35 protein-coding genes (1 of these 35 only partly in view) are annotated in these 51,404 nt (G+C 53.7%); 13 read left to right on the top strand and 22 right to left on the bottom strand.

The genetic code is table 11. The annotated features are described in order from the left end of the window. Nucleotides 1–188: 188 nt before the first annotated feature. The 8 genes from JIN87_RS14840 to JIN87_RS14805 all read right to left on the bottom strand — a co-directional run bounded on the left by JIN87_RS14840 (nucleotide 189) and on the right by JIN87_RS14805 (nucleotide 9,662). Nucleotides 189–854: a 3-keto-alpha-glucoside-1,2-lyase-like domain-containing protein gene (locus JIN87_RS14840; RefSeq protein ID WP_200356367.1), complete on the bottom strand. Its 666-nt coding sequence runs from the start codon at nucleotides 852–854 to the stop codon at nucleotides 189–191. Nucleotides 855–1,011: 157 nt separating this feature from the next. Further along, nucleotides 1,012–4,251 carry a PVC-type heme-binding CxxCH protein gene (locus JIN87_RS14835; protein WP_200356366.1) on the bottom strand — a complete coding sequence of 1,080 codons (3,240 nt, stop codon included), beginning with the start codon at nucleotides 4,249–4,251 and terminating at the stop codon, nucleotides 1,012–1,014. Then, a complete protein-coding gene (locus tag JIN87_RS14830; RefSeq protein ID WP_200356365.1) occupies nucleotides 4,241–5,317 on the bottom strand; it encodes a ThuA domain-containing protein in 1,077 nt (358 codons plus the stop codon). Before JIN87_RS14830 ends, JIN87_RS14835 begins: the two co-directional genes overlap by 11 nt. Before the next feature lie 21 nt (nucleotides 5,318–5,338). Then, nucleotides 5,339–6,154: a sugar phosphate isomerase/epimerase family protein gene (locus JIN87_RS14825; protein ID WP_200356364.1), complete on the bottom strand. Its 816-nt coding sequence runs from the start codon at nucleotides 6,152–6,154 to the stop codon at nucleotides 5,339–5,341. Next, on the bottom strand, nucleotides 6,155–6,943 hold the full coding sequence (locus JIN87_RS14820) for an alpha/beta fold hydrolase (RefSeq protein ID WP_200356363.1): 789 nt from the start codon (nucleotides 6,941–6,943) through the stop codon (nucleotides 6,155–6,157). After that, nucleotides 6,940–7,842, bottom strand: coding sequence for a sugar phosphate isomerase/epimerase family protein (locus JIN87_RS14815; protein WP_200356362.1), 903 nt, complete (start codon nucleotides 7,840–7,842; stop codon nucleotides 6,940–6,942). The genes JIN87_RS14820 and JIN87_RS14815 overlap by 4 nt, the downstream gene beginning before the upstream one ends. Nucleotides 7,843–7,904: 62 nt before the next feature. After that, nucleotides 7,905–8,657 carry an AraC family transcriptional regulator gene (locus tag JIN87_RS14810; RefSeq protein ID WP_200356361.1) on the bottom strand — a complete coding sequence of 251 codons (753 nt, stop codon included), beginning with the start codon at nucleotides 8,655–8,657 and terminating at the stop codon, nucleotides 7,905–7,907. Between the two features lie 84 nt (nucleotides 8,658–8,741). Further along, nucleotides 8,742–9,662, bottom strand: coding sequence for a hydroxypyruvate isomerase family protein (locus JIN87_RS14805; RefSeq protein WP_200356360.1), 921 nt, complete (start codon nucleotides 9,660–9,662; stop codon nucleotides 8,742–8,744). Between the two features lie 474 nt (nucleotides 9,663–10,136). Between JIN87_RS14805 and JIN87_RS14800 the strand changes: the two genes are divergently transcribed. Together JIN87_RS14800 and JIN87_RS14795 are read left to right on the top strand one after the other, a co-directional pair. Then, nucleotides 10,137–11,426: a c-type cytochrome gene (locus JIN87_RS14800; RefSeq protein WP_200356359.1), complete on the top strand. Its 1,290-nt coding sequence runs from the start codon at nucleotides 10,137–10,139 to the stop codon at nucleotides 11,424–11,426. A 71-nt stretch (nucleotides 11,427–11,497) separates the two neighbouring features. Next, nucleotides 11,498–12,937, top strand: coding sequence for a DUF7133 domain-containing protein (locus JIN87_RS14795; protein WP_200356358.1), 1,440 nt, complete (start codon nucleotides 11,498–11,500; stop codon nucleotides 12,935–12,937). A 113-nt stretch (nucleotides 12,938–13,050) separates the two neighbouring features. Here the strand turns inward: JIN87_RS14795 and JIN87_RS14790 are convergent, their stop codons facing one another. Next, a complete protein-coding gene (locus JIN87_RS14790) occupies nucleotides 13,051–14,559 on the bottom strand; it encodes a sulfatase family protein (protein WP_200356357.1) in 1,509 nt (502 codons plus the stop codon). 185 nt (nucleotides 14,560–14,744) lie between these two features. Here JIN87_RS14790 and JIN87_RS14785 point away from each other — a divergent pair, with 185 nt between their 5' ends. Beyond that, nucleotides 14,745–16,322, top strand: a complete 1,578-nt coding sequence (locus JIN87_RS14785; RefSeq protein WP_200356356.1) for a glycerol-3-phosphate dehydrogenase/oxidase — start codon at nucleotides 14,745–14,747, stop codon at nucleotides 16,320–16,322. 67 nt (nucleotides 16,323–16,389) lie between these two features. Here JIN87_RS14785 and JIN87_RS14780 read toward each other — a convergent pair whose 3' ends face one another. Next, a complete protein-coding gene (locus JIN87_RS14780) occupies nucleotides 16,390–17,313 on the bottom strand; it encodes a tyrosine recombinase XerC (protein WP_200356355.1) in 924 nt (307 codons plus the stop codon). Between the two features lie 13 nt (nucleotides 17,314–17,326). Then, a complete protein-coding gene (locus tag JIN87_RS14775; protein WP_267909399.1) occupies nucleotides 17,327–17,974 on the bottom strand; it encodes a MazG family protein in 648 nt (215 codons plus the stop codon). Nucleotides 17,975–18,133: 159 nt separating this feature from the next. On the opposite strand from JIN87_RS14775, the gene JIN87_RS14770 reads away from it, so the two are divergent. Beyond that, entirely contained in the window at nucleotides 18,134–18,928 is a 795-nt protein-coding gene (locus tag JIN87_RS14770) for an indole-3-glycerol phosphate synthase TrpC (protein ID WP_200356353.1), read from the top strand. A gap of 35 nt (nucleotides 18,929–18,963) precedes the next feature. Then, nucleotides 18,964–19,788 (top strand): 16S rRNA (adenine(1518)-N(6)/adenine(1519)-N(6))-dimethyltransferase RsmA, encoded by an 825-nt coding sequence (gene rsmA, locus JIN87_RS14765; RefSeq protein WP_200356352.1) that lies wholly within the window; start codon nucleotides 18,964–18,966, stop codon nucleotides 19,786–19,788. A gap of 9 nt (nucleotides 19,789–19,797) precedes the next feature. Here rsmA and JIN87_RS14760 read toward each other — a convergent pair whose 3' ends face one another. Next, nucleotides 19,798–19,959 carry a hypothetical protein gene (locus JIN87_RS14760; RefSeq protein ID WP_200356351.1) on the bottom strand — a complete coding sequence of 54 codons (162 nt, stop codon included), beginning with the start codon at nucleotides 19,957–19,959 and terminating at the stop codon, nucleotides 19,798–19,800. Continuing rightward, complete coding sequence (locus JIN87_RS14755; protein WP_200356350.1) at nucleotides 19,952–20,218, bottom strand: hypothetical protein; 267 nt, start codon at nucleotides 20,216–20,218, stop codon at nucleotides 19,952–19,954. Before JIN87_RS14755 ends, JIN87_RS14760 begins: the two co-directional genes overlap by 8 nt. Nucleotides 20,219–20,493: 275 nt before the next feature. On the opposite strand from JIN87_RS14755, the gene JIN87_RS14750 reads away from it, so the two are divergent. Continuing rightward, on the top strand, nucleotides 20,494–20,967 hold the full coding sequence (locus JIN87_RS14750; RefSeq protein ID WP_200356349.1) for a DUF192 domain-containing protein: 474 nt from the start codon (nucleotides 20,494–20,496) through the stop codon (nucleotides 20,965–20,967). Between the two features lie 18 nt (nucleotides 20,968–20,985). Here the strand turns inward: JIN87_RS14750 and JIN87_RS14745 are convergent, their stop codons facing one another. From JIN87_RS14745 to JIN87_RS14715, 7 genes are all read right to left on the bottom strand, one after another. Then, nucleotides 20,986–22,254 carry a type II secretion system F family protein gene (locus tag JIN87_RS14745; RefSeq protein WP_200356348.1) on the bottom strand — a complete coding sequence of 423 codons (1,269 nt, stop codon included), beginning with the start codon at nucleotides 22,252–22,254 and terminating at the stop codon, nucleotides 20,986–20,988. A gap of 33 nt (nucleotides 22,255–22,287) precedes the next feature. Then, on the bottom strand, nucleotides 22,288–23,976 hold the full coding sequence (locus tag JIN87_RS14740) for a GspE/PulE family protein (RefSeq protein WP_200356347.1): 1,689 nt from the start codon (nucleotides 23,974–23,976) through the stop codon (nucleotides 22,288–22,290). A gap of 75 nt (nucleotides 23,977–24,051) precedes the next feature. After that, nucleotides 24,052–24,930 carry an alpha/beta fold hydrolase gene (locus JIN87_RS14735; RefSeq protein WP_200356346.1) on the bottom strand — a complete coding sequence of 293 codons (879 nt, stop codon included), beginning with the start codon at nucleotides 24,928–24,930 and terminating at the stop codon, nucleotides 24,052–24,054. An 85-nt stretch (nucleotides 24,931–25,015) separates the two neighbouring features. Continuing rightward, nucleotides 25,016–25,675 (bottom strand): DUF3347 domain-containing protein, encoded by a 660-nt coding sequence (locus tag JIN87_RS14730; RefSeq protein ID WP_200356345.1) that lies wholly within the window; start codon nucleotides 25,673–25,675, stop codon nucleotides 25,016–25,018. A 43-nt stretch (nucleotides 25,676–25,718) separates the two neighbouring features. Continuing rightward, nucleotides 25,719–29,252: an efflux RND transporter permease subunit gene (locus JIN87_RS14725; protein WP_200356344.1), complete on the bottom strand. Its 3,534-nt coding sequence runs from the start codon at nucleotides 29,250–29,252 to the stop codon at nucleotides 25,719–25,721. A 4-nt stretch (nucleotides 29,253–29,256) separates the two neighbouring features. Beyond that, on the bottom strand, nucleotides 29,257–31,074 hold the full coding sequence (locus JIN87_RS14720; protein WP_200356343.1) for a heavy metal-binding domain-containing protein: 1,818 nt from the start codon (nucleotides 31,072–31,074) through the stop codon (nucleotides 29,257–29,259). 155 nt (nucleotides 31,075–31,229) lie between these two features. Further along, nucleotides 31,230–31,628, bottom strand: coding sequence for a hypothetical protein (locus JIN87_RS14715; protein WP_200356342.1), 399 nt, complete (start codon nucleotides 31,626–31,628; stop codon nucleotides 31,230–31,232). 193 nt (nucleotides 31,629–31,821) lie between these two features. On the opposite strand from JIN87_RS14715, the gene JIN87_RS14710 reads away from it, so the two are divergent. The 5 genes from JIN87_RS14710 to JIN87_RS14690 all read left to right on the top strand — a co-directional run bounded on the left by JIN87_RS14710 (nucleotide 31,822) and on the right by JIN87_RS14690 (nucleotide 46,581). Then, complete coding sequence (locus JIN87_RS14710) at nucleotides 31,822–33,111, top strand: DUF1552 domain-containing protein (RefSeq protein ID WP_200356341.1); 1,290 nt, start codon at nucleotides 31,822–31,824, stop codon at nucleotides 33,109–33,111. A gap of 35 nt (nucleotides 33,112–33,146) precedes the next feature. Next, complete coding sequence (locus JIN87_RS14705; RefSeq protein ID WP_200356340.1) at nucleotides 33,147–35,531, top strand: DUF1592 domain-containing protein; 2,385 nt, start codon at nucleotides 33,147–33,149, stop codon at nucleotides 35,529–35,531. Nucleotides 35,532–35,709: 178 nt separating this feature from the next. Next, nucleotides 35,710–37,281 (top strand): putative Na+/H+ antiporter, encoded by a 1,572-nt coding sequence (locus tag JIN87_RS14700; RefSeq protein WP_200356339.1) that lies wholly within the window; start codon nucleotides 35,710–35,712, stop codon nucleotides 37,279–37,281. A 191-nt stretch (nucleotides 37,282–37,472) separates the two neighbouring features. After that, on the top strand, nucleotides 37,473–44,123 hold the full coding sequence (locus JIN87_RS14695; RefSeq protein WP_200356338.1) for a S8 family serine peptidase: 6,651 nt from the start codon (nucleotides 37,473–37,475) through the stop codon (nucleotides 44,121–44,123). Nucleotides 44,124–44,232: 109 nt separating this feature from the next. Beyond that, nucleotides 44,233–46,581 (top strand): cation:proton antiporter, encoded by a 2,349-nt coding sequence (locus tag JIN87_RS14690; protein ID WP_200356337.1) that lies wholly within the window; start codon nucleotides 44,233–44,235, stop codon nucleotides 46,579–46,581. Between the two features lie 15 nt (nucleotides 46,582–46,596). On the opposite strand, the gene JIN87_RS14685 is transcribed toward JIN87_RS14690, so the two are convergent. Further along, nucleotides 46,597–47,754 (bottom strand): hypothetical protein, encoded by a 1,158-nt coding sequence (locus tag JIN87_RS14685; protein ID WP_200356336.1) that lies wholly within the window; start codon nucleotides 47,752–47,754, stop codon nucleotides 46,597–46,599. Between the two features lie 130 nt (nucleotides 47,755–47,884). Here JIN87_RS14685 and JIN87_RS14680 point away from each other — a divergent pair, with 130 nt between their 5' ends. Then, nucleotides 47,885–48,661, top strand: a complete 777-nt coding sequence (locus JIN87_RS14680; RefSeq protein WP_200356335.1) for a ThuA domain-containing protein — start codon at nucleotides 47,885–47,887, stop codon at nucleotides 48,659–48,661. A 16-nt stretch (nucleotides 48,662–48,677) separates the two neighbouring features. Here JIN87_RS14680 and JIN87_RS14675 read toward each other — a convergent pair whose 3' ends face one another. Then, a complete protein-coding gene (locus JIN87_RS14675; protein WP_200356334.1) occupies nucleotides 48,678–50,024 on the bottom strand; it encodes a TolC family protein in 1,347 nt (448 codons plus the stop codon). A 443-nt stretch (nucleotides 50,025–50,467) separates the two neighbouring features. Between JIN87_RS14675 and JIN87_RS14670 the strand changes: the two genes are divergently transcribed. After that, nucleotides 50,468–51,404, top strand: partial view of a SpoIIE family protein phosphatase gene (locus tag JIN87_RS14670; RefSeq protein WP_200356333.1) — the 5' portion only. Its footprint extends 851 nt past the window's final position; the window shows 937 of its 1,788 coding nt (coding positions 1–937); it begins with the start codon at nucleotides 50,468–50,470; the stop codon falls past the right edge of the window.

The raw sequence follows: 51,404 nt of genomic DNA, 5'->3' as shown, positions 1-51,404 counted from the left end.
AAAAACTTAACGTAAGAGGCTGCTCCAACGCCGTAAACGGAAGCATAACAGACTCTTTATAGGGGCCTTACGACTTAAGTTGACGCCAATGCGCATTGCGGGAACAGTTTCTTCCGAAGGCTCGCCACTAACATTTTGAATACAAAGCCCCGATCTCAACAAGAGGTCGGGGCTTTTTGATGGGAGAGCTACAACGACTTAGCTCTCACATTGTCGTATTTCATCTGCCGACCAATCACCGTGAAACCGAATTGCGTATTCGTCTGGTGAGCCAGACCAGGCGACTTCAATTTACCTTCCCTTTTCCCATCAATGTCCACTGTCATAACATCTCCCTGCATTCGAACCGTCATCGTATACCAACGACCTTCTTCAAACATAAAGGGCACAAAAACTTTAGTTTCAGCCAAGACCTTCTCCACATATTCCGCATTCGCAGGATCCTTTCTTAGCTCTCGAAACTCCAAGTTCATCGCCCCGGTATAGTCGTCCTGAATAGAGAAACCACGTTTGGAAACAGACACTCGACACGTGTGGCCAGCGTGCACCTCCTTGCAGTTTTTGTCATCGACCACAAAATTGAAACGGTCAGCGCCATCGAACATGAAATCATACTGGATTTCAGCGTCTCCAAAATTCCACTGCGCTCGTGTAACAGCACCATGATTGGCCCCTTCATTCATCCAGGCATGAAGAACACCATCTTTGATCTCAAAGGACTTGGCGTGACTCATCCACACATCACCAAACTCGGCACGGTTGAAATCGTCACTATAACTTTTCGCTGGATTAGCTAAAACGGGAATGGTCGATAATAGCCCAAGAGAGCAACAGAAGAACGCTTTACACTTCATTGTATCTGTCAGGTTGAGGTTTTCGGCATAAGGCGAAGGAACCCCTTCGCCTCGCCATCACCAAAGCCTAGGCGACAAGAGAGAGCGATTCGCGTAGAACTGAACCAATTCAAGGTAACATGACTCCTGTAACACGAAACCTAATACCTACTCCCGATCAATCCATCTCGTTGAAAGGGTGCTCTCTAAGAAGCTCTTCTACCGAATAGAAGTCATTTTTGCCCATTGTGCTTTCGCGAACGGATTCGACTGCTTCACTCGAAATAGAACGGGCAACCCCCTTACGGTCACCAAAGTTAATTCTGACATAAGTTAGAACCGCTGCAATCTCCTCATCGGTTAGCATCCCTTCGAAAGCGGGCATCGGAGGCACCCCAGTCGCTGGATCGTACACTTTACCAGCTACTTCGATTTTGCCAGTTATCCCCTTTAGCACGAGTTTGATCAGGCGTTCATCGTTACCTTTTACCCACTCGCTATTTAGAACAGGCGGATAAATTCCCTCGATAGCCCCCTTGCCATCGTCGCCGTGACATGTTCCACAGTATCCGTCCCTATGATACACTTCCTTACCCATATTAAACTGGGCTAGATCAGTAGCAGAAAGATTCGTGATTTCGACAGCCTTACCTTTAAAGGAGAAGCGTTTACCACCTTTGGCATAGGCAACCAGCTGTCTATCCCCACCGAGATCAATTCCGGATTGTTCGTACGCCTTCCTAATCTCATCCCCATAGATCTCAAGACCAGCGTTAAGCGTGGGCTTCAACCACTTAGTGATGGGGCTAGATAAGGACTTCACAACAAGCTCTGGCCCAATCTCACTCGCATGAGAAGCCGTCACCAATGCCGCTAAGCGGACTCGCGGGCTTTCATCTGCGATCGCCTTGCGAAGGTAGTCGTCAGCATTCGCTACATCATCATAAACAAAACGAAGCACAGTAAGCGCAGCAGTACGGGCACGGAAATCATCAGCGTTTAAACACTTTTCAAGCAGACTTACATCTACTTCGCCCACACCCCAGCTCACCCAGAGGGCCTCCAACAACAAGCGTTCGTAGTTCGTATCCGATTTATCAAGATTCGCTACCCACGACTTTATAGCAGGAACCAGCTCATCCGCAGATCGGCCACGCAGCTCGCGACGGCTACGATATCGAGAGCGGTACTCGGAAAGCTTCAGGTTTTCTAGCAACGTTTCGATGCTGGCTCCGTCGATTTCCGCGGGCGTCACCAAGTTTCTAGAGGGGTAGCTCAAGCAATAGATGCGACCGTGGGCCTTATCCCGATTCGGATCACGAGCTGAGTGCTGCATGTGACCTATCAATGGATTGTACCAATCGACAATGTACAAACGGCCATCCGGCCCAAACTCCAACTCGCATGGTCGATAATTGGGATCGGTGGATGAGATCAAATCCTGACGCAATTCACCGGTGAACCCTTCCTCGTCATCGCTCACTATCATGTGCTGCTTCGTACCAAGGAAACCAATCGTATTGTTGATCAAAAAGTCGCCTTGGACGTCGTCGGGAAAATGCCCGGATGATACAAACTCAGCTCCAGACGTGGGGCGCACCCGGTGTGTAGTGAACTGGGCGACCTTCCCCATCTCGCGTCCATGTGGCAGTTTAGCCATGATCGGCAATCCCCACCAATTCGCGCCACCAGAAGCATCCGCAAGAAACAGCTCTCCCCAATCGTCAAAAGCGATTCCCCAAGGATTAGATACGTCAGTTTGAATGTATCTCTCTAGCTTCCAGGTTCGTGGGTCAAAACGCCAAACGCCCCCATCTGTGCAACGCTCGGTGCCATAAGGGGTTTCGACCTGAGAGTGCAGAAAACGTCCTTCCGCCATGTAGATTCCTCCCTCTGGTCCCGCACTGAAAGAAGAGATTGAGTGGTGAGTATCGTGCGAATCAAAACCATGCAAAATGTACTCAGTACGATCAGCCCGATCATCGCCGTCTTCGTCAACCAATAGAACGAGATTCGGCTGCTGTGCCACGTAAACCCCTTCTGGAGCCAACTCAAATCCGATCGGCATGTGTAGTCCGTCTGCAAATACTGTTTTAGTATCCGCTCTCCCATCTCCATCGGAATCTTCCAAGATCAAGATTTTGTCATTCGGCTTCCCGTCGCCTGGGCGATAGTGCGGGTAAGATGGAATAACCGCCACCCACATACGTCCCTTCGCATCGAAAGACATCTGCACCGGACTTCCCAAATCCTCAAACTGAGCTTCGGAAACGAACAGATTCATCTGATACCCCTCCGGCAATTTGAAACGCTCCAGCGCTTGATCTTCAGGGAGAAACTCGATCGGGTTGCGGTAGTTCGTTTCGATCGGCGACAGCTCTCGCGTCTTTGAATCATCGACTACGATTCCTTCTCCGCTTCCTGTACGCGCCAGTTCATCAATCGCAGCTCGGCGCAAATCAGTCATCTGACGAATTTTCTCTAACTCCTCGGGATAATTATCATCGCCAAACGGATTATAGCGACGTCCAAACACATGCACTCCATTCAGGATTCGGTAGTCACTTCTCCAGTGCCAATTCTTATCTTCCACGGCAGCATACATGTGATCGTAGTCCGCTGAGCTCTTTCTCTTTGAGCCTGGATACAGAGCGTCCACCAGTCGCTTCGCTACGAAACGATACCCCTCATCGTTCATCAGAAACCCATTGATCGTGTAATCGCTTTCCGGTGACGAGAACAGGTCTAGTGTAGGCTGATAAAGGTCTATAAACTTGAGTCCTCGTTTCTTCGCGACCTTACGCATGACCGCAGAGTACGCCTCGAGGCGTTTGTTCTCCTCCACCCCGTCAGGTAAATCCTTGCGGCTGGACAGGTCTTCAAAAGCAATCGGAGAGACTAGAGTGAGTTGCGGTGAAGAATCTCCATTGTAACGCTGATTCAGCGTGTGCGTTACGAAGGCCTCCAGTTCTTGCTCGTAATGAGCAAGACCATCCGATCCGGAAAAGGACTCACTGTATCCGAAAAAACCTAGCACGTGGTCGGTCTCAAGACGCGTTAACCATTGATCAGGTGTCTCGAAATGTCCTCGCCCATGATGGATCTTGAATTCTGGACGAAATCGTTCCGCTCCCGGAAAGGCCCACGGAGAGTTACGAGCGGGGTGTGGACGAAACCCTGGCGTGTCACCAGGACGACAGAGATTATTGAATACAACCTTCTTGTCTGGGAAACGCAACTGGAGTTCAGTCTCGAAGTGAGGATAGTAGAGCATACGCTCACCCAATCCTCCGCCTACAGCAGATATCGTTTCAGTATCGTCAGCAGCGAAAAGGCCACTGACAGCAAAGACCAAGGAAGCAGATGCAACCAGCGCCTTCACCCGTGTAGTAGCAAAAAAAGTGGGCTTAAAGATCATGATCGCTTACTTGAATATTCTTTTTCTGATAGTAACCGTCTTCTTTGTAGAAATTATACATGGTTGGCTGGTAGTCGCCTACGACTTCTAGTTTCACGCCAGACTTCGGAACCTCCATTCCAAGGCTCCAATAAACGGCATTTCCTAGCAACGTGCGGACTCCGCTTTCTAGGAAATCCACCGAAGCCCCGATGGTGGCCATGAAGACTTTGCCCTTATCGCCTCCCTCAAGTTGGTAACTCTTAGTCCAGGCGATCGGCATCATCGGATCGTTCTTATCGAAATTTGGATCATCCTTTCCGTACTTCGGAACCTTCTCATACGGTCCTTTGCCTATCGGAGGATCGTCGTGATTCATACCTGCCAAGACTTGCCCCATTACCACGGGCTCGATGTCCGCATTTGGACGAAACTTCACACCGTACACATCCGAAGAGCTCCAGATCTCACCTTCACCGATTCCGCGAACGAGCTCATTGCCCTCGACCACGATCCCGCGCTGGCTTTCCTTCTTGTGCCAGCCATGGTGGGACACCCATGTAGTTCCAAGAATGAACTCGCCGAAACCGCCGTGCCATTCCGTTTTCTCCCCTTTGTAGTTGAAACTCCAATGCGCCCATTTCGAATCCTCCTTGGTTCGAAATCCATGCGTCGCTGTCCGCAAACCGATGACCGGTTTCCCAGCTAGCAAGTAGTTCTCGAGCAATTGCATCTGCTCATCGGGCAAGTCGCGAAACCGAGTAGAGATGATCATGAGATCAGCTTCTTCTAAGGTTTCTAGTCCTGGTATATTGTTCAGATAATTTGGATCCACCAAGCCCGGAGCCTCTGGGCTTTGGGCAAAGAGCACGGTGCAGGTAAAGCCATACTGCTGGGAGAGCATCTTACCAAGCTGCGGCAGCGCCTCTTCTGAACGATATTCTTCATCGCCACTCACCAATACGATGTGCTTCCCGGCACCAGGGCCGCCTTTACCTTTGTAAGTCTGCCACTGTTTCACCTCGTTGCATCCTCCCGCTCCCATCAACATAATCACTATCCCAATTAATAAGCCGATTTTCTTCATATCCAGTCTTTGTCTATCCTCTTAACAATTCACGATCGGGATGAGCTTATCCCGAACATATACTCCATCATCACTCGCTATCTTATCCGGATCTACGACAGCCTCATCGCATTCGTCTTCCACGACGATCCAACCTTCGTATCCAGAATCCACGAGATAGCGGGTGATCTCCTGGTCATCGATCGATCCCTTTCCAAGTGGAGCCCAACGCCCGTCCTCAAACATATCCTTATAGTGAACGTGAACCACCAACTCGCGATACTCTTTGATAATCACCAGAGCATCCATCCCTCCCTTAGCAATGTGACCTGCATCCGGAATGTAGCCAATGACCTTTGCATCCAGACCATTCAAAAGAACCTCATAATCTTCCCGCGTCCGATAAACTGAACCAGCTGGCGAATTCGGGTGGTAACCGACACGGATCCCTTTATCGGACGCACGTCGAGCGATCTCATTCACGCACGTCAGAAGATTCGTTTGCCTCTCCCTCAGATTCTCTCGATCTGTCCCTGGCATCTGACACAAATTGAGCAGCGTGTCTGGAAAGTTTTCCAAAATTTGGATACACTCGTCTGCCCGCTTGCGTTCTGCATCCGTCTCCCCGTCGCCCAGCCAATCCTCAACGAGAGTCAAGGCTGGCAACTGAACAGAATTTGCAGCCAGCTCTTCCTTCAAAAGCACTGGATCCTCAAGTCGGCCTAGGAAACGCGTTTCTGGCTCAACGCCAGCGAAACCGGCGTTTCCCGCAACCTTGAGAATATGATCGAGCTGGCCGTCGTACTTACCGCCGCTCATCTGCCAGGTATAAGTCTGGGTTCCGATCCGAATTCCCATCTATTTTCCCTCCAGCAAAAATTCAGTTGTTACCTTATTGAAGCGTTCCAATGCTTCCCAGTGGTGAGTATGCGCACAGTCCTCAAAGACGACGAGTTTCGATCCGTCGATGTGCTCCTTCAAATACTCAGCTCCTTCGATCGGAGTAAAAATGTCCTTATCGCCAGCAGTGATCAAGGTTGGCACCTTTATCTGATCGAGACGCCCTGTAGTATCATGATTGGTACATGCGTCGCACTGCCCCTCGAATCCTTGTCGAGGCTGCGGTAGCTCAACGCCTTTCATATCATAGCGTGCCTCCTGTAAGGCATCCTCATTTTCCGCCACATACTTTGGTCCCCAAATCCACAATTGAAGCAGCATCATGAAATCCTCCAATTTGCTGTGGGCACGCATCGGCTTGAAGTGCTCGAATACCAACTTCATGTAAGGGCTGCACTTGGCCCAAGTCGCGATGAGAACGAGCCGACTTACCTTCTCTGGGTGACGAAGTGCTAGTGATTGGGCGATCGCTCCACCCATTGAAATACCGGCGACTGGAGCAGAAGAGATACCTTCTTTCTCCATTAGAGCGGCCACGTCATCTGCCATTTGATCCGTGGTGTATGAGCCCTGAGGTTTTGGCGACAAGCCGACCCCACGGTTATCAATCAGGTAACACTTGAAGTGTTTTTGGTACTCATTGGCGTGCTCTTCCCAGACCGGACCATCAGCGCCCAGTCCCATAATCAAGATCAATGGGTCGCCTTCTCCAATTGTGGTGAAATTCAGTTCGACAGCCTCGCTCATTTCCGGTCCTCCAATAGTTTGTTGACGAAAGGAATCGCTTTGCGCCCGTCCTCTTCGGTTGTTGGGCAAAAGCAAAAATCAAAGCACCACCAATCCAGCGATTCCACAGAGTCGCCAAGCTCTTCCAACACCGCTGGGAAGCCTACAAAACCGGCGCCGAACGGAGCGTGCACACTTGTCTCTTCGTCGTGCAATTTACCGTCACTGTCGATCAAGTGAAAATGCCCGATGTGTGGCTTCGCAAGGCGAGCGTACTCGTTTAGCCCACCCTCTAAAATCTCCTTTTCGCCATGGTGACGCGCACCGATTACTGCTCCCATGTAAGCATGGCTCGTGTCGAACAGCAGCTTGAACTTGTCATGGTCAACAGTCTCCACCATGCGAATCACCTCTGATGCCTTGTTTAACCAGAACCCTGGTTCAAACTCCCATACGATCGTCTGTCCGTTTTTCTCAGCGAGTTCCGCTGCGGCTCTCCAGTTATCCGCCAACCGTTTAAACTGCTCCTCGTAGGCTGCTCCTTCGATCGGCTCAGGAGGCGTTATTGTATCAGTCCTCAACAATTCGATGCCCATGCGAGAGCAGAACGCTGTACACTTCTCAACTTCAGCCATGTAAAGCCCTTGCTCGACCTTAGCTGGAGGAGCCATCGTGAAATCAGGAGCGTATCCAGAAATCCCAAGTCCGAGGCCATCGAGGTACTTCTTCAACTCGGCGCACTTAGCATCTGAGTTATAGACATCCGGATGAGGGTGCGGATGAAAACCGTTTATCTCGATTCCGTCATAGCCCGCCTCCGCAGAATACTCGCAAACCTGGTTAAAGGTCCATGGGTTCTTCTCAAAGGGGCCAAAAGAAAAGGCCCAGCTCCCAATCGAAAACTTCGGTTTTTTCGTCATAACTTTTTCTATACAATTAATTTGAATCAAGCGGCAGGACAGTCGCTATCCGGGATCCTCACTTACTTTACGTGAGTTTCTCGGTAAACCTGCGGCGTCGCCTGCATCAAGCGGGCAAACTCTTTTGTCATGTAACTCTGGTCGCAAAAACCACAGTTCGCAGCGATCTCAGCGATCGTTTGATTCGTCTGAACGAGCTCACGACAGGCAGCGTTGATCCTTACTTTCTTAACGTAAGCACTTGGGCTAATCCCAAATTTGCTCTTAAACTTTCGTTCGAACGTTCTCAGCGTGAGACCCGCTTCTCGGGCCAACTCACCGACTGATATACGTCTCGCATAGTTCGCTTCAACGTAGTCGATTACCTTATACATCTCCGGGTAGGCACCGAGAACACCGCTCGCGACTGCAAATGGTCGTGTCATTCCCTCAAGACCGATGATCTCTCCATTTCTCCCATAAAGCGGCACCTTTGTAGTGGTGTACCAATGAACCGACAGGTCATTCCGCGTGACCAGCTCCACTTTGTTGGACATTACTTCGCCCTGCCCCATCACAAGCTCGTCATCCTTTAGATAGGCCTCAGCCAGATAAGATGGCACCAACTCAAAGTCAGTCTTGCCAATTATCTCCGACTTAGAAACTCGACCGAGCAATAAGACGAGCGGTTCGTTCGCAGCCATAATACGCCCTTCTCGATCTTTGGCGAAGTAACAAACATCGCCCATATGAGCGAATAGAGAAGAGCCGCGACGGCCCGAATCAACTTGAGCAAAAAAACGCTCAGCCACCGATTCTGTTGATTGTGCGATCATCTTAACAAATAGGGAGGGCTACGCTCCGTCGCAGCCGGTTAGTTTCATTCTTCCAGAACCAACTTGAGATGGCTCTCCAGCCAGTTAGACAGTACAGAGGGCCACTGCCTCTTGCAGGGACTTGTAGGGATCACGCGTCGGGATGTATTCATGCCCTACATACCCTTGATATCCAATATCCGCCAAAGCCTGCATTACGGGCCGGTAGGCGATCTCTTGTGTGTCGTCGAGCTCACCTCGACCCGGGTTGCCAGCAGTATGAATGTGTCCGATCACATCCTTGTACTCGCGTAGGCGGCGGATCAGGTCCCCGTCCATTATCTGAGTATGATAGAAATCGAGCAGGAGCTTTACGCTCGGAAAGTTTACACGTCTTAAAATATCCACGCAGTACTCGATATGCTCCCCCTGATAGCCGGGATGCCCTTTCATCGGGTGAGTGTCATCGCGCGTATTCAATGGCTCGAGACAAAGAGTCACGTTCATCTTCGCCGCGTATTCGGCCATTTTCTTGAGCCCTTTCACGCAATTGCCCGCCCCCTCTTCCATACCGATCAAGCCACTATTGGGGTCATCCGGATTCTTGTACGCATAACCTGTAAACGCGATTACATTTGGACAGCCATACTCGGAGGCGGCGTCGATCGCCTTTTTAGTGCGCTCGAAGAGCTTTGGCCAATGATCCGGGTTGTTGTAACCGTGGGTGAATGGCGGATTCGGCGACATATCTAAGCCAAGCAAGGCACATGTAAGACCGTGCTTCTTGACGGTTGCCAATTCCTCCGCCGTGTTGACCAGCTCGACACTCTCGCACCCTAGCTCCTTAGCCACTTGGCAGATTCGTTCCAAGCTCCACTTCTCCCCTGCCGCGTTAAAGCACCAAAATGCGATTGATTGTTTTAGCCGGCCTTTCTTCATGTGTGTTTCCGCCATCATACTTGTTCCAGATAAGAAAGAGGCACCAGCGATGCCCACCGAACTGCGTAGCATTTCACGTCGATTCATAGGTTTTGGGGAGTTTCAGGGTTTAGTCGCCGATCATTCGGCTAGGCAGGGGGAGCCTTCGCTAAAAGGTATAGCAGGAACTACACACTTTGCATAGAGCCGAGCAGTGCTTTCCATTGTACTTTTACGCCAACTATTCTCTCCTGAATCAGTTAAACCGAAAAAGCTATTAGACCTCTCGCAGTGGCTGAAAAGCTGAATCAGATCAACTACTGGCTCATGACGCATTTCCACAATTCCTAAGACCTAGACTCGCTCCAGCCCCAGAAGGCCGATCAATCCACCCGTTTAACCTCATCCATCTCAATGCGAAAGGAGTACAAAACCAGAAACCGTGCCAAGGTAAACGCCTCTCATTAGTGAGTCTTACTAAAACGATAAAACCGTAACGTTTTTGATTTACATTATAGTTGGCGAGACCATCCCCGGCTCACATCCCCTGACTTTTCACGCTAATCCATCCCTCTCGTTCTTATGCGAAAACTCATTCCGACCCTAAGTCTTGCCGTTGCAGGCTTCGCTTCAAACGCGCTCACAGCTGACGAGGCAAACATCGCCAAAGGCGAAGCGATCTACCAGAGCATCTGCTTTAGCTGCCACGGCAAGAACCTCGAAGGAGCAACCGGTCCAAAACTCACCGATGCCGAGTGGGTCCACGGTTCTTCCGATCAGGAAATTTTTAACAGCATTGCCAATGGCTTCCTGGAAAAAGGAATGCCAGGATTCAAAGGCGTTCACACCGACGCTGACCTTCGCTCAGTAGTTGCATTTATCAAGTCTCGCCGCCAAGGCCTAAGCAACCTCAGCTACGAGCTCTACGAAGGACTCAGCGACGAGGATTTCTCATTTGAGAAAATTGCAGCAGTCGAACCGACAAAAACCGGCGAACTTCCCAATGGAATTATGGATACGTCCTTCGTCGAGGTTCAGGACTACGCGATTCTTTTCAAAGCCAACCTCAAAGCGCCCAATCCCGAGACACGTCATTTTAAGGTCAATGGAGGCTGGCAGAACCGTCTTCGTGTTCTACTCGACGACGAGGAGCTGAATACTGGCGAGCACTTTAACGCCACTGACAAGGTCCTCGAAAGTTCAGAACAAGAACTGCAAGTTCTCTGGCAGCGTAAGCATAAGAATCCACGCATCCGGATCTCAGCGTTTCTCGTGGGAGACAACGAGCAAAACGGGCTTTCCCAAGCCGCCGTCGAACACCTCAAGAAAACAGTGTTCATGGTCAAAGCGGAAGGCGACGAGCCTTACCTCGTTCGCAAGTCCATCGATCGCGTGCCTGACAAGTCGATCGCCGTCGGTTTTCCAGGCGGTCTCAACTACGCCTATCACGCCCCTACAGGAGCGATCGTTGGAGCGTGGAAGGGAGACGGCCTCAACATCGGTCCAAATATCATCGGCCGTGGACAGGAAGGCAGCCGACCAATCGATCGCTGGGTCTTCGCCGACTCAACTGGAATCGGCCTTACTGTCGACGGACAGCCAACCGCATTCAAGCTAACCGAATACACACGTGGCAAAACTCCGACTTTCCTTAGCAAAAACGGAGACTATCAACTCCAAGTGGTTGTAAGCCCATCAGGCCCAAGCGCATTGAAAGTCAACTACACGCTCAGCGGCAAGACCCCGAAAAGCGTAGAGCTCAACGTACCCGCCGAGGCGAAGATCCAATGCGAAGACGGTTCTTTAAGCGGGAATGTCCTTAAGATCGCCCCTGCGAAACTCACATCTTTCACCCTCACCCTTTCCGAGTAAGCACGAAACGAAGGTCGCGGCCGTCTGACCTGATGGCCAACAACACGAAGCGCCCAAAGCCTATCATGAAAATGAATACAAAATTACTCACCCTTTCTGCTATCGCCGCAGCATCTACTCTTTCGTTAACACTATCCGCCGACGAGAACTACGCACCATCGGGGTACAGTATCGAAACGGTCACGACACCTGATGACGTTCTCTTCCACATCACTGGCCTAGACACCGCAGCAGACGGAACCGTTTATTGCGCAACTCGATTTGGCGATGTCTGGACTTACAAGAACGACTCCTGGACAAAGTTCGCAGATGGGTTGCACGAGCCAACCGGCCTGCTTGTCGACGAAGACGGCTCGATCCTCGTGGCGCAAAAACCTGAACTCACACGTCTGGTAGATTCTGACTCCGACGGCATCGCTGACCGTTACATCAGCTTCTCAGACGGCTGGGAGTACCATGATAATTACCATGAGTTCACATTCGGTCCGGTAAGAGACAAAGACGGCAACTACTTCGGTACCCTTAATCTCAGCCACAACGATCCTGACGCCTTCTCCCTCGGAGCGATGGGCACCTCAGGAGGCTATAGAGGATTCGCCTTCAAGGTTTCTCCAGATGGAACGTTTTCGCCTTACGCTCACGGTCTACGCTCGCCTGCAGGGGTCGGCATTAGTCCGAACAACGAAATCTTCTTCACTGACAATCAAGGCGACTGGGTCGCAACGTCCAAGCTCCACATCATCGAGGAGGGAAAATTCTATGGGCACCCAGTTTCCCTCATTCAGATCGATGGATACGACCGCAAAAAGATCGCAGCCATGGAGCCTGAGGAGTTTAACCCTTTCCGCGAAAAACCTGTTCTCTGGATTCCCCACCAAGAAGTGGCCAATTCGCCAGGTAACCCGGAATGGGACATGACAAAAGGTAAATTCGGGCCCTTCTCTGGGCAGATTTTCATCGGAGACCAAACTCAGTCCAACATCTTCCGTTGCGGTCTCGAAAAGGTGAACGGCCAATACCAAGGCTTCCTTATCAATTTCATGAGCGGATTCCAAAGCGGCAACATCCGCCTCGATTTCGACTCGCAGGGACAACTCTGGGTAGGCCAAACCGCTCGCGGCTGGGGAGCAAAGGGTAACAAACCCTTCGGCCTGGAAAAGGTCGTCTGGGATGGCACACATCCATTCGAGCTACTCGACATGAAGCTAACGAAGAAAGGCTTCCAGCTTACTTTCACACAGCCAGTCAACCCTAACTCTATCGACGCCGAGTCACTCGTATTCGAAAAATGGGGATACAACTACTGGGGTAACTACGGATCACCGAAAGTCGACGAAACACCCGTTGCGGTGAAGTCCGTAAAACTGAAAAAGGGCAACACGGTGATCGACGTTCAACTCGATCTGCAAACGGATCAAGTGTTCAGCGTCAAATTCCCAAGCGTAAAGAACAAAGACGGTCACTCCCCTAGCGTGACTCAAGCCTACTACACGCTGAACGAGCTTAAATAAGGAGGGCTACGCTCTGTCGTAGCCATAACAATCTACTTCCCCCGAAACGCGACCTAACCCGGTCGCGTTTTTTATACCCTAACACCTATAACCCAGCACCTACCGCCCCGCAACTACCGTTCCACCGAGTATCCTTGCTCCCGATACGTCTGCAAGAGAGCAGCCATTCGCTCGACTCGCTCAGGATGTTGTTCGGCTAAATTCACGCGCTGCCCCGGATCTTTCTCCATATCGAAGAGCAATGGCCCCTTCTCGAAATCTTGATAGCCACGTAGCTCCTTGAACGCCTGCGGCATTTTGGAGTGTTCGCCAGTCTTCTTATTGATATAGCACCATTTGCCCTGCCGTAGCCCCCAAAGACCATCAAAAGTATTGTGAACAGTCGCCTCTCGTAGACCTCCATCCGAGCTTTCGCCACTCCAAACCCGGCTCAGATCATAACTGTCAACCGCAGCTCCATCCGGTAGGTCGGCACCAACGACTGAAGCGATCGTCGCCATGATATCGACTTGCGAAATCACTTCATCCGAGACACTTCCCGCTTCTATCTCACCTGGCCACTTGACCACAAAGGGAACATGATGCCCACCCTCCCAAACATCACGTTTCAACCCTCTTAACTCTCCCATACTGAAGTGACCAAATTTCTCGGCTCGCTCAAACGCGTACTTCTCAGGGCCGTTATCAGCAGAAAAGATCACGATCGTATTCTCGTCGAAGCCATTCACCCGCAGAGCCTCGAGCACTTGCCCGGCAACCCAGTCAGATTGGTACACGAAATCTCCATAGGGCCCCGCATCAGACTTCCCCACGAATTCCTCATTCGGGATGATCGGGGCATGCGGAGACGGAAGAGGAAAATATAAGAAAAACGGCGTATCTGATTTCTGATTACCGATCCACTCAACCGCTTTTTCAGTAAGTGTTGGCAACACTTCATAAGGATTCCATCCCTCTACCTTAGGCCCGGGACGGAACTCCCAATTTCCCTCGGGGATCGGGAAGCCGATATCATGCGGATCCATAACAGCAGTCGGTACCTCCAAAATCTGTTCATTCTCCACCCATGCGTAAGGAGGAAAATTGATAGTCCCATCACCAAAATAGTAATCGAACCCTCGATCGAGCGGTCCCCCTTTCAATGGACCGCTCCAATCGACCTCCTCCGGGAGATAGAACTTACGCTTTCGATTCCACTGGACCACTTCTCCAGATGGGCCTCCGTTGAACTTCCAGTCGAAGCCCAAATGCCATTTGCCAATACATGCCGTGCTGTATCCAACTTTTTGCAACATATGAGCCAGTGTGAAGTCCGAATCACTAAAGAACGGTTTCCCAAATGAATTCACAATCCCGTGCTGACGCCGCCAGTGGTAAATCCCCGTCAATAAAGCGAAACGACTGGGTGAGCAAATTCCGGAAGAGCTGTGAGCATCTATGAATCGCATTCCTTCGGCCGCCAACTGATCCAAGTTCGGAGTGGGAATCTTGGAGTCCGGGTTTTGGCAGGCGAGGTCTCCGTAACCCATATCATCCGCATAGATGATAACGACATTCGGACGCTTCGCGAGAGCGAGCGACGTGACTACAAGAGCGGCGACACAGCAAAACAGGGATTTCATACTAAACGGGGATAATCGTTCGAATTGATGAGCAAGATACAGATGCAGTCAACGAACAGATCGAAACTACTAAGTTTTGACGAACGGACTACACAATCCATGTCACTGAATTGATAATTCAGAAAACTCACGCTAACTCTCGCTTGGCGACTCCTACTCAAACTAATCCCAACACCAGCAAAAAAGTGAATCGCGAGAAAGCATTCGACGCACTTTCCCATTCAAACGATCCCTTCGATCTTTTAATCATTGGCGGCGGAGCTACAGGGCTAGGCACCGCTGTGGATGCTGCGACTCGCGGACTCCGAGTCGCCCTGATTGAGCAATCCGATTTCGCGAAAGGAACCTCAAGCCGTAGCACCAAGCTTGTTCACGGCGGCGTCCGTTACCTTCGGCAAGGAAATGTTTCTCTTGTGCTCGAGGCGCTAAGAGAGCGCGGGCTGCTCTACCGAAACGCGCCTCACCTAGTACGCGACATGGCGTTCGTAATTCCCAACTACAAGTGGTGGGAAGGCCCGTTCTACGGAGTCGGTATGAAAGTCTACGATGCGCTTGCCGGCAAACTCGGCATCGCCCCTTCCCGCTGGCTCGACAAAGAGGAAACCCTAGCTCGTATCCCAACCGTCGAGACAGAAGGACTTACCGGCGGTGTAGTTTATCACGACGGCCAGTTCGATGATTCCCGCCTCGCAATCAATCTCGCCCAAACCGCTGTGAAACAAGGAGCGTGTTTGGCTAATTACGTCAAATGTACTGGGTTGATTAAGGAGGACGACACGGTCCGCGGCGTTCAGGCAGAGTGCCAAGAATCTGGTAAGCAAATCGAGGTCCGAGCAGACTGCGTTGTAAATGCCACTGGCACTTTCGTAGACGGACTCCGTCAAATCGACGATCCCAGCTGCCATGCAATCGTTTCGCTCAGTCAAGGTATCCACATTGTCCTACCCAAGTCGTTTCTACCAACGGACTCCGCAATCATGATCCCTAAGACAGCAGACGGACGCGTGCTCTTCGCAGTCCCCTGGCACGACCGCGTCGTCGTCGGTACTACAGATACTCCACTCAAACAGAACTCCCTCGAACCTCGAGCGCTCGAAGAAGAGCGAGCCTTCATAATGGAGCATGCCCAACAGTACCTCACCAACGATCCAACTCCAGACGATGTGCTCTCCATATACGCTGGCCTTCGGCCACTCGTGAAGGCGGGCAATAGCGAGGACACCGCAAGCCTCTCTCGCGACCACACCATTCTCGTATCCAATTCAGGCTTGCTCACCGTAACGGGTGGCAAGTGGACCACATACCGGAAAATGGCTGAGGACGTAGTTGATCACGTCGAATTGCTCATAGGAAAGGAAGCGGAGCCATGTTGCACCAAGCAGCTTCCCCTCGTCGGCTCTACCGACGAGCTAGACGCTTCTGCCAACTTAGCGCTCTACGGCAGCGAAGCATCACACATCCAAAGGATCCTGAGCGACCGCCCCGAAAGCGTCGAGTTAATCCACCCTCGATTGCCCTACCAACAAGCCGAAGTCATCTATCATGTGCACACCGAGATGGCACGCACTGTCGAGGACGTTCTTTCCAGACGCACAAGAGCGCTTCTCCTCGATGCGAATGCAGCAAGCGAAGCGGCTGCAACAGTGGCTAAACTGATGGCAGTTGAACTGAAACAAGACGATACCTGGCAGCAGAAACAAGTATCCGATTTTCAAACACTCGCACGGGGCTACATCTTCACCGACTCAGCAAGTCTCCAATGATGCATCACCTGAGAGCACGATCAACGATCGCGGCTACAGAGGCGACTAGCAGGTAAGTTAACGCTCCCTAAGCTCGCGGGTGAGCTTGGTCGAAAGCATCCTTCAAACGACCTATATTGACGTGCGTGTAAATCTGCGTGGTGGAAAGCTTCGCATGTCCAAGTAACTCCTGAACGAGCCGCAGGTCCGCACCGTTGTCCAATAGGTGCGTTGCGTAAGAATGGCGAATCTTGTGCGGCGTCAGATCCATCGGCAAATCCGCGAGCGCTAGATACTTTTTGAGTAGCAACTGCACTCCTCGAGGAGTCCACTTTTGGCCACGATTACTCAACACCACCGGATCCGAATATCCCGTCGCGGGAGCAAACTCCTGTCTCCATTTTTCCAAGACAGCCATGGCTACCCGTCCCAGAGGACAAATTCTAGACTTGCCGCCCTTACCGACGATACGTGCAACGCCTTCGTCGAAACTCACTTGCCCATAGGTCAACTCGCACAGCTCACTTACACGGAACCCCGCTCCATAGAGGAGCTCCAAGACCAGACGGTCACGCCACGCCTGCTGAGCTGGTATCGACTCACCTTCCAACAACCGCATCGGACCTTCCAACAAGCTCCTCACTTGCTGCTCTGTCATGAAAGCAGGCAGTTTCTTCGGCAGCTTCGGAAGCGCGATTCCGACAAACGGACTCTTCTCGAGCTTTCCTTGACGCATCCAATATTTGAAGAACGTCCGCAGCCCGGAAACGTAGTTATGGACCGTTCGGCGGGAAACCCGGTTCTGTTGTTCGATCACGAAATCGCGAGTCTCCCGCAATTCGACAGAGGAGAGATCCCCCTTCCACTTTCCCATCGAATCTAGGAAACCGAAAAAAGCCACCAAGGCCGTTTCGTAGTTTCGACAGGTGTAGGCTGATAAACGACGCTCCCCAGAAAGGTGCCGCAAAAACGGTTCCACCCATTGGCTACGCCATTTCTCCGAATCGCCCATAATTAAGTTAGACTCAACCCGCTTCCTCTTGAGCGTCGTTCGCCAATCCCTCGCTCTCCGCCATCACTCGACGAGCAAACTTACGAACAGCGCTCTCCGGATCGATCCCCTTAAGTCTGCAGGCAGCTGAGATCTCGAAGAGGATATGTCCCGCCGCTTCTTCATCCAGTTCGGCAGCCATCGCTTCGATCGCTTCCATATCGACGGAAGCTCCAGTTGGCAGAGCCTTTTTCTTGATCTGCTTGAAAATGTCGTAAGCGAACATCAAGGCCGGCAATGCAGGTGGTAAATCCTTAAACTGCGAATCGCTCTTCGGCTTGTTCGCCTTCTCTCCCGCCTTAATCTTCTCCCACTGGGCTAGGACCTGTTCGGAGTCCTTCAAATCCATATCGCCAAAGACATGCGGATGGCGACGTACGAGCTTTTCATTGATCTCAGCGGCTACTGCCTCGAAGTCGAAGTGACCTGCTTCCTTCGCTAATTGGGCATGGAAAACGACCTGCAGAAGTACATCGCCCAATTCTTCACGCATGTGCTCCATGTCGAGTTTGTCGATGGTCTCAAGCAGCTCGCTGCATTCGTCGACCAAGCATTGGGCAATGGACTGATGATCTTGCTCCATATCCCACGGGCACCCGCCAGGTCCCCTCAATCGAGCCATAGTTTCCTGCAAATCTTCGATAGCGCTCACGCCCGCCATCAAGGAGCCCCGCTCCCCGCAAAGCAATTCCAGATTCCAACACTCTCAAACAGCACCACAAAATTTGTATCGCATTAGCGTCCATTCGAGTCCATTCGCGGTTCTGAAAATCTCAATCAAATGGACAAACTGACAGAGATCATGAACTGGAAGGCCGAGGAAATCGCGGATCGAATCCGCGACGTTTCTTCCGACGAACTCGAATCCTTCGCATCCGAAGCAACTCTCCGCGGCTCCTTCCTCGAAGCCCTCAAAGCCCCTCAAGGTCTCGCCGTCATTTCGGAAATCAAACGCCGCTCCCCATCCGCCGGTCAAATCAAAGACCTCGGCCCCTCGATCGACCAAGCCGACAAATACCTAGCCGCAGGAGGCGATTGCCTCTCCATCCTCACCGACACCAAATATTTCGGCGGCGAACTCTCAGACCTGTCCTCAGTCACAGAAAAATTCCGAGAGCAAAGCAAAGGCATCCCCTGCTTACGCAAGGACTTCATGATCCATCCCATCCAAGTCCTAGAAGCTGCCCAAGCAGGAGCTTCCGCGATCCTGATCATCGTCCGCGCATTGTCAGACCAGCAGATGACCGACCTCCGCCAGGCTGCCGACCTCGCTGGACTCGACTCCCTCTACGAAATTCACAGCGAACCGGAACTCGAACGTGCCGTCACCCAAGACGCCAAGATCATCGGCGTCAACAATCGCGACCTCGCCATCTTCAAAACCGATCTCGCCTTCTCGGAAAAACTAATCCCGCAATTCCCTAAGGACGTGGTCGCCGTTTCCGAATCCGGAATCTGGACCGGCGAAGACGCAGCGCGCGTCAAAGCCTGCGGAGCCAAAGCGATCCTAGTCGGCGAAGCTCTCATGAAAGCGCCCGACACCGCCCAACTCATGGCGGACTTCCACAACGCCTAGAAAGTCCTTTCTACCACAAACGTCACAATCGCAAGTTGCCGCTTTCCCCTTCACAGACTCGCGAGCTGCTCGAGCAGCTAGGACACCGGCCCCGCAAGCAGCTCGGCCAGAATTTCCTCATCGACGGAAACATCGTACGCAAGTCCTTAGAGCTGGCCAATGTCTCCAGCGGCGATCACGTTGTCGAAATCGGCCCTGGTCTCGGCACCCTAACTCGCGCTCTCCTCGAAAAGGGAGCCATTGTACACGCAGTTGAATTCGACCCGAAACTCGGGGATCACATCGAATCCATCGCCCAAGACGAAGCGAATCTCCACCTCGTCAAAGGAGACGCTCTCGATCACCCACTCGGTGATCTCCCCTCCGACATCGGCGACTACAAGATCGTAGCGAACCTACCCTACGCTATTTCAACTCCTTGGATGGCAGTCGTATTGGAGAGGCAACTACCCAGCGTCATGACGCTGATGCTTCAAAAAGAAGCCGCTCAACGTTATGCCGCCAAATCAGGCACCAAGCAGTTCGGAGCGATCAGCATCTTCCTCCACGCCGCATTCGATATCCTGCCAGGACACGACGTATCAGGTTCCTGTTTCTACCCCAAACCCGACGTCGGCTCGACGCTTCTCCACCTGCGAAGGAAAAGCGATCCCTATCGTTTTTCGCCAGAGAGTTCGCAACTCATCCGCGACATTTTCCAGCAACGCCGCAAACAGATCGCATCGCTTCTCCGTAAGTCCAAATCGGATACTGCGAAGGTTTGGTTGGGAAAGCTAGAGAGCGTTGGTATCGAGCCCAACGCACGCCCAGAACAAATAGAAACAAAACTCTGGATCGCTCTAGATAAAGAGCAAAGCTGAGCCCTTAGCTCACGACACCCACTCAGTCGCCTTAACGAGGCAACCACTCGCCCCTAGCAACATACGACGTTGACGTCTTTCCCGTATCCAGGTCGGAATGACAAGCAGCCGGCGGATCATGTTTTCACTACGACTATCAGCCGCCAAAATCAGACGTTCTTGCTTACTCATCGTTAGCGATCTCCATGCTGAGGTTTTCAAGAAAGGAAATCAGCTCGCCAACCTTGCCAGTGTCCTCGGCCAACGAAAGCTCTGGAGCGATTTGGCGGTTTAGCACTTCACGCTTGGCCATTGACCAAGGGTTGGGGCGATCCTGCTTGAGCTTTGGCTCCTCTAACGTCTCCACTTCCAAGGAGAATCCAAATTCGTCTTGCAGGCCCAACTCCCAGCTAGGAGTCCAATTTTCTTCTAGTCGATTGATCGTGTTCATGCATCCAAACTACCACCCAGCATCAGACATCTCCTGTCCTACCCCTCAAAATATAGGCAATTTCCCCAAAAAAAGAGCACTTGTAATCGGGAATCACTCAGCCTAGCCTTCTTAAAGTTAAGAATTTCCCTCCCACCCACACACACCACCCTGCCAGGCCGTCCCCCTCGACGGCCTGGCAACTTTTTGGGGCAGAGCATTGAACCTTTCGCGTATTCTCGCTTGCCCAAGGGAATCTTAGCCAAAGACTGCGTCCCAGGTTCAAACACGCCTTTATGAAACGCTCTCTGCTCCTCTCGATCCTCACCGCCTTCTGTATCGCTGCCACAAGCTGCTCCGAATCTGAAGACAGCCAGCCTACCATGCCCGAGACGCTCCAGGTCGGCGACAAGACCATCACGATCGAATTCGCGATCTCTCGCAGCGAGCAGACCAAAGGCCTGATGTTCCGAGACGGCATCGACGACGATCACGGCATGCTTTTCATCTACAAAGAGCCGCAACGCATGTCCTATTGGATGAAGAACGTCGATTTCCCCATCGACATCGGCTTTTTCACGGCAGACGGAGTTCTAAGGGAAATTTACCCGCTCTATCCGCAAGACACCCTGTCACGCAAATCCATCCGCGACGATATGCTCTACGCCCTCGAGACACGTTTTAATTGGTACAGCGACAACGAAATTCGGCCTGGAGCGAAGCTGGACCTCGAAACCGTCAGTCAAGCCTTGGCCGCACGAGGCCACTAAATCCGAAACAGGCGAAGGCTAAAAAGAGCTGAATCCCTGTAGAATCTTAAGAAACGGAAGAAACAGGGCAAGGATGATCAAAACGATGGCAAGTGCCATAAACACGATCATCAGCGGCTGAACCATCGACGTCAGACTCGAGATCGAATTGTCCACCTCTTCGTCATAGACATCCGCGATCTGCCCCAGCATTTGCGGCAGGTCCCCCGTTTCCTCGCCGACCTCCACCATACTCGTCACCATCGTAGGGAAAATCTTGGCCTCGGTAAGCGTGCTAGCAATTCCTTCCCCGTCCTTGACCCGGTTGCGCACATTTTCCACAGCCGCCTCTACATGTAGATTGCCACAAGTGTCCTTCGTGATTCGCAGAGCCTCCAAAATAGGCACGCTACTCTCGATCAAAGTACCCAAGGTACGTGAAAAGCGGATCACATAGATCTTGGTAAACAAGTCACCCACCCCGAAAAACTTGATTTTCAGCCAGTCGTAAAGCTGACGCCCTGGCCGCGTCGCCCCGAAAAGCTTAAACAACAAGAAGCCGCCGAACAACCCGCCAAACACCGCATACCAATAGGCCACCAGAAAATCGCTGACCGCCAAGACGTAGACCGTAAGGATCGGCATCTTGTCGTCGCCAATCTGCTCGCTGAAGATCCCTTCGAATTTCGGTACCACGAAAATCAACAGCAGCAAGACGATGAGAAACGAAAAGATCATCACCACCGTGGGATAAGTCATCGCCGACGCGAGTCTCGACTTCATGCGCTCGGTCTTCTCCAAATAAGTCGCCAAGCGAGCCAGTGACACCTCAAGCATGCCGCTCGCTTCCCCCGCTCTCGCCATATTTACGTACAGGAAATCGAATTCTTTCGGAAAGGCGGCCAACGCATCGGAGAACGTACTACCTGACTGAATACTCTCGATCATGTTGTTAAGTATCCAGCGGAAAACCACGTTCTTCTCCTGATCCTTCAACACCTCCAAGGAGCGGATCAAAGTCAGTCCCGCCTGAAGCAAAGTCGCCAGTTTTCGTGTAAACTCCGAGAGAGCCTTCTTCTTGATCGCCGACCCAAGGTACATCGGCCTTTTCGTCGCTTTCCCACTCGAACTCCGTGTCACGGTAGCAGAAGAGTCCCCCTCCCCAGCAGAACGCACCACGGTCACGCGAGCAGGCGTTAGACCATAGCTCCGGATTTGCTTAACCGCGTCTTGGCGAGAGCCAGCATCCACCATGCCCTTGCGCTCCTTACCTTCCCCATCAATTGCAATAAACCTAAATTTCGACATAACAGCTCGATTCCGCCCGCTCAATCAGAGCGCTCACGAGTAACGTATCACTTCCTCCACCGTAGTGACACCGGTAAAAATGTTGCGGAGACCATCTTCACGAAGCGTTCTCATTCCTTCATGCAAAGCCCGCTCCCTCACGGCGACAGCGGGACTGCCTTCGCTTATCAGTTCTCGAATCGACTCCGTCACGCTTAACATCTCAAAGATCCCCAACCGCCCGCTGTATCCTGTAGCCGCGCACGCGGAACATCCCGTTCCATGGAAAAACTCCTTCTGCTGGAGAATGCTCGGATCCAAGTTCAACTGATGCAGCAGAGCGGTGTCCGGCAAATACGAACGCCGACAGCTCGAGCAGATCTTGCGTAGCAACCGTTGAGCCAGCACCGCCTCGAGCGAGGACGAGATCAAAAACGGCTCCACCCCCATATCCATTAAACGCGTCACCGCTCCCGCCGCATCATTCGTGTGAAGCGTGCTAAGCACCAGATGCCCCGTCAATGAAGCCTGGATAGCTATCTGAGCCGTATCCAAATCCCGGATCTCGCCCACCATGATAATGTCCGGATCCTGACGCAGAAAGGACTTGAGCGTATTGGCAAAGCTCAGCCCGATATGCGGATTCACTCCCACCTGCATTATCCCGTCGATCTCATACTCGATCGGATCTTCCGCAGTCATCAACTTCGACTCCACCCGATTCAAGCGCTTGAGACAGCTGTAAAGGGTAGTCGTTTTTCCGGAACCAGTCGGGCCGGTAGAGATAAAGATCCCATTCGGCCGGGCGATCGCGCTTTCGACCGCACCCAGCACATCATCCGGCATTCCAAGAGTATTGAGCTCCAATTGGGTCGCCCCTTGGTCCAACACACGCAAAACGACACTCTCGCCAAACTGTGTCGGCAACGTGGATACACGCAAATCGACATGACGCCCAGCCACCACCAGACGAACCTTGCCATCCTGCGGCACACGTCGCTCCGCGATATTCAAATCGCCCAAAACCTTCACGCGCGAGATGATCGGAATCGCCAACTCCCACGGAGGAGGAGACATCTCATAAAGCGCTCCGTCGATGCGATAACGAATCTTAAACTCTCGATCAAACGGCTCGAAGTGAATATCCGAGGCCTTGTCTTTAATTGCCTGAGCCAGGACGAGGTTAACAAAGCGAATGATCGGAGTTTCGCCCGCCATTCCCAGCAGATCATCCGCCGTCACATCCTCTTCGCTCGCGATATCCGAAAGGTCGATCTCCTCGAGGATTCCGGTATAGTCCACATGCTGCGGGCGATAATAGACATCCAGCAACTCGTTCACCACCTTCGGATCGAGCAACAGCAACCTGACATCGCGGTTCACCGCAAAGGCGACGTCGTCAATCACCGACGTACTAAAAGGGTCCGTGGTCACAATCGTGACTTGCCGCTCGGAACTCTCGATTGGCACGACATTGTGCATACGCGCCAAAGTAGGATCAATCATCTCGACCAGTTCCGCCGGGATATCGTAGGGAGCGTCCCTCAATCGCTCGATCCCTAAATAGCTCGCAACCGTATCCAAAAACACAGGCCTGCGAACACCCCCTTCTGCCAAAATCTTGTCGGCGAGCGAGACCTCCTCACCTTTCGCCAACGCCAGCAGCTCATCCAAACGCCCACGGTCGAGCAGACCGTGAATTTGGCAAAGATCATAAACTGCCTGATTGTGAGATTCGTACATCTAGAGGGTAGATTCGTACAAACTACGAGTACCCCTCCCCCTCAAGCAATCGAAAAGACAGCCCCCTAAGCGGGCTCATTCGCGAGCGGACAAATCCCTGATAGCCCTCTTAATCTCATGCGGATGAGACCAAGGGATGAAATGGTTTACCCCCTCCAATATCCGCAATTCAACTACGCCCTCCGGAAAGACTCGCTTCACGTAGTCCGCATTGCCAGGCGGCACGAGCTTGTCCTTGTCACCCTGAATCACGATTGTCGGAGTCCTCAAGTCTCCTAGTTTCGCGCCCAATTTGACCAATTCAGACTTGTGCGGAAAGATCTCGTCGTTGCTATTGCGCCATTCGTAGGAAAGCCCCCAGCGAATCGGTGGAACCTTTCCAAGCCAATTGAACCACTTCCGCTTCTCAAGCTCGGGATCCATCGACGGAGCGACGAGCACCAGCCCCGAGACCGATTCCGGATAATCCGCTGCGATCCGCGCAGCCACTGGACCACCCAGCGAATGGCCCACCCAAAGCGCAGGCACAGGCGTTCCGCTGGCGATGACCGCGTCGTGGATGCGCCGCGCTTGCGCCTCCAACGAGGGTTCCGCCTTTTTTGGCCTCGTCCGACCAAATCCCGGCCTGTCCACCGCGGTTACCGTAAAATCCGACGTCAACCCGACATCCGACAGCATATGAACATAGTCCCCCCAACTCCCCGGAGAACCATGCACAAACACCACTCCAGCCCCCTCGCCTTTTTGCGCCAAGAACACGGAGCCGACATCATCCTCATGCTCATAAAAATCCGGAATCGATTGTCCCCGTTCGCTAAAGTGCGACTCTATCTCCGCATCCGTCTTCTGGAAACTCATACATCCCGAAAAACCAACCGAGACACCCAGCAGGATCAGCAAAAACAACCCACCGCTCACGGCAGCTCGCTTCCAAGTTATGATGCGATGGCTCATCTCCATCACTAACGAGACACTCCCAAGATTGATCGCTCAAGAAAAACGGCCGTTGTTTCCAACGACCGCTCAAAAAAGCTAAAACCTAGTGGCTATGATCTCCGTGTCCATGGGAGTGGCCTTTCTCTTTGCACGATTCACAAGAGCCATCATCACAACAAGCCTTGCCATCGGAACAGCATTCTCCGCCGCTGCCGCAACAGTCCGATCCACTTTCGCCTGCCGCGTAACTCCCCGTCTGCATCCCACAAGTCAGCATCATCGAACCATAGTATGGGTTTCTCAAAGAAGACTTCGCTTGCAGCCAAGTCCCGCCCGTGTTGTTAAAAGCCATCGGGCAATGCATCTTGTACGCGACTCCATCGCTCAAACCGGCCTTGTCTACCTTTGCCAGCAACGCATCCGACCAATCCTTAAACGCCTTGCGGGCGATCGCGATGTCCGACGATCCAGCAATCGCCTTCGCCGCATTCAATTCGGTCGCGCAGCAGCTATCCTCTCCCTCGGTACAAGCAAGCGTTTCAGCGTGGGCGAGAAAAGCCTTCGCCCCTTTCTTGGCAGCAGAAAGATCGTCGCCAGCCAAGCCCTCCTGGGTCGAGAAATAAGTCGATAGCTGCTCTTGCGCGCAACTCGAGCAGCCAGCGTGCTCGCCTTTCATCTCATCCATGGCACAGGTCCCACAATGCGCGTGCAAAGTGGATACGGCTGCAAATGCCGCAATTAAGCTAAGTATCAGTTTTTTCATAGTAGTACGGGTTAGTATTTATCTAATTCTAAGTTCAAAATTTTCAATCATTGAGAGCCGTTCGCCGCAGTTTCCACTCCTCGACCGAGCAATAAACAGCCGGAACAAAAAACACCGTCAGAAACGCGACGCACATTCCTCCAAACACCGGGATCGCCATCGGAATCATCACATCCGCCCCTCTGCCGGAAGAGGTGAGCACCGGCAGCAACGCCAGCATCGTCGTGGCGCTCGTCATCATCGCGGGCCGAATCCGTTTCTTCCCCGCCTCGATCACCGCCTTGCGCAATGCCTCCTTCGTGCGAGGCGATTGCTCCGCCAAAGTCTGCTTCAAATAAGTGCAAAGCAAAACGCCGTCATCAGTCGCGGTACCGAATAGAGCCAAAAAGCCGACCCAGACCGCGACGCTTAGATTCACGGTGCCTACCTGGAAGAGACCCCTAAGGTTCGCCCCCAGAGGGGCTAGATCCAGAAACCAATCCTGACCATAAAGCCAAACGAGCCAAAATCCTCCTGACCAGGCGAATGCCACACCAGAGAAAACGATGAACGTCGTCACCGTATTGCGGAACTGCAAATAGAGCAGCAACCAGATCGATAGCATCGCGACTGGCAACACGAGGCGCAAGGTCTTCGCCGCTCGGACTTGCCCCTGGTAAGTCCCGGTAAACTCGTAGCGAACTCCAGTAGGCAATTTCAGCTCGCCACTGCTCACCTTCTCCGCGAGCAAAGCCTCAAGTCCCTCAACCGCATCCACCTCCGCGATCCCTCCAATCGGATCCATCAAAACGTAGGCCATAAGGAACGTATCCTCGCTTTTGATCATCTGAGGCCCGCGTTTGTAGACGATCCTCGCCAGATGCGACAAAGGGACCTGAACACCCTTCGGAGTCGCCACCAATATCCTCTCCATCGCCTCCAACGAGTCGCGACGCTCCCTCAAGTACCTCAACCGAACCGGATAACGTTCGCGCCCCTCCACCGTCTGCATGATCACGCGACCGCCGATCGCCGTCTCGATCACCTCCTGGACAGCCCCCACTGTAATGCCATAACGCGCGATCGCATCCCGGTCTATTTCGATTTCGAGATAGGGCTTTCCTACAACTCGATCCGCAATAACCGCCCCCTTCTTCAACAACTCGGATTCCTTGAGAGTGGACTCTATAGCGAGCGCCGCTTGGTCGATTGCCTCCAAATTCGGCCCAAACACCTTCAGCCCCATGCTCGCCCGCAAGCCCGTTTGCAGCATGATTCGACGAGTCTCGATCGGCTGCAGCATCGGAGCGGAAGTCACACCAGGAATCCGAGCCACTCTCTCGATCTCATCCCAAATGTCCTCTGGATTGCGAATCTCATCCCGCCACTGACGAACCCACTCTCCGGATTCATCCTGAACAAACTCAGGTTTATAAGAAATGATGGTCTCCACCATAGAGATCGGAGCCGGATCCAAAGAACTCTCAACGCGACCGATTTTGCCCACAACCGACTCCACCTCGGGAATGGACTTAATCGCCATATCCTGTTTCCGCAAAACATCCATCGCTTCCCCGATCGATGCATGCACCATCGTGGTCGGCATGAAGAGAAAAGACCCCTCGTCGAGAGCAGGCATAAACTCTCTCCCTAATCCCGGAAAGGTATCGTCAAGCGCTTGCCAAGCCGAAGCCTCTTTCACCCAAAGCGGGGACCACGAAAAGACCTTGCCCCAGCCCAACCAGCAAACGCTCCCCCCTAACACAACGACCAAACACGAGGAGACGAATACCACCTTCGCCTTGAGTATCCAACCCAGCACGACAGGATACCCCCGAATCACCAAATGGGCAAAACCTACTAGGAGCCCAAGAGCCAGCACAACAAAAAGAACATTGCGAACCGGAGACCCCAGGCCGAGTGGCTGCCAATCATACGCCAACACAACCGCCAGTCCCAAAGACAATGCAATCGCCATCCCTCGACTAAGAGAGCGCCTCCCGCGCTTTGACACTCGAGCCCCCCCCTTGCGGTAAAACAGGTGAATCAATGCAGGAATCAAGGTCAGCGCCACCAGAATACTGCCCAACAAAGTAAAGGTCTTAGTGTAAGCCAAAGGTCGAAACAAGCGTCCCTCCTCTGCAATCATCGTAAACACCGGCAAGAAACTCACGACCGTCGTTAAGACCGACGTCAACACAGCTCCTCCCACCTCAACGCAGCCCTCGTAAATAACTTTCAATCGATCAGCATTCGGATTCGCCGTCTCCAAACGCCTTATACAGTTTTCAACCAATACGATAGCCATGTCCACGATCGTGCCCACCGCGATTGCGATACCTGAAAGCGCCACGATATTCGCATCCACACCGACGAGCTTCATCCCCACAAACGCGCTCAAAACCGCGAGAGGCAGAACGCTCGAAACCAAAACCGCGCTTCTCAAGCGAAGTAGCATCAGAATGACCACGATTACCGTAACCAAAATCTGCTGACGCACCGCCGTCTCCAAAGTATCAAGCGTCTCTTCAATCAAGCCCGAACGATCATAGAACGGAACGATTTTCAACCGGCTCACACTCCCGTCTGCTAGCTCCTTCGCGGGCAAGCTAAGCTCCAAATTCTCAATTCGCTCTTTAACCCGCTTTATAACCTCCAGCGGATTCTCACCAAAACGAGCAACCACGACACCCCCAACGGCCTCCGTCCCTCCTTTGTCCAAAGCCCCCCTACGCAAGGCCGGACCAAACTCGATTTCAGCAACCTCCTCCAAAGTGATCGGGACATTGTTCCGCTCCGCGATCACCGCTTTGCGCAAATCATCTAGGCTCTTAACAAATCCCAAACCGCGGACGACATACTCGGCATTGTTAATCTCAATCGTGCGTGCCCCCACGTCCAAATTACTCGAGCTCACCGCAGCAGCCACTTCTTGTATCGACACATCGTATACACGCAACGCATCCGGATCGACATCGACTTGATACTCCTTCACAAAGCCACCAATCGCTGCGACCTCCGCAACTCCCTCAACTCCTTGCAGAGCGTAGCGAACATACCAGTCCTGCACACTCCGGAGCTCAGCGAGATCCCATCCTCCCGCAGGCCGCCCTTCCGCGTCCCTTCCTTCAAGCGTATACCAAAACACTTGACCAAGCGCCGTCGCATCCGGCCCTAGCTGCGCCTGAACTCCATCCGGAAGCGTTCCCTTAGGCAAGCTCGAGAGCTTCTCCAATATCCGACTGCGCGACCAATAAAAGTCGATCCCATCTTCAAAAATCACATAAATGGAACTGAAGCCAAAACTGGAGCTGCTCCGGATGCTCTTCACTCCCGGCAAACCAAGCAAAGAACTCGTGAGCGGGTAAGTGATCTGGTCCTCGATATCTTGCGGGGACCGCCCACTCCATTCCGTAAACACGATCTGCTGATTATCTCCAGTGTCAGGAATGGCGTCCACCGGCACTGGCCTACGATCCAAAAACTCAATATCCCAATCGAACGGAGCCACAACCAGCCCAGCCAACGCCAAAAAACCAGCGAGAATGAATACGACGAGCTTGTTGCTCAAACAAAAGCGAATCACTCGATCAATCATCGCACTACTCCTCTCCGTAGACCTTCAGCTTTTCGCCACAGGTAAGCATCATCGCTCCGAAATACGGATTACGCAAAGCCCCATCCCGTTGCAACCAATCGGCAGCACCATTGTTTGGATACACCATCGGGCACCGCATCCGGGCAAGCTCAGTTCCTTCGAAATCAACTCCACCTTCCGCTGTTGCGATGAACGCTTTCGAGAGATCATCGAAATAAGGACGCCGCATCGCCGCGATATCCTTCGCCTCCATAAGGCCATGGATCGTCTCCGACAGAGCGCTATCGTGTCCAAGCGCCACATGAAGCGATTCCACCGCACGTGCCGCCGACTCAAAGTCATCCCCAGCCAAAGCCTCTTGCAAATCGAGATAAGCCCCAAGGCCTTCCGAAAACGCTTCAACATTCAAAACGGGAGCGTCATCCGCCCCCGCCTGCTCGTCCTTTGCAGGGCTCATCATGCTCGGCTTAGCCAGAATCTGCAAAGCGCTGTCGATCTTAAACGCCCCTCTACTGACGACCCGTTCCCCTTCTTCCAATCCCGATACGATTGTGAAAAACTCGCCCGCCTTCTGACCAATGAGAACTTCCCGACCTTCGTATAAACGATCCTCGCCTGACTCGCTTTCAACATAGACGATCGAACGCTCCCCCGTCCGCATAACAGCCGAACTCGGAACGATCAAAGGAACCTCTTCAGACTCTCCCGAAGTGTATCCAAGCTCGCTCGCTGGTACGAGATCCATCCCGCAAACATCGCAGCTTCCCGGTCCATCCTTTACGATTTCAGGATGCATCGGGCTAATCCACTTGTCCGCCAAATCCGGAGCAAAAACACCGCCCCCTTTTGTCACCAAAGCTTTCACCTGCCCAGTGGCGAACATGCCTGGCTTCAAAACTCCTTTCGGATTGGATACATTTACCCGCAAGTGAGTCGTTCTGGATTCACGATCAACCTCCGGCGAAATGAATACGATCCTGCCCGTAAAAACCTCACTCGGATACGCCTTGACGGTAAACTCCAGCTCCTGCCCGATACGAAGCCAAGCCAAGTCCGACTCGTACGCATCCAGCATCAGCCAAAGCCGACTGTAGTCAGCGATCTCAAAAAGAACGTTGCCCTCATCAAGATAGTCGCCTTCCCGTACCAGCTTTTTACTGACAACTCCGCCAAACGGAGCTCGTAGCTCAAACTGATCCGAAGATTCCCCGCGATCTCGAATCAGATCGATCTGATCCTCCTCCAGCCCCCAACGACGGAGCTTCTGACGAGCCGACTCTACAAACGCGCCGTCTCCATGCCTCTCATACGCGAGCAATAACTCCTTCTGAGCGCTTAGAAGCTCCGGACTATAAATACTCGCAAGGTGTTCGCCCTTTTTGACAGGAACACCACGATAGTTTACAAACAGCTCCTCAATTCGAGCCGGGAAACGAGCCGTGATCGATCGAACCATCGTCTCGTCCAACTGCAAAGTCCCCACCAGCCGGATACTTGTTTCCGGCATTCTACGCTCCACCTCGACCGTTTCGACTTCAGCCAGAGCCCGTGCCGCAGGACTCATTCGATAATGTCCACTATCTGCGGATACGGAATCATCACCCGCTGGAATTAGGTCCATCCCGCAAATCGGACACGCCCCAAACTCCGCCTGTTGGATCTGCGGATGCATGGAACAGGTCCAAGATTCCGGTTCACTCGGAAGCTCTTGTCGCGAATGAGCCCCCCCTGACTCTAAGTTGTCGGGAGCCGAACAACGGCCTGCCCAAAACGTAGCGCCAATCGTCAATACGCCTAAAGCGATAGCTACTTGCTTGTTCATGGTATTTGTAAAGTCGTGACCGAATATGCCCGGTCAAAGCACACGAGATACGGAGCCTTTTCCAAAGGTCTCCCAGATAACAAGAATCCCAGGCTCTAAGACCCGCTAGACTCCCCAATTAGACACGGTTGCCTCAACAACCGCCCGACTTCACATCAAAGCAAATACACGCAGTACGCATTGCCTAGCTCAGCTGCATGACAAGCCCACAACTCGGGAGGCGAGCGAGCCAGCACTCTACAATCGCTAGAGCTCGTATCGGCAAACGCAGTTAACTCCGCCAAGCTGAAAACCGCGACCAAAAGCGGCTTGGACAGCTGGAAGCCAGTATCCCCATCAACAATTTTAGAGATACGCTCCACTTCGTGCGGACACTCGTCTCGATCCTTAACCGGAACAGCTTCATCAGAGCTAGCCATGCTGCAGCAGGAGTGAGCTTCCACCTTCGGCTGCTCGACAATCTTCTCCCAAACCGCATCCACGCCAAAACAGCAGCAAAGCGGGTTCGCTATGGCAGCTACAAGCAGAAGAGTGATGGCTTTGAAACGGTTCACGAGACTAACTCATTGATATATCGGACACCAAAGGCGTCATTTCAAGCACGTTGAGCGAAAGTTCAACTGCGCCTAATCATTATGACGAGCAAACCGGGGAAACGATTCCCCAGTCAACCGTCAACTCTACCCCAATTTGACAGCCTAGACCAACTAACGTTTCGCTCGAAATCGAGCCCCTGACAGATACCCCATGAAACGCGTACACTTCAGCTTTTCAAAATCCATCTCTCGTCGATCCTTCCTCCGCGGAACCGGAGCCGCCATCGCGCTTCCTTGGCTCGACGCCATGACACCGGCCTTCGCCTCTTCCCTCGCCAGCCAAACTCCACGCCGCTTCGTCAGCATCAGTCTCGCCCTCGGCTTACACGCGCCAAACCTCAATCCCATCGAAGCCGGCCGCAACTACACCCCATCACTCTACCTCTCAAAAATCCCCGACCTCCTCAACGACCTCACCGTAGTCACAGGGTCATCACATCCTGGTGTCGGCGGCGGGCACCGAGCAGAAGGCTCCATTCTCACCGGAGCTCCCTACTCCAACAACGCCACTTTCAAAAACACGATCTCGATCGACCAATACCTCGCGAAACACCAAGGCCACCACACGCGCTACCCGTCGCTCGTACTGAACATCGAGAGCAACAACAGCCCTTCCTATACCGAAAACGGCAGCATGATCCCAGCGGAGTTCTCCGCGTCGCGACTGTTCGCGAAACTGTTCATGGCCGATTCCAAAAAAGCGCAACGCCGCCAAATCGAGCGACTCAAGCAAGGCCGCAGCATTATGGACATCGTAGCCGGCGACTCCAAGCGCCTCATGCGCGAGCTCGGCACTGGCGATAAGGAGAAGATGGACCAATACCTCAGTTCGGTTCGCGATTTCGAAAAGCGACTCGGCGAATCCGAGGAATGGGCAGGCAAAGCCAAACCCAAGGTCGAAATGAAGCCTCCCGTCGACATCCAGGATCGGGCGGAAGTCATCCGAAGAAAGAAGCTCATGCTCGATATCATGCAGCTCGCCCTACAAACCGATTCCACGCGTTTCATAACACTGCACCTCAACGGCGAGGGAGCCACCATCCCGATTGAAGGCGTCAACGAAGGCTACCACGGCCTGAGCCATCACGGTCTCGACGAACACAAGCTAGAACAGCTCACCATCGTGGAAACCGAACTGATCAAGACCTATGGCGGTTTCCTACGCGGACTAAAGCAAACACAGGAAGCAAGCGGTTCCCTCCTGGATAATACCAGCGTCCTGCTCACCTCCAATCTCGGCAACGCCAGCTCGCACGACAATCGCAACATGCCAGTTCTGCTCGCCGGCGGCGGATTCAAACACGGTCAGCACATCGCCTTCGACCAAGAAAACAACTACCCGCTTCCAAACCTTTTCATGAGCATCCTCCGTCGCCACGGCATGGATACCAAGAAGTTCTCTACAAGCACGCAGGAAATGTCTGGCTTGGAAATGATCTAAGCGAAGAGCTGAACTTATCTAAACCGAACAGAAAAATGCTTCGCACCATCATCCCTGCCTTGGGGATCTCTATCGTCACGCTCGCTTACGCAGACCTTCCCGCTGAAGAAGAGCTCCCTGCCGAGATTCATGACTTTCTCGATCTAAACTGCTACGAGTGCCACAACGAAGTAGACAAGAAAGGCAATCTCGACCTCGAATCCCTCTCCTTCATCCCCTCCGACCCCGTCTCCATGAAAAAATGGAGTTTCATTCACGATCGGGTTCGAAATCAGGAGATGCCGCCCAAGGACGAATTCGTCATCGAACAAGACGAGCGACACGATTTCCTCAAGACCTTCGAAGAGAGCTTGCACCTAAGCTCAAAGAAGCAGATCGATAGCCACGGCCGTGTCCGCTCTCGTCGCCTCAACCGTATCGAATACGAGAATACGCTTCACGACGTGCTCGGTGTCGACATACCGATCCTCAACCTGCTTCCCGAAGACGCCGAGCAACACGGATTCAGCAACCAGGCAGAAGTCCAAAGCGTCTCCTATCATCTCCTCGAAAAATTCATGGAGGTAAACGATCTTTGCCTCGACGAAGCCTTTGCCAGAGCCAGAGCTCCGCTTCCTCAATACAGCCGAACGTTCCCCGCGAGCGAACTCTCCGTCGGCCCAGAACGAAACGGCAACAATCGACAAGCCTTCTTCATAGACGACCATTCAGTCGCCTTCCCCACTTCCTACGCCTTCCATGGCAAGATGGACGCCACAGAAGTTCCCGAAAGCGGTTGGTACCGTATCACCATCCGAGCCAAAGCGTTCAACCCCTCCGACGAGCGCCCCATCTGGACACAAGTCGAAAGCGGGTTCTGCAGAGCCCGAGCCCCCACCATGTACTGGATCGGCAAATTCGCCGCACGCGAGGAACCGCAAAACTTCACCTTCGACGCTTGGCTCGAAAAAGGCCACATGCTCTCAGTGCGTCCCGGCGACCGGACCATCGAATGGTCGTCGACCCAAATTCTAAGAGAGCTAGACCTTCCCACAAACATCTTCCATCGAGACGACAAACCGGGTGTCGCCGTAGAGTGGGTACACATGGAACGTGTTTCCCTAGGGCTCGATCAAGCCGCTTTGCAACAGCGTCTCTTTGGCGACCTCGAGTTGCGCAAAGGCCAGCTCCGCGGCAAGACTCCCCTCAAAGACATAAAAGAGCTAGTCAGCAAATTCGCAGAACGCGCCTTCCGCCGCCCTGCCAGCGACGAGCAACTTGAGCCTTACCTGCAGTTCGCCGCAGAGGAGTACGCGACCAGCAAGTCGATCGCCGCCGCCCTTCGTGCCGGCTACCGCTCCATCCTTAGCTCCCCACGCTTTCTCTATTTCGTCGAAGCCCCGGGAACACTCGACGATTTCAATATCGCTTCTCGCCTCAGCTACTTCCTCTGGAGCTCCCCACCCGACCAGGAGCTAATGCAAGAAGCCAAAGCCGGAAACCTATCAAACCCCAAAAAACTCGCCCAACAAGTCGACCGCATGCTCGACGACCCCCGAGCCAAAGAGTTTTCCAAAAACTTCACCGATAGCTGGCTCGACCTCAAAGAGATCGACTTCACCACACCTGATCGGCGCATGTATCCAGAATTCGACTCTATACTCAAAGATTCCATGCTGGGCGAAACACGCGCCTTCCTCTCCAAAATGGTGGAAGAAGATCTCAGCGTCACAAACGTGATCGATTCCGAGTTCGCGATGCTCGACGACCGAATCGCACGCCACTACGGCATCAAGGGAATCGAGACCGACGACTACGAAGAAGTCGTTCTCTCCCCCAAGTTTCATCGCGGCGGCATTCTCACCCAAGCCAGTATCCTCAAGGTCACCGCCAACGGCACCACCACATCGCCCGTCATTCGCGGCGTTTGGCTCCTCGAGCGCATCCTCGGCGAACACATCGCCCCCGCGCCTGACAACGCAGGCTCCGTCGAACCCGATATCCGCGGCGCCGTCTCCATCCGCGACCAGCTCGACAAGCATCGCTCCAGTGCCTCCTGCATGTCCTGCCACCAGAAGATCGATCCACCGGGCTTCGCCTTGGAAAACTACGACGTGATCGGCGGCTGGCGTAAAAACTATCGCGGGCTCAACGAAAAAAAGAATCGCATCATCGGCCCAAGGGTCGACCCGAGCTACGATTTGCCAGACGGCGGCTTCATCAAAGACATCACCGATTTCAAAGCCCACGCCCTTAAAAGACCGGAGAAGATCGCCCACAATCTCGCCAACAAGCTGCTCACCTACGCCACCGGTTCCGAGATCCAGTTCGCGGATCGTCGGGAAATCGCGCAAATCGTTGAACAGGCCGAGACCAACGACTACGGCTTCCGCTCGCTCATCCACGCCTGCGTGCAAAGCTCGATCTTCCAGTCGAAGTAGACCATTGCCCCTACCCGTGGCGCGGGGAGTCGCTCTTACACGATTTCCCTAGTTTCTTCCTAGAAAACCGCCACCTAAGGCGCCGATTCTGCTTGCCGCCACTCTCCCTTCCAATTTGAGAAGTACTGCCTTCCGGAGAAGGCCAGTGAGAACACACGTAAACTAGCGATCCCATTAAATGATGCGTCTGAAACGACACCTTTCTTTAATTCTTCTGGCTGCATTCGCCCTCGTAAGCCTGGGCGGCGCCGATCTGTTCGCCGCGGGCGGCGGTCACGGCGCGGCTGGAGATTCCAATTTCCCCCTCCCAGATTCACACTACGTTGAACTGGAAGCCGAAAAAGCGAAGGAACTCGATCGCGAGCTCACTCTCATCGAGACACTCAAGCTGCGTGCCGCGGAAGATCCGTTCAACGTGGTCGCCACCGCCATCTTCTTCCTCGCGATCTGCCACACTTTCGTAGCCGGCTCCCTCATGAAGCTCGCGCACAAATTTGAGCACGATCACGAGCACAAGCTCGAAAAGGGCGTCATTTCACACAACGGCGTCGAAGGGAAGCGCCCCGTATCCTTCAAGGCTACGCTCTTCCACTTTCTCGGAGAAGTTGAGGCAGTCTTCGGCCTCTGGCTCATCCCTCTGATCATCGCTATCGTAGCGATGAAGGGCAGCTGGGGAGTCGCCACAGGCTACATCGACACCCGAAATTTCGTGGAGCCGATGGTCGTCGTCGTTCTCATGGCGATCGCATCCTCGCGCCCAATCGTGCAAGCAGCCGAGCGCAACGTCACCCTCATCGCCGGCCTCGGCGGACGCAGCCCTGGAGCGTACTGGTTCTCTATTCTCACCATCGCTCCACTCCTCGGTTCGTTCATCACCGAGCCTGCCGCCATGACGATCGCTGCCATCCTCCTCGGTCAGCAATTCTACAAGCACAACCCAAGCTCCACTCACAAGTACGCCACTCTCGGCCTCCTCTTCGTGAATATTTCCGTAGGCGGCACCCTCACCCACTTCGCCGCTCCTCCCGTACTCATGGTAGCAGGCACTTGGGGCTGGGACATGCCATTCATGTTCTTCAACTACGGCTGGAAGGCGATCGTAGGTATCTTGATTTCCAACGTCATCTACTTCGCCATCTTCCGCAAATCCTTCTCAGACCTGAAGAAAAAGGTCGCTGAGTCGCCAAAGATCGAAAAGACCGAGTCGAACGCCCCTACCTGGATTGTCACCGTCCACGCGATTTTCCTAGCTTGGACCATCATCGTACTCCACCACCCAGCCCTCTTCATCGGCGGCTTCCTCTTCTTCCTCGCCTTCACCATGGCGACCGACCACCACCAATACCAAATCAGCCTCAAAGGGCCGATGCTGGTCGGTTTCTTCCTCGCAGGACTCGTCACCCATGGCGGTCTACAAGGCTGGTGGATCTCTCCAGTACTGAGCTCGCTCACCGAGCTGCCACTGTTTATTGGCTCCACTGTACTGACCGCATTCAACGATAACGCGGCTATCACCTACCTCGCTTCTCAAGTTCCTGCCTTCAGCGAACCTGAAGCCGCCGCCCTTCGCTACGCAGTGGTGGCCGGAGCCGGAACCGGAGGCGGTTTGACCGTCATCGCCAACGCTCCGAACCCAGCTGGTCAGTCCCTCCTAAACAAGTACTTCGACGGCGGAATCGCTCCCATCAAGCTCATGGCCGGCGCCTTGCTCCCAACAGTGATCCTCGCCCTCTGTTTCATGATCCTGTAATCGCGAAACAATCACCCTATTTTCAAAACGCGTTCCCTCGCCTGGGAACGCGTTTTTTTGTTTCCGGTTCAAGCGACTCCCCCCTCACTCTACGCGTGTTTACGTCCGATTTACACATTTACCAATTTCGGACCATGTGCTAAGCACACTCAACCTCTTGTTTCACTCGGAATCCCATCTCAACTCTTGCCATGAAAAGGTCTCGAATAGCCCTCGCCCTTGGCCTGTGCCTCACCCTCATTGGAATACTCGTCTTGCGACTGGCGGAGAAGCCCGCCAAGCCTCCCGCTGAACCTCAATTCCCGACTGCTGGTGAAACGTCCCAGCCAGAACAAGCGCTGCCGCCAATCGTCGCAACTTCCCAGCCGCCGCTTAACGGAACCCCTTTTTCAGATCCTGTCGTTCAAGATTGGATACACGGTCAATCCAAGCGTTTCTTTCCCGACGCAGAGATAATTGAAACCCAAGTCTACCGTCGCTCACAAAACATCGAAGACCGAAAAACGCTCATCGAAGATCCTTCAGAAAGCGGAGTTCGCATTCTCATCGAAGAGAGATTTACGCTTCCAGAAGGCGGCCCAATCGAGCTACAGCATTCCCACGCATCGCTAGCCAGAAACGTAGTCGTCTCGCTCCAACCGGGCTACACCGCCACCCCATCCAATCTGCAAACAGATGCGCCCGTCCCTCTAAAACAATCTCCCTACAGCCCCTACACCCTCGAAACGGGAGCGACCGACAGCATCGACTTGATTCTCGCCAGCAGAGAAGACGCCCAGTCCTTGGACGGAGTCCGTTTCATCGAACCCAACTACCTCTATTTCACCCAGACAGAACCCAACGATCCCTCATTCGCAGACGGAACCCTCTGGGGCCTCCACAACACAGGTCAACACGGGGGCCAAGACGACATCGACATCAATGCCCCAGAGGCATGGGATCTTAGGCATTCAGCCGAAGAAATCGTCGTCGCGGTCATCGACACCGGGATCTTCTACACGCACGAAGATCTCGCCGACAACATGTGGGTTAACCCAAACGAGATCCCAGACAACGATATCGACGACGACGAAAATGGCTACGTGGACGACGTATACGGGATCAACGCCATAACTGGAAAAGGAGATCCTCTCGACGATCACTCCCACGGGACACACTGCGCCGGCACCATCGGAGCCCAAGGCAACAACGAGACTGGCATCTCCGGCGTCGCGTGGAACGTGAAGCTGATGGGCTGCAAGTTCCTCAGCGCAGGAGGATGGGGCACCTTGAGCGACGCAGTCACAGCCATCAACTACGCCACAGACATGGGCGCCCACATCACCAGCAACAGCTGGGGCGGAGGCGGATACTCTCAAACCCTCTACGAAGCCCTCGAGAAGGCTGAAGATGCCGGTATCATCACAGTAGCGGCCGCCGGAAACTCTCGGAGAAACACAGATACCGCACCCGCCTACCCAGCCAGCTACGAACTCCCAAGCGTCGTCTCCGTCGCCGCCCATGATCGCCGCGGCAATCTCGCCTGGTTCTCGAACTATGGGAAGAAAACCGTCGAAATCGCCGCTCCCGGAGTCGAAATCTACTCGACCGTGAATTCAGAAGGTGGATACGCGAGCTACCAAGGAACCTCCATGGCCTGCCCCCATGTCTCGGGAGCCTTAGCCCTTCTCAAAGCCCATTACCCGGAGGAAGACACATTCCGTTTGATCAACCGCGTCGTCTCCGGAGCGAAACCAGTCGAGAGCCTCGAAGACAAAGTGATCGCCACCGGCATGCTTGACTTGGAAAACTCGATCAAAACGCCCCATTTTCCTCTCAAGCCCATCTTCACAACCTCGCTCAGAACCCAAAACTACATCGTTGGCGACACCATCAACATCGCCACCGAAGTGATAGGCGACGAGCCGATCACCTACCAATGGTACTTCAACGAAGAACCCATCGCAGGAGCAGATGCCCCAAGTCTCAGCATCCCCGAAGCGGAAGAAAACGAACAGGGAAGGTACGAACTAAGAGCGACCAATTCCGCAGGCACAACAAGCCAAAACGCTATGGCCTTCGCCTACTCCCTCACACCTGCCCCTGACAATATCAGTACATCCTCAGCAAACATACTCTGGGCAAAACAGCTCCTCCCAGCCACCAAGCAATGGCGCTTGCAAGATCGAGTCACGCCTCCGCATGCCAACCGCGACTTCGCCATGGAATCGGGAGCTATCGAGGATTCTGAACAAACCGGCTTGCTCGCACGTGTCGAAGGTCCGGGCACCATAAGCTACAGCTGGAAGGCTGACTGCGACCCCTCAGGGAAAGATGGCCTCAAACTCTATGTCGACGGAATCCTGCAAGGCAGCTTGAAGCCTTACCTGAACAAACCGACCGACTGGCGAGGTTGCAGCTACCAAATTCCAGACGGTTTTCATGAAGTTCTCTTCACATTCGAAAAGGACCAGTTTCTCTTCGCCGGAAACGACCGTGGATGGCTAGCCGACTTCACCGTGTATCAAAGCGGCACTACAAGCGAGTCAGATACTGATGAGGAAGGAAACCAGATTGGAAACCGCAGCCAACTCAGAATCGCCGAAGGACAACCAGCTCTCCTCCGCACATCCAGTTATTTCGACTCCAGTCACGAAACAGGCTGGAAGAAAGACGACCAAGATCTCGATCAAAGCGAAACCAGCATCTTCATTCCCCAGACAACTCTCGAGGATCAAGGAACCTACACCTTTCACTACGTCGGAGACCGGTGGGTCGACAACGAATGGGTGGATACCAACTACAAGGATATTTTCGAACTCCAAGTCGTGCCGCTCGCAGAAGCCCTCGTCCCGCCAACAATTGAGAGACAACCCGAAGAAGTAACCTCCAGCTTCAGCCAAGTTACACTTTCCGTAAGCGTCGACAGCCTCATTCCCGTCGAATACCTCTGGAAACGAAACGGCAGCCCAATCGAGAATTCAAACAGCCAAGCACTAATCATCTCCCCATTCGGGCCGGAGCTAGAAGGGCAATACACCCTTACCGCCACAAACGAGGCCGGCAGCACGACCTCTGCCCCAATTCACGTTCGCTACAACACGAACACCGAAGAAGCCCCATACATCGCGAAACAACCCGACCTCGTAGTTGTTGAACAAGGACAAGACGCGCTCATTCCTATCGACGTCGAAGGACACAGCCCCCTCCAATTCAGATGGTTCAGAGACGGCGTCCCACTCCCCGGCCAGATTACCCCGACACTCAAGTTGGAAAACGCCAGTTCCGTACTGCACAACGGCACCTATCTCCTCGAAGCAAGCAACGCATTCGGCGACGCACGCACTTGGCCCATCTCTCTCAGCGTCACCTCGCCCAACGGACTTCCTGATGCGATAGATCGCCCCACCGAATCGTGGTATTCAGTCGGCACGATCCCATGGGTTCTCGACACCAAGACTTCGGCCGACGGAGAGGACTCCGCCTTTATTTTGGGAACCGACCTGAAAGCGGGCGAATCCTCCCGGCTTGAGGGCCAAGTCTTTGGCCCCGCGAAAGTCAAGTTCCTCTGGAACGTACAAGGCAACCAGTACTTCAACCTCTCATTCCTTGTCGACGGCAAGGACACCGGACTCCGACGTTTCGGTTCCGAAGGCTGGGAAGAGGCGGAATATGAAATAACCGAGCCGGGTCTTCATACGGTTGCCTGGCAAATGACGTCCCACACCCTTAGCCTTGGTGGAACGCTCCCGTTCCACATGCTCTCGTGGGTCGATGATGTCGAGATAACTCATCCTGCTCCCCAAACCTTCCTTCCAAGCGTCATCACATTCAGTCGCAACCATCAACTGGATACAGCCATAAGGATCGAAGGCTACACAGACATGGAAATTGAAGGGCTACCGGATTGGCTGAGTTTGGACAAATCTAACCTTAGCCTAAAAGGAACCCCCTCCTCAAACCTAGACCACTGGCTCAAAGTAAACATGACCAAGCAGGACGGCTCCACCGACACCGAATGGGTCAAACTTCAAAACGATAACCTTGAAAATGACGACGCCTGGCAGCCAATCAACTTGGCGGGCGAAAGCATCGTAGGGCACTACTACCTCAACAACGCCTTAACAATCGTCCAACCCAACGGCCAGCTCCACACGAGCGAAGACGGAGAGAACTGGACCCAGTCCTACCTACCCCTCAGTTCGTCATCAGAAAGAGTCTACAACGTCTTTCAAAACGGCGGACAAGTCACAATCTACGCATCCGGTAACACCTTTACCTCCAGCGATGGCAGGCACTGGAACAAAGCCGCCTCGCTCTACGGCGAAGTCCCATCCTACCGCCAAATATTCCGAAATCAAAACGCCTACTACGGCCTCAACTACGGTTATCTCAGCTTCTCGCATGACCAGGAGTCCTGGGGAAGGATCCCAGAGGGCGACAATTTCAAATACCTCTACCGGATCTTCGAAATCGACGGCGATCTCTACGGACAGGCCCACAACAGCATCCTACGCTACCTTCCGGAAACAAACGACTGGGAAGACAACGCGATCCCAATTTCCCCAGGCAAACAAGCCTTCCAGCATGGAGAAACGCTCTATTGGCCCGAGTCCATCTCAGGCAGCGCCAAACTTCGAATCGTAAAGTCGACCGCTCCTCTCGCTGACTCGCCTACCACTCTCTTCGAAACCGACATTCTCTTCTCCGGACTAGCAGCAAACGACGAGTATATCCTGCTTTTCGATACAAGCCAATACTCTCTGCTCGACCACTCGGGAACGCTTGTCGAAAGCGGCAGCCATGAAGCCCTAAGCTCGCTCGACTCCTTCTGGTTAAACGTCGCCAGCGTCGGCTCCCACTTTACCCTCTACACGAGCAATAGCCTCCTCCAAGTGGGAACAGGCAAACACGACCTGCCAGAATGGACCGACGGCTCCCAAACCTACCACCTCGTCACCGCCAACGACTCGAAAGTTCTCTTCTCAAATGGAACGAACCACCTCGTCAGCTCCGACGGTATCGAATTCCAGGAAACGACCACAACCCAATACATAAACTCACTAATTGGATACAAAGACCGGTTCATCGGTCTCCGGGGCAGAGACGTCTACACTTCGACCGATGGAAGCTCCTGGACTCAGGTTTCATCCTATCCTGAACCTGGCGAATCGGAGCAAAACCTACATCCGACACTTGAATACAAAAACGGCCTATTCTACGCCACCTACACCAGCAACCAAATCCTCCACGAGTACCTCAGCAAAGATGCAGTCGAATGGCGCAGCATACAAACCCCGACCGACGAAACCTTCTCATCCGCTGGATACGCTCTCTTGAGAGAAGACTATCTCAAACTCGCCTATTACTCCGATCAAAGCGGCTGGGGCAACAAGCTCCTCAAATTGAGCGATGAAGAGGTCTGGGAAGAAGTCCGATCATTTCCACGAGAAAGCCTCACCCTCCACTTACCTCAAGGAAGCAACAAGCTCACCCTCAAGTCCTACAACAAATTATATCAAACCACCGATCTTGAAAACTGGGACGAGCGAAGCATTCCCCACAACTCCGACTACATCCAAGACACAAATGCCCTACTCTATAGCATCGCCCAGAAGAAGCTCGAAATCTACAACAGCGACTTCGTCAAAACCCACTCTCTGACCCTGCCCATAACGCCACAGGAAGTTTCGTATTTCAACGGCAACCTCTACCTCACCGACTCCAATGGCAACGCCATTCGATACCCAATCCCAACTGAGAACAACCGTATCCAAAGTCCACTACACCAGCGATCAGGCCCGATAGACACGACCCCCTTCCTCTACGTCACCACTCCCGAAATCCTTGAAAACAATGCCAACCTCAACGAAGAGGTCGGCACCATCGGCCTAGCAAACTTGGAACTAGCGAACCCCATATCATTCACCCTAGCTCAACCAAGCCCGTCCAACCACAACGGTTTCTTCAGAGTCGAAGGCAATAAGCTCTACGCCAAGCAAAACGCCAATTTCGAGACGCACCCGGAGCTACTCGTCGAAATGACCGCAACCGGCTCCCAACAAGCCTCGCTTACCGACCTCATCCCGATCTCTGTTCTGAATCTCCCCGAAGCGCCAACCGACCTGCGCCTCACCGCGCAGATCTTTGCAGCAAACACCCCTAGCGGCACCCCGCTCGCCACATTCTATGGGATCGACCCAGATCAATACGAATCATTCTCCTACGAATTCGCTTCCGGCGAAGGCAGCGACCATAACGAGCTCTTCGAAATAGCGAACAACGCCCTCGTTTCCAATTCATCCTTCGACATCGAGCAACGCAGCACCTACAAAATTCGCGCAAAAGTAACCGACTCCACCGGGCTTTCCTTCTCGCGAGCCTTCATTCTGAACCTAGTGCCTCAAGACAATCTCAATGCCGGGGCATTCGATGTTTGGATACGAGAGAAACTACACGAACACTCCGCCGGATATGAGCTTTTCTCCGTGGATAGCGATTTCGATGGTCGCCCCAACGGGCTCGAATACTACTTGAACTCCGACCCAAGCCAGAGCGACAAGTCTCCGAACGCACTCCTTAAAGCGACACCGACTCACGAAAACACCGAATCAATTCTTCTGCTAAAGGTAAACGATCCCCACTTGATTTGGAAGTGCTTCCATTCCCAGGATCTAAAAACCTGGCACGATACGCAGTTGGAGTTCAACCAAGGCCAATGGAGTCTCCCCTCCGATAGCCCTCTCGAACTCACACAAGCGACGCACGTCGACGTAGGCCTTTGGGAGCTGCACCTTCGTCCCATCGAGCCAGCAACCACCCTTCTTCTGAAGCTGGAAGTCCAGTACAACGCTCCCAACTAGACCAAGTCCAACTCGAACGCCCTCCCGCTTTTCCTTTCAAAGAGAATTGATTACGCCGCAAGCACGAGTACCTTAGTCGACGGTTCCACTTTGCCAAGACCGCCGAAACATGCTCGCCTCTCTTCTCCCACTCGCTGCATCCGCACATAGCTCCACCATACTCTCCGATCTCGCTTGGATTATGCTAGGAGCCGCTCTTGCCTCCCTCATTTGCGCGAAAATAAAGCTGCCCCCACTTCTTGGATACCTGTTCGCAGGTTTCTTCCTCGGCCCCAACCTCGATCTTTGGCCCGCCCTCGTCACCCTCTCCAATGTACAGGACCTAAGCGAACTGGGGGTAGTCTTCCTGATGTTTTACATCGGGCTCGAGTTTAATATCGAACGAGTCAAGCAGGTCTTCGCCCCCGCCTTCAGCGCCCTCGTGCTGCAAACCCTCCTAATGCTCTTCATCGGGCGACAGGCAGCGGCCTGGCTGAATCTCTCAACCATGGACGGATGGTTCCTCGGAGGACTGCTTTCAATCAGCTCGTCCATGGTATCCGTCAAATTGATGCGCGAAAACGGAAGCTTCAACCGACGGCACGGCCAGCAAGCAGTCGGTATCCTCGTGTTCGAGGACATCCTAGCCATCCTACTGCTCGTGCTGCTCAACGGTATGGCCGCTGAAGGCAGCTTCGACTACACCGCCCTCGGACGCACTGCCTTCTTCATCGGCCTCTTCATCGTGATGGTGTTTCTCATCGGCAAACTCGGAGCAAAACGCCTCGTCAAACTGCTCGACCGCTACGGCACCTCCGAAATGGTCACCATGGCAACCCTCGGCCTCATCTTTGGCGTCAGCCTCATCGCCGAACAATTCCAATTCTCCTGGGCCCTCGGCGGCTTCTTGGCCGGAGCCATCCTCTCCAGCTCCCGAATCGCCCATAAGATCGAAAACCTCACCGAACCGCTCCGCGACCTCTTCTGCGCTCTCTTCTTCGTAGCGGTCGGCATGCTCATCCAGCCTGCCTCCCTCTGGCAAAACGCCCCCGCCATCCTCATCCTCTCAGTCGTGGTGATTATCGGCAAATTCGTAGCCTGCTGGCTCGGTCTATTTCTCGGTGGACAACACGCGGATGTCGCAGGACGGGCCGCCCTCATAAAGTCGCAAATCGGAGAGTTCAGCTTCGTCATCACCGCTATCGGAGCGAAGTACGGAGCCACCAGTCCAGAGCTGCAGTCCATCGCCTCCGGGGTCGCCTTCGTCACCATCCTGCTCACTCCCGTCCTAATCGGCAGCACAGGGCCAATCCTCAAAACGATCGAGAAACACTCGCCCAAAGCCGCCAAGGAGTTCACCCAACTCTACGCCCAGTGGCAGGACAATCTCGAACTCTCCTTCAACCGTAGCTTCCTCAAGCTCGCGCGCGGCCCCATCCTTCGCGTCGGCCTCTACTTTCTCATCATCAACGCCATCATAATCGGAGCCGCCATTATCTCCACAAACGTCTCCAAACCAGACTTCATCCCCGTCCAGCCTGAGCACTTTCGGCAAGGGCTCTTCCTCTGCTCCCTCCTCTTAAGCCTGCCCTTCTTCGTCGACACGATGCGCAACCTCAACGTGCTCGTACTGCTGCTCTCCGACGTCGCCCTGAGCAAACGCCTCTTCCATCAATTTTCAAAAGGAGCCTTCCGCAGCGTATTCAATGGGCTAATACTGCTGCTCCTCCTCTTCGTCTACGGCAGCGTTTTCCTTATCGTAGCCGCTCCCTTCTTCCCCACCGGCACCGTCTTCATCGCGTTTGTCACGGCGGCATTGATTCTCGGGTTCGTTTTCTGGAAACGCCTCGTGCATATGCACAACAACTGGGAGCTCGCTTTCGTCGAATCGATGGAAAACGAGTCCCGCAGCCAAATCGAGAAACGTATCGAGAAGAACCTTACCAACTTGCAGCAGAAGGACCCTTGGCTCGTGCAGGTAGAGGCGGTCGACATCCCGTCCAACTCCCGCTGGGCCGGCAAGGAAATCAAGGAGATCGACCTGCGGCGCCAGACCGGCACCACCATCGCCGGCATCGAGCGAGGAGGATTCGACCTGACCGACATCCAACCCTACTCGCGAATCTTTCCACACGATAAGCTATTTCTTCTCGGAGAGCCGTCCCAAATCACCGCCGCTCGCAACTATCTCAATCAGGCGAAAGTCGATCCAGACGCCGCCCAATCCCCCTTCCGCTTCTCCAAGGAAGCCATCCCCCCCATGAGCGCCTGGGAAGGCCTATCCATCAAAGACACTCAGCTTCGATCCGAGCACGGCGTCACCATCGTCGGCATCCAACGCCATGGACAACGCGTCGTCAGCCCCAGCCCCGACGAAATACTGCACGAAGGCGACCTCCTCCTTCTCATGGGGTGCGAAGATCGCCTGCACAACGTAAGCAAACTACTCGTAAACGACGAGCAGCCCACCCAAAGCTAAGCGGCTCGTGTGGAACTAAGCTTCGTTCGGCAAAGCCACGATTTGCAACACCAACCCTTTGAGCAGCTCCATCTCGATCGGGTTCAACGCAGTGATCGTCATCTTCTCCCGAGCGACGTACACCGAGCCCACCCGCACGACTTCACCTTGGCTAGGCGGAGCGCCTTCCAACTCTTCCTCTCCCTCCAACGCCGCGATCGGCGGAGCCGTCTCGGGCAAAACATAGACATCGAATATCGTCTCAGACTCACCTTCGAACAAAACGACCTCTCCCTCGTAACGGTTGAAAAACGGATGACGATCCAAGGCCGCCACAGCATTGTGCTTTTCCGCATCAAGGAAAAAGCTGACCCGGCAAGGGTCTTCTTGCACCGGATCGCCCTCACCTGGCGCCGGCGGCGTTCCTAGACCATCCCGCTCATCCTGGATCTGGGCGCAAATGTTCCAAACCTCCGGAACCGCCTCTTGCAAAGCAGCAGGGATCCTCGTCGGCCCCTCACCTAGATACTCTTCGATTTCCTCCTGGATTTGCCCAAGCACATCCGGCGTCCCTACAAACACTCCGGGAATCACGTACAGACAATTCTCATGAACCAAAAAGCGGCCAAACATCAAAGCTCCCGCTTCCAAAGGCTCTTGATCCCCAAAATCCACATACAGATACTCGCCACCGCCGTAGAGGTCTTTCACCGTGTAGTACGGCAAGCCAGGATTCGGCTGCACGATCTGCACCAGCTTTGCTTCGCTCTGTGCCAATTTTTCAAATACGAGACGAGCATCGCTCTTCAAGCCACTCTCCTCCTTATCCAGAAGCGCCCGTCTAACCTCAGGAAACGCCACTCCATCCAAGGCTTTCCGCAGCACAAGCCGCTGCGCCTCATACGAAATGAGAGGCAAATCCCTCTCCGGCGCAAAACGTCGATCCATCGCGTCCACATGCCGAGCCCACTCCCTCGGAGTCAGCAATTGCTCGAGCCAGCGCCCTGCCGCCGCCAAGCCCAAGCCCACGATCGCGTCAAACGCCTTCGGCGCCTCCGGATTAAACGGATTGAAGGGGCAGCTCATCGGACAGTTCGCTTCCAGAATTCGCGTCGACACACAACGCTTCACCTCAATCGATTTGCCGCTTGCCGGGCAAAACCGACGCTGGGGGCTTGAAATGGGAGAGACCATAGGAGCACAGCACTACCATCTCCAAGGGAGGAATCCAGCCCCAATCAACATCCCGACAGCCCAATAGTAAGAGCACCGTAGCACGTAATTCTCTTTTACCTGCGTCCCATTTGAGCGAAGCTCAGCCATCATGACTCCAAAAAAGTTCGCATCGTTTCTCTTGCTCGCCCTCTGCTTCGCAGCCACCAACGGCGTCGCTCAGCAATTCAAAGCTCTTTTGTACACCAAGACAAACGGCTGGCACCACGACTCCGTAAACGCCGGAGTCACCGCCATGGAAAAGCTCTCCAAACTGCACGACTTCAGCCTCACTTGGACGGAGCACACCGACCGTTTCTTCCACGACGAATCGCTTAAAAACTTCGACGTGGTGATCTTTCTTCTCACCACCGGCGACGTCCTAAACGACGAGCAACAAGCAGCCTTCGAACGCTACATCCAAAACGGAGGCGGCTACGTGGGCATTCACAGCGCCGCCGACACTGAGTACGACTGGGATTGGTACACCGAGATGGTCGGCCACATGTTCCACATCCACCCCGCCGTGCAAACCGCCGTGCTCAAGGTCGAGGATCCCAATTTTCCCGGCATGGACCGCTTCGCCCCCAAATTCATCTTCACCGACGAGTGGTACGAATTCGACGCGCCTCGCAGCGACGAGCTCATCTATCTCATGAGCGTCGACGAAAAGACCTACAATCCCGAAGCGAATTGGGGAGAAAAACGCGGCCACGGCATGGGCGACTTTCACCCGGTCAGCTGGTACCGAAATTACGACGGCGGCCGTGCCTTCTACACAGCTCTCGGCCACTTGCCATCCACTTACTCGGACACCGACTTCATGCACCACGTCTACGGCGGCATCTACTGGGCCGCCACCGGAAACAGCTTCACCGCAGGAGAGTAGGCCCAGAGACAGCTCCTTATTTCGAGAAAGCTGTGTCCGTTAAGCCAATCGCGCGGCGCAGCTGAGCCACTGCCACATTGTAGCTGAAAAACGCCTCCTCCTGATTGAGCCGCGACTCAGTCAGCGAGACCCGAGCCTGCAAAACGTCGAGCTGGCTCGCATCTCCCGCCTCGTAACGCACATCCGCTAGGTTAAGCGCTTCCTCCGCCTGCTCAACCACCTGAATGCTCGCGTCCGCCAATTCAGCCGCCGCCTGCATGTCCGAGTAGGCTCGACGCACTTCGACTTCTACTGCCAACTTGCTTTGCTGAAGTTCGATTTCAGCCTGCTCCAGCTGGGACTTCGCCTGCACAACTTGCCCGCGCGTCCGGCGCCCATCGAAGATCGGCACATTAACCTCTAGGCCCGCGACCCAGCCATCCAGAGCATTGTCAAAACTCGATGACTCGTTCGCCTTGTTAAATTGATACGCGCCAATCAAAGCCACCTCGGGACGATATCCAGAGCGAGCAATCACCACTCCCTCCTCTTGAGCCGAGACGAGTTTCTCCAAACGTTTCAACTCTGGTCGCTCCTCGTGAGCTTTCAAGAGAGAGGAAGCGAGATCGTATTGCGACTGCGAATACGCCAGCTCACCTAGCAGTTCCGGCACCTTACGCTGATCCGCCCTGACACCGGCCACATACCCGAGCAACTGCCGCAGCTCTTCGATGCTGAGACGAAAATCGTTCCGAGCCTGAATCAGGTCCGGTCGCGCGTTCGCTAGCGAAACCTCCGCCCGCAACACCTCGAAGCGAGATCCCGTCCCGACCTCGTAGTGATTCTTCTCGTTTTCCAGCAGCTCCTCCAGGAGCACCATGTTCTCCTCCTGCACTCCGATTCGAGCCCGAGCCAATAGCGCCGTGTAGTACGCCACACGAGTGTCGAGAAGCACATTGTTGATCACCGCTTCTAGCTCCAGAAGGGCCGACTCCTCGATCAAGTCCTGCAGACGCAAAGCCGCTCGCACGCCTCCCCCCGAGTAAAGCGTCTGACGCGCCCTAAGCGCCAGCGACCACTGCGTACTCACCGGCGGACCAAATCCATCCGGATCGCTCAAGCCCTCATCCAATTCGAAATATTCGCCGCCCACCGATACGTCCGGCAGAGCCTGAGCGCGCACCTCGATGACCAAACCATTCTGCTCCTCGATACGCTTCTTCGCCTTCAGGATATCGAAGTTATACTCGAGAGCGAATCCCAGAGCCGTCGGCAAATCCAGTCGATCCGGAATTTCGTAGGAATTTGTCTGGGCGGAAATCCAAGTTGTCGCGACAAGCGAGCTTAGTCCCAGAAAACGTCGAAAGTGATTCAGTGTACGCATGATAGAAGAGAGCAGCGAATTCGAAAGTCAGACTGTTCGGGCTTTTATTTGCTTCAAACCCATAATTGACTCAGGGAACCCACTGACTACGCCCATATACGAACAGAGCCTCGCTCTGGTTACGCAAAACTAATCCGCCATTCAAAGAATCCCCGAATCCTCCATTTTTTTACAGCCCCCAAAAAAAGTTCAAAGGATCCTTGAAACCACACAAGGGTCTGAAACGTATCGAAATGCTCAAGACGCTTGTCTAGCCGTTGCAGCAAGCCACCAATCCGTCGAACCATTCAATAAACCGAACTCCGCTACCTATCGCCCCCGTATTCACCGCTGGATACAATGAGCCCAATCCCCCAAATCTCCATCTTTACCTCACAATTCGCTCTAGCGATTTCGAACTTACCTACTTGGCAAGCCATCAGGACTAGCTAACTTATCTCAAAATGTCCTTGGATCCGTCCACATACCAATCCTTGAAAAGTATCGCCAGCACCTTGCCGGGGTACGACTCAACCGCTCCCGAGGACAAAAAGCTCAGCTTTTCGCCAAACGCCCTCAAAGCCGCCCTCGACGCAGCCTACGAACAGGGAAAGAAACAACGCGAAAACCTCAGCGAGGAAAACAACCCCGAGCTCCTATTCTGGCAGCTCATGGACAACCTCCCCGACCACGTCTACTTCAAGGACCTGCGCAGCCGCTTCATCTGCGTCAACCGAGCCCAAGCCAAGTTTCTCGGCCTGGACGACCCCAACGACGCCATCGGCATGTCGGATTTCGACTATTTCCCCGAAGATTTCGCCGCGACCCAGTTCCAGGATGAGCAAGAAATCATCGAAACCGGAGTCGGCTACAGCCTCCACGAGGAGAAACACGTCCGGGGCGAAAACAACCGCCAGCGCTTCATCATCTCCAGCAAACTGCCGCTACGTGACAGCGACGGCCGCATCCGAGGCACCTTCGGCATCTCCCGGGACATCACCACTCGCTACCTCGCCGAGCGTGAAGTCGAGCGCCAACGCAACCTGCTCGACCTCATCATCCAGATCCTCCCGTGCCGCATCTTCGTGCGTGACCCAGACGACCGATTCGTCCTCGCCAATCAGACCTACAAGGACGCCCTCGGCATAAAACGCTCCCGCGAGATCATCGGGCACCGACTCTCCGAATTCAGCGACGAAGAGCGCGTCAACCGCATCCGCGAAGAGGACAAACGCGTCCGTGAAGGCCATTCCATTCTCAACCAAATCGACAACGATCTCACCGTTTTCAAAGAAAGCACCTGGATCGTGACCTCCAAGGTCCCGCTCAAAGGCCGCGACGGCAGTATCGAGGGGATCGTAGGCATGACCTACGACATCACCGAGCAAAAGAAGGCGGAAG

The organism is Pelagicoccus mobilis (assembly GCF_016595505.1).
GTDB classification, from domain to species: Bacteria; Verrucomicrobiota; Verrucomicrobiia; order Opitutales; family Opitutaceae; genus Pelagicoccus; species Pelagicoccus mobilis.
Note: the sequence above shows the minus strand (reverse complement) of the source record. Positions and strands in the feature narration are given on the sequence as shown.

Bases quoted from the DNA above. Each gene is read 5' to 3' on its own strand.
- JIN87_RS14815 (WP_200356362.1), bottom strand. From the start codon at position 7,842: ATGACGAAAAAACCGAAGTTTTCGATTGGGAGCTGGGCCTTTTCTTTT.
- JIN87_RS14820 (WP_200356363.1), bottom strand. From the start codon at position 6,943: ATGAGCGAGGCTGTCGAACTGAATTTCACCACAATTGGAGAAGGCGAC.
- JIN87_RS14825 (WP_200356364.1), bottom strand. From the start codon at position 6,154: ATGGGAATTCGGATCGGAACCCAGACTTATACCTGGCAGATGAGCGGC.
- JIN87_RS14835 (WP_200356366.1), bottom strand. From the start codon at position 4,251: ATGATCTTTAAGCCCACTTTTTTTGCTACTACACGGGTGAAGGCGCTG.
- JIN87_RS14705 (WP_200356340.1), top strand. From the start codon at position 33,147: ATGCTTCGCACCATCATCCCTGCCTTGGGGATCTCTATCGTCACGCTC.
- JIN87_RS14745 (WP_200356348.1), bottom strand. From the start codon at position 22,254: ATGTCGAAATTTAGGTTTATTGCAATTGATGGGGAAGGTAAGGAGCGC.
- JIN87_RS14790 (WP_200356357.1), bottom strand. From the start codon at position 14,559: ATGAAATCCCTGTTTTGCTGTGTCGCCGCTCTTGTAGTCACGTCGCTC.
- JIN87_RS14775 (WP_267909399.1), bottom strand. From the start codon at position 17,974: ATGGCTCGATTGAGGGGACCTGGCGGGTGCCCGTGGGATATGGAGCAA.
- JIN87_RS14755 (WP_200356350.1), bottom strand. From the start codon at position 20,218: ATGAACACGATCAATCGACTAGAAGAAAATTGGACTCCTAGCTGGGAG.
- JIN87_RS14750 (WP_200356349.1), top strand. From the start codon at position 20,494: ATGAAACGCTCTCTGCTCCTCTCGATCCTCACCGCCTTCTGTATCGCT.
- JIN87_RS14760 (WP_200356351.1), bottom strand. From the start codon at position 19,959: ATGAGTAAGCAAGAACGTCTGATTTTGGCGGCTGATAGTCGTAGTGAA.
- JIN87_RS14780 (WP_200356355.1), bottom strand. From the start codon at position 17,313: ATGGGCGATTCGGAGAAATGGCGTAGCCAATGGGTGGAACCGTTTTTG.
- JIN87_RS14710 (WP_200356341.1), top strand. From the start codon at position 31,822: ATGAAACGCGTACACTTCAGCTTTTCAAAATCCATCTCTCGTCGATCC.
- JIN87_RS14840 (WP_200356367.1), bottom strand. From the start codon at position 854: ATGAAGTGTAAAGCGTTCTTCTGTTGCTCTCTTGGGCTATTATCGACC.
- JIN87_RS14695 (WP_200356338.1), top strand. From the start codon at position 37,473: ATGAAAAGGTCTCGAATAGCCCTCGCCCTTGGCCTGTGCCTCACCCTC.
- JIN87_RS14740 (WP_200356347.1), bottom strand. From the start codon at position 23,976: ATGTACGAATCTCACAATCAGGCAGTTTATGATCTTTGCCAAATTCAC.
- JIN87_RS14675 (WP_200356334.1), bottom strand. From the start codon at position 50,024: ATGCGTACACTGAATCACTTTCGACGTTTTCTGGGACTAAGCTCGCTT.
- JIN87_RS14735 (WP_200356346.1), bottom strand. From the start codon at position 24,930: ATGAGCCATCGCATCATAACTTGGAAGCGAGCTGCCGTGAGCGGTGGG.
- JIN87_RS14730 (WP_200356345.1), bottom strand. From the start codon at position 25,675: ATGAAAAAACTGATACTTAGCTTAATTGCGGCATTTGCAGCCGTATCC.
- JIN87_RS14725 (WP_200356344.1), bottom strand. From the start codon at position 29,252: ATGATTGATCGAGTGATTCGCTTTTGTTTGAGCAACAAGCTCGTCGTA.
- JIN87_RS14810 (WP_200356361.1), bottom strand. From the start codon at position 8,657: ATGATCGCACAATCAACAGAATCGGTGGCTGAGCGTTTTTTTGCTCAA.
- JIN87_RS14800 (WP_200356359.1), top strand. From the start codon at position 10,137: ATGCGAAAACTCATTCCGACCCTAAGTCTTGCCGTTGCAGGCTTCGCT.
- JIN87_RS14770 (WP_200356353.1), top strand. From the start codon at position 18,134: ATGGACAAACTGACAGAGATCATGAACTGGAAGGCCGAGGAAATCGCG.
- JIN87_RS14690 (WP_200356337.1), top strand. From the start codon at position 44,233: ATGCTCGCCTCTCTTCTCCCACTCGCTGCATCCGCACATAGCTCCACC.
- JIN87_RS14795 (WP_200356358.1), top strand. From the start codon at position 11,498: ATGAATACAAAATTACTCACCCTTTCTGCTATCGCCGCAGCATCTACT.
- JIN87_RS14685 (WP_200356336.1), bottom strand. From the start codon at position 47,754: ATGGTCTCTCCCATTTCAAGCCCCCAGCGTCGGTTTTGCCCGGCAAGC.
- JIN87_RS14720 (WP_200356343.1), bottom strand. From the start codon at position 31,074: ATGAACAAGCAAGTAGCTATCGCTTTAGGCGTATTGACGATTGGCGCT.
- JIN87_RS14700 (WP_200356339.1), top strand. From the start codon at position 35,710: ATGATGCGTCTGAAACGACACCTTTCTTTAATTCTTCTGGCTGCATTC.
- JIN87_RS14680 (WP_200356335.1), top strand. From the start codon at position 47,885: ATGACTCCAAAAAAGTTCGCATCGTTTCTCTTGCTCGCCCTCTGCTTC.
- JIN87_RS14805 (WP_200356360.1), bottom strand. From the start codon at position 9,662: ATGAATCGACGTGAAATGCTACGCAGTTCGGTGGGCATCGCTGGTGCC.
- JIN87_RS14830 (WP_200356365.1), bottom strand. From the start codon at position 5,317: ATGAAGAAAATCGGCTTATTAATTGGGATAGTGATTATGTTGATGGGA.